We start from the raw sequence: 56,032 nt of genomic DNA, 5'->3' as shown, positions 1-56,032 counted from the left end.
TTCGGAGGCGCTGATGATAAACGCCGCCGCGCGCGCGAGTTCGGCGTCCGGAAACTGCAGCTCGTCCTGCACGTCGAGCGCCTTCGCCACCCGCGCCACGGCGTCTCGGGCGTCCGCGTCGCACCAGGTGGTGAAGTAGCCGCCGAGCACCGCGCAGCGCAGGCCGTCAAGCCCGCGGTCAAGCAGAGGTCGCGTCTGCTCGCGCGCGCTCTCGGCCTGAAAAGCGTCGCTGCTGTCCCGCCCCTGCAGCGCGTCATACACCGACGCCAGATCGCACACGCGGCGGGCGAAGGGGCCGATATGATCCAGGCTCGGCACAAACGGATGGCTGCCGGAACGCGACAGGCGGCCAAAGGTGGGCTTCAGGCCATAGATGCCGCACAGGGAGGCCGGAACGCGAATCGAGCCGTTGGTGTCGGTGCCGAGCGAAAAGTGCACCAGCCCGGCGGCCACCGCGGCGGCTGAACCGCCGGACGACCCGCCCGCGATGCGCGCCAGATCGTGCGGGTTGCGCGTCGTGCCGTAGTGGCTGTTCTCGGTGGTAAAGCCGTAGGCGTAGGCGTCCATATTCACCATCCCGGTCAGCAGCCCGCCCGCGCTGCGCAGCTGGCGCACCGCGAAGCCGTCAGCGGCGGCGGCAGGGCGCTGGCTGAACAGCTCGGCCCCGGCGAGGGTGGTGTGGCCCGCAACGTCGAACAGGTTTTTTACCGCGTAGGGCACGCCCGCCAGCGGCGGCAGGGGACGCTTCTCGCGGCGCAGGGTGTCGATGCTCTCGGCCTCGGCGAGCATGCGCGCTTCCGTCACGGCGGTCCATGCGCCGATTTGCGGGTTAACGCGCGCAATCGCCTCCAGCGTCTGGCGGGCGATCTCATGCGCGCTCAGCTCGCCCGCGCTCAGCGCCTGCTGAATGTCGCTGATACTCATCTCGTGTAGCGTCATGCTTTATATACTCCTGCGATCTCCAGGCGGTCGTCGAGCGGCAGCGCCATCAGCGGGGCGGCCATGCTGGCAATGCGGCTGAACTGCACCAGCAGCTCGGCGCGGCGGGCGTCGTCCAGCGTCACGCCGAGCACGGACTCCATTTGCGCAAGATACGCCTGCCAGTCGGGTTGGTGTGTGGTCATTGTTGTCTCCTCAAAATCCGGCGGCCGCGCCGTTGCTGCGCGGGTCAAATGCGCCTTCCAGCAGCCCGTTGGGGTGACGGACAATCGCGCCCGCGTGGCCCATCGCTTCACTAAAGTCAGGGAACATTTCCACCTCGTGACCGAGGGCCTGCAGGCGCGCGACGGTCCCGGATGAAAAACGCCCTTCAAGCTTTAAGGTGTCCGAGGTTTGTCCCCAGGTGCGCCCCAGGAGCCAGCGCGGGCGGGAAATGCTCTCCTGCAGGGGCACGCCCTGGACCACGTAGCGGGTAAAGAGCGCGGCCTGGGTTTGCGGCTGCCCGTCGCCGCCCATCGAGCCGTAGACCATCACGCGCCCGTCCTTAAGGCGCGCCGCCGCCGGGTTCAGGGTGTGGAAGGGCTGTTTGCCCGGCGCGAGGGCCAGAAGATGATCGGGATCGAGGCTGAACGAGGCCCCCCGGTTCTGCCAGACGATGCCGGTGTCGGGCAGCACCACGCCGCTGCCGAACTCGTGATAAATGCTCTGGATAAACGACACGGCAAGCCCGCTGCTGTCCACTACCCCCATCCACACCGTGTCGCCGGGGCCTTTACCGGTTCCCCAAGGCGCGGCGCGACCGTCGTCAACCCTGTCGGCAAGCGCCTGCAGGGCGGCGGGATCCAGCAGGCTTTGAATATCGGTTTTCAGCGCGCGCGGGTCGGTGATGTGGGCATCGCGCAGGCCAAAGGCCAGCTTGGTGGCTTCCACGATGCGGTGAAGGGTGTCGGCGTCGTCGGCCTCCGCCATGTTCAGGCGATCGGTAATGCCGAGTATCGCCAGCGAAACCAGCCCCTGCGTCGGCGGGGCGTGGTTATAAATTTCTCCCTGCTGATGCTGCAGTTTCAGCGGCGCGGTGCGCCGGGCGGCGTGGGCGCGTAAATCGGCCAGCGTGACCGGCAGGCCCAGCGCCTCCATCCCCTGCGCCAGCACCTCCGCCAGCGGGCCGCGATAAAAGCTGTCCAGGCCGTCTTCCGCCAGGCGCTTAAGCGTGGACGCCATGGCCGGTTGATAAAAACGGCTGCCGGCCTCTGGCGGCCTGCCGTCCACCAGCCAGGTTTCCGCGAAGCCGGGAACGTCCTTCAGCTCGTCAAATTTACTGGCCGTGGCGTTGGCCTGAGAGGCCGTGACCGGCGTGCCGTTCTGCGCGTAATCGATGGCGTCGGCCAGCAGGCGGGGGAGCGGCAGCGCCTTGCCGGTCATCTCGCGGGAGACCTTCAGCGCCTCGTCCCAGCCGCTCACGGTACCGGCGACGGTCAGGGCCGCCTGCGGGCCGCGATGGGGAATATGCGCCAGCCCGTCGTAGGCGGCGAGCGTCGCGCGCGATCCCGACGCGCCGCTGGCGTCAATGGCGATCGGTTCGCCCTGCGGGGGGACGATGAGCCAGAAGCCATCGCCGCCCAGCCCGTTCATGTGCGGGTAAACCACGGCGATAGTGGCCGCCGCGGCGACCATCGCCTCTATCGCGCTGCCGCCTTCTCGCAGCACCGCCAGCGCGCTCTGGCTGGCAAGATGGTGGGGCGCAACGGCCATGCCGTGCGTGGAGACATTACTTTGCATGAAGCGTCCTCGTAATCCTGAAAGGCACAAGGTGCTGCAAAAGCTGTTCCAGATCTGAAAAAAAAGTTTCAGTAAACTGGCACGTATAATGAAAGGTAGAATGAAAAGCAAAATGTGATGAAACAAACGTTACAGAGGCGCTATGGAACAACTGGATGAACGTCTTAAAGCACAGTACCCGTCACTGTCGCCGCAGGAGCAGCGGGTCGCGGATTTTATTTTCGACCACTTTGACGATCTGATTAGCTACAACAGCGCCGAGCTGGCGCAGCTGAGCGGGGTGTCGAAAGCCACGGTCAGCCGCCTGTTTAAGCGTCTGGGCTATGAGAAATATAAGGACATGCGCGACGAGCTGCGCACCCTGCGCCAGAGCGGGATGCCGCTCACCGATAATCGCGACGCGGTGCAGGGCAATACGCTGCTGGCGCGCCATTACAAGCAGGAGATGGCGAACCTGACCCAGTGGGTGAATGCCCTCGACGCGCAGCAGTTTGCCGACGCCATGGCCTGCATGGTGAAGGCGCGGCGCATCGTCATTATCGGCATGCGTAACGCCTATCCGGCGGCGCTGCACCTGCGCCAGCAGCTGCTGCAGGCGCGCGGTCAGGTGCTGGTCCTGCCGCAGCCGGGGCAGAGCCTGAGCGAGGAGCTGGTGGATTTAACGCCGGACGATATGGTGGTCATGATGGCGTTTCGCCGCCGTCCGCGCATCATTCGCCCGCTGATGCAGCAGCTTCAGCGTTGCGGCATTCCGGTACTGCTGATGTGTGAGCCGCAGGCCCATAGCCTGTTTCCGCTGTCCAGCTGGCAGCTCTGCGCCCCGCTGGACAGCGTCTCCGCCTATGACAGCTATTCCTCGGTCAACAGTCTGATTAACCTGCTGGCGAACGCCTTCCTGCATGAGATCCTCGATAAGGGCCGTCCGCGCATTCACGACATTGCCTCCCTCTACCAGCAGCTGGACGAGCTCGAACAGCGATAATGGGGCATCAGTCTGGTGCTTTGCATTGAAATGGTGCAGAAGGTCGGGGCGAAAATGGAGAATATTTTCGCCCCGACCGCCTTATTTAAGGCTTTATAAGAAATTTCCCCGCGTCGCCTCACCTGGCACATTAGTTGCAAAATTACATTCAAAGAATCTTTTGTTTCATGTTAACGTTACGGGGAAGCACCATGAAAAAACTGTTGATTGCACTGGTCGGGGCCGCAGGCCTCTTCACACAGCTGCCGGCAAAGGCTGACCAGCTTCAGGATATCGAGAAGCGCGGCACCATTCGCATTGCCGTTCCGCAGGACTTCCCGCCGTTTGGCTCGGTGGGGACCAACCTGCAGCCGCAGGGCTATGACATCGACATGGCGCGCTATCTGGCTAAGCAGATGAAGCTCAGGCTGCAGCTGGTGCCGGTGACCAGCGCCAACCGCGTGCCGTACCTGCAAACCGATAAGGTGGATCTGGTCATCTCCAGCCTCGGGAAAAACCCGGAGCGCGAGAAGGTAATCGACTTCAGCCGCGCCTACGCGCCGTTCTTCCTCGGCGTGTTTGGTCCCAAAGGGGCCGAGCTGAAGGATGCCGCCGCGCTGAGCGGCAAAACCATCGGCGTGACGCGCGGGGCGGTAGAGGACATGGTACTCACCGGCCTGGCGCCAAAAGACGCGAACGTGAAGCGCTACGAAGACAACAACACCACGCTCTCTGCATACCTCTCCGGGCAGGTGCAGTACGTGGCAACCGGCAACCTGGTGGTGGCGGCTATTTCGCGGCAGAACGCGGATAAAGCCCCGGTGCCGAGCTTTATGCTGAAAGATTCGCCGTGCTTTATCGGCCTGAAGAAAAACGAACCGGCCCTGAAGGCAAAAGTGGACGCGCTGATTGAGCAGGGCATTAAGGACGGCACGCTGAACGGCCTGTCCGAGCAATGGCTGAAGGCCCCGCTGCCGGCAAACCTTGGCGCCTGAGCCGATGACGGAGCAACTTGATTTTTCAGCCCTCTGGCCGCACTGGCCGGAGCTGCTGGCGGGGCTGTGGGTCACCGTTCAGCTGACGGTGATGGCGACCGTCGGCGGGCTGGCGACAGGGATTTTCGGGGCGGCGATCCGCAGCGGACGCACCACCTGGTTCAGCCGGATCTGGGGCGCGTATGTGGAAATCATCCGCAACACGCCGTTTGTCGTGCAGCTGTTTTTCATCGTCTTCGGCCTGCCGAATCTGGGCCTGAAGATGACGGCGGGGGAAGCGGCGCTGCTGGCGATGGTGGTGAACCTGGGCGCCTACAGCACCGAGATTATCCGCGCGGGCATTCAGGTGACGCCGAAAGGGCAGTGGGAAGCCGGGCGCGTGCTGGGGCTGACCCGCCTGCAGACCTTTATCCGCGTGGTGCTGCCGCCCGCGCTGCAGCGCATTTACCCGGCGCTGGTGAGCCAGTGCATCATCGTGATGCTCGGCTCGTCGGTGGTGTCGCAGGTCTCGTATGAAGAGCTGACCTTCGCCGCCAACCTGATCCAGTCCAGAACGTTTTTGAGCTTTGAGGTCTATCTGGTGACAACCGGCATTTACTTAGCGCTGTCGATTACCCTGCGCCAGCTGATGATGGCGGCAGGACGGAAATGGCTGGGGGTGCAGGCATGATGACCACCTTTACCGACTGGGACATTATTCGTAACCTGCTGCTGGCCGGACGCTGGACGGTGCTGCTGTCGCTGGTGGCGTTTGTCGGCGGGGCGGCGGTGACGCTGCCGCTCCTGCTGCTGCGCCTGACCGGCGGGCGCACGGTGAAGCGCATCATCCGCGGCTATATCGAGCTGTTTCAGGGCACGCCGCTGCTGATGCAGCTGTTCCTGGCCTTCTTCGGCGTGGCGCTGTTCGGCATCGACGTTTCGCCGTGGACCGCCGCCTCGCTGGCGCTGACGTTTTACACCAGCGCGTTTCTGCTCGATATCTGGAACGGCAGCATTCGCGCCCTGCCGAAGGGGCAGTGGGAGGCCTCGCGCTGTCTGGGGCTGACCTTCGGCCAGACCCTGTTTCGCGTGGTCGCCCCGCAGGCGCTGCGCATCGGTATCGCCCCGACGGTCGGCTTTGCCGTGCAGGTGATTAAAGGCACCGCGCTGGCGTCCATTATCGGCTTTATCGAGCTGACCAAGGCCGGGACCATGCTGACCAACGTGACGTATCAGCCGTTTAAGGTCTTTGCGCTGGTGGCGCTGGGCTACTTTATTCTGTGTTATCCGCTGTCGCGCTACAGCCGCTATCTGGAGACGAAATTCAATGCCTCTCATCACCATTAATCAGGTGCAGAAGTACTACGGCGATAACCACGTGCTCAAGGGTGTCGATCTGGATATCGACATGGGCCAGGTGATCTCCATCATCGGGCGCAGCGGATCGGGCAAAAGCACGCTGCTGCGCTGCATTAACGGCCTGGAAGGCTACCAGGACGGCAGCATCAAGCTTGGCGGCATGACCATTACCGACCGGGACTCCCAGGCGCGCGAAATCAGCCGCTCGGTCGGGATGGTGTTCCAGAGTTTTAATCTGTTCCCGCACATGACGGCGCTGGAAAACGTGATGCTTGCCCCGCGTCGGGTGCTGAAGAAAAGCGCCGCCGAATGCCGGGCGCTGGCGCAGCAGATGCTGGAGAAGGTTGGCCTGGGCGATCGTCTGGATTACTACCCCTCGAGCCTCTCGGGCGGCCAGCAGCAGCGCGTGGCGATTGCCCGCGCGCTGGCGATGTCGCCGAAAGTGTTGCTCTGCGACGAGATCACCTCCGCGCTCGATCCGGAGCTGGTGGGCGAAGTGCTCAAGGTGCTGGAGCAGCTGGCGGCAGAGGGGATGACGCTGATACTTGTTACCCATGAAATGAATTTTGCCCGCGAAGTGGGCGACCGCGTGGTGTTTATGCACCAGGGGAAAGTCTGGGAGCAGGGCGACAGCAAAACGCTGTTCGCCAACCCGCAGACCACGGAACTGAAGCAGTTCATCTCCTCCGTGCGCGGCCTTAACTGATAAGGACTTAACGATGGATATCGCACGCTTTCCGCAAATCAACCCGCCCCAGCGCCTGCTTATGGGCCCGGGGCCAATCAACGCCGACCCGCGCGTGCTGCGCGCCATGTCGAGCCAGCTGATCGGCCAGTACGATCCGGCCATGACCCACTACATGAACGAGGTGATGGCGCTCTATCGCGGCGTGTTCCGCACCGAAAACCGCTGGACGATGCTGGTGGACGGCACCTCCCGCGCAGGGATTGAGGCCATTCTGGTCTCCGCCATTCGCCCGGGCGATAAGGTGCTGGTGCCGGTCTTTGGCCGCTTCGGCCACCTGCTGTGCGAGATTGCCCGCCGCTGCCGGGCGGAGGTCCATACCATCGAGGTGCCGTGGGGGGAGGTGTTTACCCCGGACCAGGTCGAGGATGCGATCAAACGTATCCGTCCGCGCCTGCTGCTGACCGTGCAGGGCGATACCTCCACCACCATGCTGCAGCCGCTTGCGGAGCTCGGTGAGATCTGCCGCCGCTACGACGTGCTGTTTTACACCGACGCCACCGCGTCGCTCGGCGGTAACGCGCTGGAGACCGACGCCTGGGGGCTGGACGCCGTCTCGGCCGGGATGCAGAAGTGCCTCGGCGGCCCGTCGGGCACGTCGCCGATCACCCTGAGCGCGCGCATGGAGGAGGCGATCCGCCGCCGCAGGTGCGTTGAGGAAGGCATACGCACCGACGCCCACCGCGACGGCGACGAGGAGATGATCTACTCCAACTATTTCGATCTCGGCATGGTGATGGACTACTGGGGACCGGAGCGGCTAAACCACCACACCGAAGCCACCACCGCGCTGTTTGGCGCTCGGGAATGCGCGCGGCTGATCCTGCAGGAAGGGCTGGATAACGGCATTGCCCGCCACAGGCTGCACGGCGACGCGCTGCTGAAGGGCATTCAGGCGATGGGGCTGGAGACCTTCGGCGATCTGAAGCACAAGATGAACAACGTGCTGGGCGTGGTTATTCCTCAGGGCGTCAACGGCGACGAGGTGCGCAAGCTGATGCTGGAGGATTTCGGGATTGAAATCGGCACCTCGTTTGGCCCGCTGCACGGCAAAGTGTGGCGCATCGGCACCATGGGCTATAACGCGCGCAAGGACTGCGTGATGACCACCCTGAGCGCGCTGGAGTCGGTGCTGAACTACCTGAAATTCACCACCACGCAGGGGGCCGCCATGCAGGCCGCGTGGGACCACTATCGCCGCGAGACGCCGCAATGAGCCCGGCGGCAGAGCGGGTGATGGCGCGCGCCGACGCGCTGGCCGCCATTAGCGAAACCCCGGATGCGCTGACGCGGGTCTATCTTTCCACGCAGCATCTGCAGGCCAACCAGCTGGTCGGGGAGTGGATGCGCCAGGCGGGCATGACCGTCTGGCAGGACAGCGTGGGCAATATCTGTGGACGCTACGAAGGCGCGCGGGAAGGGGCGCAGGCGGTGCTGCTCGGCTCGCATCTGGATACCGTGCGCAACGCCGGGCGCTATGACGGCATGCTCGGGGTGCTCACCGCCATCGAAGTGGTAGACGGCCTGCACCAGCAGGGTCTCCATCTGGCGCAGGCCATCGAGATTGTCGGCTTTGGTGACGAAGAGGGCACCCGCTTCGGCATTACGCTGTTGGGCAGCCGGGGGCTGACGGGCACCTGGCCGCAGGGCTGGCTGGAGACGCGCGATGCCAGTGGCATCAGCGTGGCGCAGGCGATGGTGCAGGCGGGGCTCGATCCCGCCCGCGTGGCGCTCGCGGCACGTCGTCAGGACGATTTCAGCGCCTGTCTGGAACTGCATATCGAACAGGGGCCGTGCCTGGAGCAGGAAGGGCTGGCGCTGGGCGTGGTGGAAGCCATTAACGGTGCGCGTCGTCTGAACTGCCGCTTCACCGGCGAGGCCGGGCACGCGGGCACCGTGCCGATGAACCATCGCAAGGACGCGCTGGCCGCCGCCGCCGAGTGGATGGTGCTGATCGAAAACACTACCCGACAGCGGGGCGGCAACCGGGTGGCGACGGTCGGCGAGCTGCGCTGCCTGCCCGGCGCGGTCAACGTGATCCCCGGTGAGGTTACGCTCACGCTGGATATTCGCGGTCCGCAGGAGGCACCGCTTGACGCGCTGCTCGATGAACTGCTGGCGCAGGCGCAGGCGATTGCCGCGCGTCGCGGGCTAAGCTTCAGCGCGGAGGCGTTTTACCGGATCGCCGCCACGCCGTGCGATGCGCGTTTGCAGCATCTGCTGGGGAACGCCGTGGAATCGGTGCAGGGGCGCTCAGTATCTCTGCCGAGCGGCGCCGGGCATGACACCATCGCCCTGGCGGAACGCTGGCCGGTGGGCATGCTGTTTGTGCGCTGCAGGGGGGGCGTCAGCCACCATCCGGCGGAATCGGTGATGGCTGAGGATGTTGCCCTGGCGATTGAGGCATTCGGGCAGGCGGTGAGAAGGCTGGCTAACGGTGGCGCGCGTTAAGCCACCGAGCGTACTGCATCTTCGATATCCGCGCTCACCCGCACGTCCTGTTCGTCAAAAATCATGCAGTGACGGTCGTCAAACGCCACGTCTATCTTCTGCCAGGGCGCGAACATCACGTCGCCCGGCAGTAAGATCTTCACGTTGTCATGGCCGTAGCATTGTCCAAACAGGTACGTATTGTTCCCCAGACGCTCCACGACTTCACAGTTGAACTCCAGCGGCGTGCCGCGCCTGATGTCGGTGGACAAATGTTCCGGACGAATGCCCAGCGTCACCTGGCTTCCCGGCTGCAGCGGCGTGGTGGTTATAGCGAGCGTGAGCGACTTCTGCTGCGACAACCTGACGGTGAGCTTGCCCGGTTGCCAGGCTTCGACGGTCGCCGGCAGGAAGTTCATTTTCGGCGAGCCGATAAACCCGGCGACAAACTTATTTGCCGGTTTGTAATAAAGATCCATCGGCGCGCCCATCTGCTCAACCTTGCCATAGTTCATGACCACAATTTTGTCGGCCAGCGTCATCGCTTCGATCTGGTCATGCGTGACATATACCATGGTGGTTTTCAGCTCCTGATGCAGGCGGGCGAGGTGCAGGCGCATCTCGACGCGCAGTTCAGCGTCCAGGTTAGAAAGGGGTTCATCGAACATAAAGACGCGCGGATTGCGCACGATGGCGCGCCCAATGGCCACGCGCTGGCGCTGCCCGCCGGAGAGTTGTTTCGGCTTACGGTCCAGCAGGTGGGAGAGCTGCAGCGTTTTTGCCACCATCTCCACCTGATGGCGGATCTGCTCTTTCGGCACTTTGTTCACCTTCAGGCCGTAGCCCATGTTTTCGGCGACCGTCATGTGTGGATAGAGCGCGTAGGATTGAAAGACCATCGCCACGCCCCGGTGTGAAGGGGCGACGTCATTCATCACCTCATTACCGATTAGGACCTCACCTTCGCTAATCTCCTCCAGCCCCGCAATCATGCGCAGCATGGTCGATTTCCCGCAGCCGGAAGGGCCGACAAAAACGGCAAATTCACCGTCTTCAATTTCCAGATTCACGTTGTGTAAGGTGACGGTGTCGCCAAAGCGCTTGGTGACATTCCTCAATTGTATGTTCGACATCAGTGTTCCCCGAGTAAATCGTCAGTTATGTTTTACGTATAACAATCTGGTTCAACACAGCTGGACGGTGCAATTTGTCTGGATTGACTATAACTTCCAGTATTCACGCGCCCTATACAGATATTCCATTAATGTTATGACGATCACACAACTTACAGTTTTTTGTAGAGTTATCATGATGTGAAGGGTAGCGTATACCCAACCAAAGGTATTTGATGTCATACGTGCAGCATTCGTTTTAATGCTTAACAGGATGCGGCAGGTACGGCGTTAAATGCGATAACAACCATAAAATTGTTATACCTTCACATGAGGTTGAACATGAAAAAGAACATTCTCGCTGCGCTTATCCTCTCTACGCTCGCGGTGCAGGTTCACGCCACCGCGCAGCTTAACGTCTGGGAAGACATCAAGAAGTCGTCCGGCATTAAAGATGCGGTCGCCGATTTTGAAAAACAGTACGACGTGAAGGTTAACGTCCAGGAAACCCCTTACGCTCAGCAGCTGGAAAAGCTGCGTCTGGACGGTCCGGCAGGGATTGGCCCGGATGTGCTGGTTATCCCTAACGATCAGCTAGGCGGCGCCGTTGTGCAAGGGTTATTGACCCCCCTGAATCTGGAGGCCGGGCAGACCGAACAGTACACCCCGGCCTCCATCAATGCCTTCAAAATGGATAACGCCCTCTACGGCGTGCCGAAAGCGGTTGAGACGCTGGTGCTGATCTACAACAAAGACCTCATCGCTAAACCCCTTAACTCGCTGCAGGACTGGTATGACTTTTCTAAACAGCAGCGCGCAAAAAACCAGTACGGCCTGCTCGCCAAGTTCGATCAGATTTACTACAGCTGGGGCGCTATCTCCCCGATGGGCGGCTACATCTTTGGGCAAAACGACAAGGGCGGCTATAACGCCAGCGACGTCGGCCTGAACAAACCGGGCGCAGTAGAGGCCGTGACGTACCTGAAAAAATTCTACGCCGACGGGATCTTCCCGGCCGGGATAGTCGGCGACAACGGCCTGAACGCCATCGACTCTTTATTTACCGAGAAAAAAGCGGCAGCCGTGATCAACGGCCCGTGGGCCTTCCAGCCGTATGAAGCGGCAGGCATCAACTACGGCGTTGCGCCGCTGCCCACGCTGCCGGACGGCAAGCCAATGAGCTCCTTCCTCGGCGTGAAAGGCTACGTGGTCTCCACGTGGAGCAAAGACAAAGCGCTGGCGCAGAAATTCATCGAATTTATTAACCAGCCGCAGTACGTCAAAACCCGCTACGTCGCCACGCGCGAGATCCCGCCGCTGACGGCGATGATCGACGATCCGATTATCAAGAACGATGAAAAAGCGAGCGCCGTTGCGGTACAGGCCGCGCGCGCTTCCGCCATGCCGGGCATTCCGGAGATGGGCGAAGTGTGGGGGCCAGCCAACGCCGCGCTGGAGCTGAGCCTGACCGGCAAACAGGATCCGAAAGCCGCGCTGGACAGCGCAGAGAAGCAGGTCCAGATGCAAATCGAAGCCATGCAGGCCAGCAACCAGTAATTTTCTGACGTCACCGAACGGGAGGCTGTTCTCCCGTTTTTTGAAAGGAGTTGTCTGTGAGTATCATCCCGGAACATATTGCCAAACCGCGCGTGGCCGGGCGTCATGCCTGGACTGGGCTGCTGCTGGCGGTCATCCCTGGCTTCGGTCAGTTCTACCATCGCCAGTGGCTGAAGGGGATCATCTTCCTGGTGCTGCTGGCCAGTTTTATCGGCGTATTCGCTGATTTTTTACGCGAAGGGCTGTGGGGGCTGGTGACGCTTGGCGAGGAGGTGCCGCGTGACAATTCCATCTTCCTGCTGGCTGAGGGGATCATCAGCGTGTTGATTGGCGCGTTTGGCGTGGCGGTGTACGCCCTGTCGATGCGGGATGCGTGGGCAAATGGCCGTCGACGTGACGAAGGCTTACGGCTTAACAGCGTGCGCAAGCAGTACCAGATGCTGCTCAGCGACGGTTTCCCGTATCTGATGATCGCGCCGGGTTTTATCCTGCTGGTGTTTGTCGTGGTATTCCCCATTCTGTTCGGCTTTGCCATCGCCTTTACCAACTACAACCTGTACCACACGCCGCCGGCTAAGCTGGTGGACTGGGTTGGCTTTAAGAACTTTATCAATATTTTCACGCTCTCCATCTGGCGCTCGACCTTCTTCGACGTGCTCCAGTGGACGGTGGTCTGGACCCTGCTCGCCACCACGCTGCAATGCTCGGTAGGCGTGCTGCTGGCCATCCTGGTTAACCAGAAAGATCTGCGCTTTAAGCCGCTGATCCGCACCATCTTTATCCTGCCGTGGGCGGTGCCGGGTTTTGTCACCATTCTGGTATTTGCCGGGATGTTCAACGACTCCTTCGGGGTGATTAACAACGCGATTCTGGCCTTCTTCGGCATTGCGCCAAAAGCCTGGATGACCGATCCGTTCTGGACCAAAACGGCGCTGATTATGATGCAGACCTGGCTCGGCTTCCCGTTTGTGTTCGCCATGACCACCGGCGTGTTGCAGGCGATCCCGGACGATCTGTATGAAGCGGCCACCATGGACGGCGCCAGCAGCGCGACCAAGCTGCGCACCATCACGCTGCCGCTGGTGCTGTACTCGATTGCGCCGATTCTGATCACCCAGTACACCTTCAACTTCAATAACTTCAACATTATCTATCTGTTTAACAACGGCGGTCCGGCGGTGGTCGGGTCAAATGCGGGCGGGACCGACATTCTGGTGTCGTGGATCTACAAGCTGACGATGTCCTCTTCGCAGTACGCGATTGCGGCGACCATCACCATCCTGCTGTCGATTTTCGTCGTCGGCCTGGCGCTGTGGCAGTTCCGCGCCACCAAATCTTTCAAAAATGACGACATGGCGTAAGGGACGTAACAATGGCTCAATCACCAAGTATTAAACGTGAGAAGTGGGTACGCCTCTCGCTCTCCTGGCTGGTTATCGTGCTGGTGTCGACAATCATCATTTACCCGCTGGTGTGGACGGTCGGGGCGTCATTCAACGCCGGTAACAGCCTGCTCAGCTCGTCGATTATTCCGGAGAACTTTTCGGTCCAGCACTATGCCGACCTGTTCAACGGCCAGGTGAACTACATGACCTGGTACTGGAACTCGATGAAAATCAGCTTTCTGACCATGGTGCTGACCCTCATCAGCGTGAGCTTTACGGCCTATGCCTTCTCGCGCTTCCGCTTTAAGGGGCGTCAGAACGGGCTGATGCTGTTCCTGCTGCTGCAGATGATTCCCCAGTTCTCGGCGCTGATTGCCATCTTCGTGCTGTCGCAGCTGCTGGGCCTCATCAATAGCCATCTCGCGCTGGTGCTGATCTACGTGGGCGGCATGATCCCGATGAACACCTATCTGATGAAAGGCTATCTCGATGCCATCCCGAAAGATCTGGACGAGTCCGCGCGCATGGACGGGGCCAGCAATTTCCGGATTTTCATCGAAATCATCATGCCGCTTTCGAAGCCGATTGTGGCGGTGGTGGCGCTCTTTTCCTTCACCGGGCCGCTGGGCGATTTCATTCTCTCCAGCACCATCTTGCGCACCCCGGACAAATTCACGTTACCCATTGGGCTTTATAACCTGGTGGCGCAAAAAATGGGTGCCAGCTACACCACCTACGCGGCAGGCGCGGTGTTGATTGCCGTACCGGTGGCGATCCTCTACCTGGCGTTACAAAAATACTTCGTCTCCGGCCTGACCTCCGGGAGTACCAAAGGATAATCATGAAAAGACTCAAACCCGCTTTGCTCGCCGTTTGCCTCTCATGTGGCCTTGCCGCAGGCGCTTTTGCTGCCGACGCGGTGAAAACGCGTCCTTTTAACGCTATGCCGGCGGATTTCATCAAGGGGGCGGATATTTCGACCCTGCTGGAAGCCGAACAGCACGGTGCGAAATTTTATAATCAGAACGGTCAGCTGCAGGATGCGATAGCGATCCTCAAAGCGAACGGCGTGAACTATGTGCGCCTGCGCCTGTGGGTTGATCCGCAGGATTCGGATGGCAATACCTACGGAGGCGGCAGTAACAGCCTGGAAAACACAATTACGCTGGCGAAGCGCGTGAAAGCGCAGGGCCTGAAGCTGCTGCTCGATTTCCACTACAGCGATTTCTGGACCGATCCGGGCAAACAGTACAAGCCAAAAGCCTGGGAAAAGATGGACTACCCGCAGCTCAAAACGGCGATCCACGACTACACCCGCGACGCGATTGCCCGCTTTAAGAAAGAGGGCGTCCTGCCGGACATGGTGCAGATCGGTAACGAAATCAACGGCGGCATGCTGTGGCCGGAAGGGAAAAGCTGGGGGCAGGGCGGCGGCGAATTTGACCGCCTGGCCGGTTTGCTCACTGCTGCCATTGGCGGGCTAAAAGAGAACCTGACCGACGGTGAACAGGTGAAGATCATGCTGCATCTGGCGGAAGGGACCAAAAATGACACCTTCCGCTGGTGGTTTGATGAAATCACCAGGCGCAACGTGCCGTTCGATATTATCGGCCTGTCGATGTACACCTACTGGAACGGCCCAATCAGCGCGCTGAAGGCCAATATGGACGACATCAGCAAACGCTATAACAAAGACGTCATTGTGGTAGAAGCGGCCTACGGCTATACGCTGGAAAACTGCGATAACGCCGAGAACAGCTTCCAGGCGAAAGAAGAAAAAGACGGCGGCTATCCGGGCACCGTTCAGGGTCAGTACGATTATATTCACGATTTAATGCAGTCCGTTATTGATGTTCCGGACCATCGCGGCAAGGGGATCTTTTACTGGGAGCCTACCTGGATCGCCGTGCCGGGTACCACGTGGGCGACCAAAACCGGCATGAAATATATCCATGACGACTGGAAAGAGGGAAATGCCCGCGAAAACCAGGCGTTATTTGATTGTCAGGGAAAAGTGCTGCCGTCGGTAACGGTATTTAAGTAATTTATTTTCATTCAGGACCTTTTTAATATGAATAAATTTGCGCCTTTAAGCTCGAAGGTCGCGGCGTTATTGCATGGCGCCGACTATAACCCGGAGCAATGGGAGAATTACCCCGGTATTATTGAAAAAGACATCGCCATGATGCAGCAGGCGAAATGCAATGTGATGTCGGTGGGGATATTTAGCTGGGCGAAGCTCGAGCCGCGCGAGGGAGAATATGATTTTGCGTGGCTGGATAATATTATTGAAAAACTCTATGCGGCCGGTATTCATATTTTCCTGGCGACGCCAAGCGGCGCGCGCCCGGCCTGGATGTCGCAAAAATATCCTGAGGTGCTGCGCGTCGGGCGCAACCGCGTGCCCGCGCTGCACGGAGGTCGTCATAACCACTGCATGTCATCCCCGGTGTACCGGGCTAAAACGCTACAAATAAACGCCCTGCTGGCTGAGCGATATTCACACCATCCGGCGGTGCTGGGCTGGCATATCTCCAATGAGTACGGCGGAGAATGCCACTGTGACCTGTGCCAGTCACGCTTTCGCGACTGGCTGAAGGCGCGCTACAACACCCTCGACGCGCTGAACCATGCATGGTGGAGCACCTTCTGGAGCCATACCTACACCGACTGGTCGCAGATTGCGTCTCCCGCGCCGCAGGGTGAAGTGTCGATTCATGGCCTGAACCTCGACTGGCGGCGTTTCAACACCGCGCAGGTGACGGATTTCTGCCGCCATGAGGTGGCCCCGCTGAAAGCCGCGAATGCACAACTGCCGGTGACCACCAACTTTATGGAGTATTTCTACGATTACGACTACTGGCAGCTTGCTGAAGCGATCGACTTCATCTCCTGGGACAGTTACCCGATGTGGCACAAGGAGAAAGACGAAACGGCGCTCGCCTGCTATACCGCCATGTATCACGACATGATGCGCAGCCTTAAGGGCGGCAAACCCTTTGTGCTGATGGAGTCCACGCCGAGCACGACTAACTGGCAGCCGACCAGCAAGCTGAAAAAGCCTGGGATGCACATTCTCTCGTCTATTCAGGCGGTAGCGCACGGGGCGGATTCAGTGCAGTACTTCCAGTGGCGTAAAAGCCGCGGGTCGGTGGAGAAATTCCACGGCGCGGTGATCGATCACGTGGGCCACCTTGATACCCGCGTCGGGCGGGAAGTGACGCGCCTCGGTGAAATGCTTGAACGTTTGCCGGATGTCGCGGGCTGTCGCACAGAAGCCCGGGTGGCGATTATTTTCGACCAGCAAAACCGCTGGGCGCTGGACGATGCCGAAGGGCCGCGCAACAAGGGGATGGAGTACGAGAAAACCGTTAACGAGCACTATCGTCCGTTCTGGGAGCAGGGCATCGCGGTGGATATTATTGACGCCGATTGCGATCTCAGCCCGTACGCGCTGGTCATTGCGCCAATGCTCTACATGGTGCGCGAGGGCTTTGCTGAACGGGCGGAGGCCTTTGTCGCTGCGGGCGGGCATCTGGTGACGACCTACTGGAGCGGGGTGGTGAATGAAACGGATCTTTGCCATCTGGAAGGATTCCCGGGACCGTTGCGCAAGCTGGTGGGGGTCTGGGCTGAGGAGATAGACTGCCTGGATGACGGCGAACGTAACCTGGTTCAGGGGCTGGCGGGTAATGCGTCGGGGCTACAGGGGCCGTATCAGGTCCGTCATCTGTGCGAGCTGATCCACGCTGAGTCCGCGCAGGTGCTGGCGACCTACCGGGATGATTTCTACGCCGGTCGCCCTGCGGTGACGGTCAATCGCTTTGGGAAAGGCAAGGCGTGGCACGTGGCGTCGCGCAACGATCTGCCGTTCCAGCGCGATTTCTTCGCCGCCATTATCAACGAGCTGGCGCTGCCGCGCGCGGTCGAAGGGGATTTTCCACCGGGCGTGGTCGCGACGGCGCGCACGGACGGCGAAACCACCTGGGTGTTTGTGCAGAACTTTACCGCCCAGCAGCAGTACATCACGCTGCCGCAGGGGTATACCGACTGCATGACAGACGCCGCCGCAGCGGGCGATACCGTGCTGCTGGCGTGGGACTGTCGGGTGCTCAGGCGTAAAGCGTAGTGCGGTTTTATTGCCGGGTGGCGCTGCGCTTACCCGGCCTACCTAACCCGTAGGCGCTGCAAGCGAAGCGCCGCCGGGCAACAAGGCACAGAACGCCTGCTCCACGAGCAGGCATTTTTTTATCTGCATATCACGAGGCGTATTATGGACAGTCAAATAACCCAGCGTTTAATTCCCGCGTTTGGCGGTGATGATAATATCGAACACGTCGAAGCCTGTATTACCCGCCTGCGCGTAACGGTTAAAGATTTAAATAAGGTTGATTCACAGGCCTTACAGAATGAAGGGGCGCTGGGCGTAATTATTATCGGTCAGCAGGTGCACGCCATATTTGGCAGGCAGTCTGATACATTACGCCAGTTATTAGATAAACATTTTAATCATTAAATATAAAAAAGGGATAGCCAAAATAATGGCTATCCCCGAGCAGAGAGAGAGGCTGCAAATAGCTGGAGATACAATAACGATTAACGCATTTTAAAAATGAAGACTTACCACCAGGCTTCGACCTGTACGCCAAAGTTCCAGGTATTATTCGCCGTGCCGTCCTCGAACGATTTTCCTTTTTCGGAATCATTCAGGTAGGAGGCAAACACGCGCAGTTCCGGACGTGACATAAAATCAGGACCGTCTGCCAGACCCAGCGCGAGGGTATACTTCTCGCCGCTCTGCTTGTAGTTCGAGCCGTCGGTGTAGGTATCTTTCTGATAGAAACCACCCACTTCGCCAATCAGGCGGACATACTCGGTGAACTGATACTGCGCGCGGCCGACCAGGGAAACCAGGCGCGATTTATCGGTAAATTGCGTGGTGTCGTCCGCCGACCCCCAGGTCAACACGTGGTTGAAGGAGAGCTTGTCGGTAATGGGAATTAGGCCGGTGTTGATCACGCGGTAGCCGCTGGCATCGTTCACATAGTTCCACATGTCGTACCAGCCGCCACCCTGGGACACCATGTTCTGCGCCAGCCCTTTGTTGGCGTACTGCAGCACCAGCTTGTTGTAACCCCCCAGCATGTCCTGGCTGATTTCGCCGGTCACCATCACGCCGTTATCGGCCTCGTAGAGCCCGCCGTACTCTTTCTGCTTGTTGGTTGGGTTGGGCATAGCGTAGTCGATACCGACTTCGGTCCAGGCGCCTGCCCATGGTTTCCAGCCCGCATAGCGCAGATCGATGTAGTTGATGTTCACGTCGTTATCACCGTCAACGCGATAGTCTACGTCGTTGGCATCGCCGCGGATCCACGCCACGGAGACCGCGCCTGGGCCGAGCGTATAGTTCTCAATACCCGCGCCGGAACCCGAGATATTCCAGTATTTGGTATCAATGATGTGCAGGTCATGGCGCTGGTAATAGCGTTTACCGCCCCAAATCACCGCGTTAGGATCGCCCGGGATCAGGCCTTTTATTTGCAGGTTCAGCTGACGAAGACCGAACTGGGCATCATCACCGAAGGTAGTCTCGTTATCGTTAGAGCCGTCAGACACCATGCTCACCATACTGTCGAGGTAGAAGCTGACGTCGTTCTTTTTGTAAACCTCAGAGCCCAGCTCCAGCTCGCCGTAGGTGTCGGCTTCGTTACCCAGACGGCCAATTTTATTTTTTTGCCACTCCTCCATCCCACCATCCCGTGAGACGCCCACGCCGGAGCGAAGATATCCATGAAAATCAATCGGTACTGAAGACGCTGCAAACAGCGAAGGAGACGCTAGCGCCGCGGCCAGCGCAATAGATACAGAGCGGATCGTCGTGTTCATTGTTACCCTCTTATTGTTTTGTAATACGTTCACAAATCCGCTGTCATAAAATGCCTAAACCCTCCAGCTGGCAATTGCGCGATCATAAATGTGTGATTAAGTGCAAATAAAATAGACAATTTTGTATCAATTAATGAGATTTTTCAGGGGGTGCGGTATTGTGAGCGTCATACTTTTTTTGGTGCGTTATGCCAGCAGTGAGAGGGTGATTAGCGTTTTTTTTCAGCGCCCCTGTTACAATCAGCGCATAACAGCATAAGGAACCGGACCATGAAGTCGAAAAGCGCAACGTTAGAGGACGTGGCACGCCATGCGGGCGTCTCCTATCAGACCGTGTCCAGGGTACTGAATAAATCTGCCAACGTATCCGACGCCACGCGTAGCAAGGTGGAGAAATCCATAGAGTTATTACGGTATGTGCCCAACCGCCTGGCTCAGCAGCTGGTCGGCAAACAGACTCAGACCGTCGGGCTGGTGACAATTTCGCTCGCGTTGCATGCCCCTTCTCAGGTGGCGGCGGCGGTAAAACGCTATGCGAACGTGGAGGGTTATCAGGTCCTGATTTCAATGATCGATGAGAACGTCAACCACAGCATTCAGGACTCTATCAACGAACTGAAGTCTCAGCTGGTGAGCAAGGTGATCATCAACGTGCCGCTGGAGGCCGAAGAGGCGCAGAAAATCGCCACAGACAACGACGATATCGTCTGTTTGTTCCTGGATGTGGACCCGTTCAGCTCCGTGTTTAACGTTTCGTTTAACCCGGCTGACGGTACCCGTGCGAGCGTTAAATACCTCTACGAACTGGGCCACCGCGACATCGCCCTGCTGGCGGGGCCAGAGTCCTCTGTCTCGGCGCAGCTGAGGCTCAAAAGCTGGGTCGAAACCCTGAAGGGTTATGGCCTGGAGCCTGCCTCGGTGATCCGCGGCAACTGGGATGCACAGAGCGGGTATGCCGGCGCGCTGCAGATGCTGCGCGAAACGCCGCACTTTTCCGCCGTGCTGGTGGGCAACGACCAGATGGCACTCGGCGTCCTGAGCGCGTTCCATCAGCAGCAAATTTCAATTCCGGGCGAGAAGTCGGTGATTGGCTACGATGACACCTACGAAAGCTCGTTTTTCTACCCGGCGCTAACGACGGTCTCGCTGGATTTAGATCTGCAGGGTAAAGAGGCGGTGCGGCGTATTCTGGACAGTGGCGAAGATAATGCGCTGCGTATGTCCTCGATTTTGCCTGCTCGTCTGGTGGTGCGGCAGTCTACCGGGCCAAAAGGGGAGAAGGGGAAAAATCTCCAGGCGCTGGCCCAGCAGCTGCGCGAGATTGCGCATCAGCTTGGTGACGCGTAGCGGCGTGAGCACCGCAATCACAGAAAGCGGTGCTCGCAAGATTACTCCAGCCCCAGCGTGTACTGGGCGATTTTGAAGTAGATAATCAGCCCGGTGCCGTCGATGAGCGTCGCGATAAACGGCGCGGAGACGACCGCCGGGTCAATGCCGCAGCGCTTGAGCACCATCGGAATCACGGACGACACGATCGCGCTCCAGAGCGTAATGCACACCAGCGTCAGGCTGACGATAAGCGTGATTTCCAGCCCAATCCCCATCATCCAGGCGCGGATACACCCGGCGATACCCAGCGTCACGGCGATCATCAGCGAGGTGGTCATCTCTTTACGCAGCACGCGCCCGACGTCGCGCAGGTGGACTTCCCCCAGCGCCATGGCGCGCACCAGCGTGGAGGTGATCTGCGTCCCGCTGTTGCCGCCCGTGCCGATCAGCAGCGGAATAAAGAACGCCAGCGCAATGGCGGACTCCAGCGCCTCTTCGAAGTGCTGGATCACCGAACTGGTGTAGGCTTCCGCGACAAACAGCAGCAGCAGCCAGACGGAGCGTTTCTTCCACAGGCTAAAGGCGCTGGTTTCCAGATAGGGCTTCTCCAGCGGCAGCGTCGCCCCCTGAAGCTGGGCGTCCTCGGTGACGTCATCCTCCAGCAGATGGGCGATTTCGCGCTCGGTCAGGCAGCCGACGAGCTTCCCATGGGTGACCACCGGCACGACATCCGCGCCGCCGTGCGCCAGCAGACCGGCGACATCGGCACGTTCATCCTCCGGCTTGACCTGCAGGAACTGCGAAATCATCAGCGATTTCACCGGCTGTACCGTATCGGCGGTCTGCAGCAGTTTACGCACCGCAATCATGCCCGCCAGGCGATCATTGTCTTCAATAAAAATATGTGACGGAATATCGTCATCTTTTAATTTTTCGAAGAATTGCTCGCGGGCCAGGGCCACGCATAATGAAATATCGAGAACGATAAAATCGGTATTCATATATTGCGCGATGGCGCTGTCGTTGAATCCCGGGTTTTGATTGTGAATAGCGTAAGACATAGTGAATTCCCTTTGAATAATAACATCTCTCAGGGGCGAGCAAGACAGGGCATGTCGAAGAGGAGATCCCCACGTCCTGGGTTCAGCACTGTACACCGTATCCCGCAAGGGAAGTTATACTGACAAAGCCTTGATTCGACAGTGCCTGTTTTACCCTGTGCCGGTTCTCTCGAACCCACCAGAGCGATAACGTGTATTTGTACAGGAGCCTCGCCATAACGAGATCGTTGTAAAACGTGAGGGATAATACGCATATTTAAATTCACCGCTCGGGAATTTAAATAACGTTTAAGAACGGTTTAAAATAATATTATTAATGCAATGTTGAGGTTTTATTTAATGTTGCTCCTTTTAAATGGAGGATTAAATAATTAACGGAGGAGGGGAAATGGCGTGGTTTGATAATCTGCTGAATCATTTTGCGCTCTATCCGGCACAGCTGTTCGCGCTGTTATTTATGATGGCGCTAAGCAAGTCGACGGTGCTGATCTCCTCCGTGCTGCCGCCCGCGTCGGTGATGCTGCTGGCGGGCATTACCGTCAGCCAGGCGAGCATGCATCCCGGGCTGGCGTGGCTCGCCGTCGTGATGGGGGCAACGGCGGGGTCGGTGCTGAATTACCATATCGGCCAGCTGATGGGGCACACCCGGCTGGTCGCGCGCTTTACGTTGAAGCATGCCGACAGGTTTTTGCAGGTACAGCATCAGCTGCAAAAGAACGGTGCCATCGCACTTTTTACGTCGCGCTTTCTGGCGGTGCTGCGCTACATCGTCCCGCTGGCAGCGGGAATGCTCAGGCTGAACGCCGTCAAGGTCTACGTCGTCAGCCTGCTTTCCGCCTGCGCGTGGGCGGCGCTGTATGTCGGCATCGTCACCGGCATCAGCGCCTTCTGAGTGGCAAACTCTCCATTCCACCGTATGGACGCCAGATAGCGCCAGGCTACTGCTTCGCGTAGCGCGGGGCCGGGATGCCGGTGCGCGCGCTGTTAAACAGCTCAAGGCGCGCCGCTTCGTAACGCTCCCAGAGCCCTTCGTCATGCATCGGGGGGATGGTGATCGGTTCGCCTAGATCCAGACCCGCCAGCGAGGCATCCACCATATCGTCGGTGGTCATCACCGATCCTTCCGGCAGATCGTTCACCGTGACGCCGGAATGGCTCCAGATTTCCGTCGCCGTGGCGGCGGGCAGCACGGCCTGAATGCGCACGCTGCTGTCGGCAAATTCCTCCTGCAGCCCGCGGGTAAAGCTCAGCACCCACGCCTTGGTGGCGCTGTAAAGCGCGCTGCCCGCCCGCACGTGCAGGGCCAGCACGGAGGCGATATTGATTAAGGTACCGCGATTGTTCTGCGCCAGCCGCGGCAGCGCCGCATAGGTCAGCCGCATCAGGGCCGTGGTGTTCAGGGTATTGATGGCCTGATGCTGCGCCACATCGCCCGCGAGGAAGGGCGCCATCTGCGCGGTGCCCGCGTTGTTAATCAGCGTATCAATGGCGGTATTGCTGCGCAGCTCTTCTTCTACGGCGCGGATCCCGGCTTCATCGGTGAGATCGGCCACCAGAATATCGACGGTGACGCCATAGCGCGCGCGCAGGTCGGCGGCGAGGGATTTCAGACGATCCTCACGACGGGCGACCAGCACCAGGTTAGCGCCGCGCGCGGCAAGACGGTCGGCATAAACGGCACCAATCCCGGAAGAGGCGCCAGTAATCAGGGCGGTGGTGATGTGCGTAGTCATCGTGTGTTACCTCAAGCAAAGTGGGTTATTTGGTTTCAATATGAAACTTAATTAACTCTCCATCATTTGGTTTTATAATGCAACCAATTTTGCGATCGTTTTGTGCTTTTACCGTCGGGAAGGTTCAGGAGGGGAGTTTAGCCACGATCTCTTCAGGCGCCAGTTCGCGCCCGTCGTCGGCGATAAGCGCCAGTTTGCGCAGGGGTTTACGCTGTTCGGTATCGACCAGCACGGTGCCGCATTCGTTTTCCGCAAACAAAAATTCATTCCCCCACTGGGAGAGGGCAACCAGCACCGTCTGCAGGGCGCGGCCCTTATCGGTCAGGACATACTCCTGCCAGGCGCTGCCGTCGGACGCGGGCTGAAGCCGGAGGATCCCCTCATCAACCAGCAGCTTGAGCCGCGTGGTCAGCATGTTTTTCGCGATGCCGAGGCTTCTCTGAAACTCGCCGAAGCGCTTAATTCCGCGCAGCGCGTCGCGAACAATCAGCAACGACCACCAGTCGCCGATGATATCCAGCGAACGGGCGACGGGGCAGGGGCTCTCTTCAAGGCGGGTACGTTTCACAAGCAATTCTCCGGTAGGGTATGGTTTTATTATAAAACTAATTGGCACACACCGTAAGCACGTTAATCATCAGTTTGAGAAATGCTTCCCGGAAAATTGTCACCAATCTGTCACACTGAACGCGACATTTAAAACGAGTGAGGAATTAGGGATGAGAAAAGCACTACTCGCGCTGGCAGTCGCCGGTTCCATTTCAGCAACGTTTGGCGTGCAGGCGCAAGAGACGCCGGAAGGATATCAGCTGGAACAAGTTTTAATCATGAGTCGTCATAACCTGCGCGCGCCGCTTGCCAACAACGGCAGCGTGCTGGAGCAGTCCACGCCGAAGCAGTGGCCTGAATGGGAGGTGCCGGGCGGCCAGCTCACCACCAAAGGCGGCGTGCTGGAAGTCTACATGGGCCATTACATGCGCGAGTGGCTGGCGCAGCAGGGGATGGTGACCACCGGCGAATGTCCACCGGCGCAGAGCGTTTATGCTTACGCCAACAGCCTGCAGCGTACCGTTGCGACCGCGCAGTTCTTCATTACCGGGGCGTTCCCGGGCTGCGACATTCCTGTGCACCATCAGGAAAAAATGGGCACCATGGATCCGACCTTTAATCCGGTGATTACCAATAACTCGCCGGAATTCCGTGAAAAAGCGCTGAAGGCGATGGAGGCGGAACGGCAGAAAATGCAGCTTACAGAGAGCTATAAGCTGCTGGAGCAGATGACGAACTACGCCGATTCTCCGTCCTGCAAAGAGAAAAAGGTCTGCTCGCTGGCGGACGCGAAGGATACCTTCAGCGCCGACTATGAAAAAGAGCCTGGCGTATCCGGGCCGCTGAAGGTGGGTAACTCGCTGGTGGATGCGTTCACGCTACAGTACTACGAAGGCTTCCCGGCCGACCAGGTGGCCTGGGGCGAAATCAAGACCGACCAGCAGTGGCGCGTGCTGTCGATGCTGAAAAACGGCTATCAGGACTCGCTGTTTACCTCCACCGAGGTGGCGCAAAACGTGGCGAAGCCGCTGGTGAAGTATATCGATAAAACGCTGGTCACCGACCGGGCGAAAGCGCCGAAAATCACCCTGCTGGTGGGGCATGACTCGAACATCGCGTCGCTGCTCACCGCCCTCGATTTCAAACCGTATCAGCTGCACGATCAGCACGAACGTACCCCGATTGGCGGCAAGATCGTCTTCCAGCGCTGGCATGACAAAAATGCCAATCAGGAGCTGATGAAAATTGAGTATGTCTATCAGAGCGCGGAGCAGCTGCGTAACGCCAGCGTGCTGTCGCTGCAGTCTCCGGCGCAGCGCGTGACGCTGGAGCTGAAGGGCTGTCCGGTGGATGCGAACGGTTTCTGTCCGGTCGATAAATTCAATGCGGTAATGAATAACGCGGCGAAGTAAAAGAGAACCCCCCGCGTGATGGCGGGGGGAAACGCTTAGACGTTTTTACGTTCGATGGTTTGCTCGCCCCAGAAGAGCGAGTCTTTATCCGTTTTTTCGAAGGCGCGCACCAGCACCTCATCGTTACCTTCCTCCCATATCTGCTCGGCCAGCTTTTCATCGTATTTCGCGACTTCAAAGATAGCTTCGGCGATCTCCGGAGAGGTGTTGCGTAAACTTGCCCATTCGCCCACGTGGTGAGCTTTGGATTCTTGAGTTGGCATGCTTGTCCTCCTGTTGGGTGTTAGCCGTTCAGTTTTTTAGCCAGACCCGCGACGTATTCACCCTGATAGCGGGCAATAGCCAGTTCTTCATTGCTTGGCTGACGCGAGCCATCCCCACCGGCAATGGTGGTGGCACCGTACGGCGTACCGCCGCGGACCTGGGAAACGTCAAACAGCTCCTGCGCGCCGTAGCCAATCGGCACAATCACCATCCCGTGATGGGCAAGGGTCGTCCAGGTTGAGGTAATCGTCTGCTCCTGACCGCCGCCGGTGCCGGTGGAGCTGAAGACGCTGGCGAGTTTGCCGTAAAGCGCCCCAGAGGCCCACAGCCCGCCCGTCTGATCGAGGAAGGTGCGCATCTGGCCTGACATATTGCCGAAGCGGGTCGGGGTGCCGAAAATAATGGCATCGTAGTCTGCCAGCTCCTGCGGGGTGGCCTGCGGCGCGTTTTGCGTTTTACCGCCGGCTTTTAAGAACGCCTCGGCATTCATGGTTTCCGGTACGCGTTTTACCACAACCTCTACGCCGTCTACCTTGTTTGCACCCTCAGCGACCGCGTGAGCCATGGTTTCAATGTGTCCATACATGGAATAATAGAGCACCAGAACTTTTGCCATTTTGCTTCACTCCTCGTTGGTTTTTCTGACAGCGGATCGCTGCGTTCTTTTAAAGATATGCCATCACGGCCAGACTGCAAAAATGAACGGCATTTCTTTGATTTATAACAATATGATTACAAAAAGGCGTTGTAGCAAAATGAAACAAATTTCAGGCGGCGGTTTTTTGAAACGATAAGAAAGGCTTATGAATTACCGCCGCGTCATCTCACCCGAAAGACTGAGATCATGTTGCAGGATATTACCTTCGACTTGCCGGATAACCTCATTCCACTAAGCTTAGTTTCACGCGGCACGGATAAAGGCTCTGTCCTTGTGTTGCGAGGTGAAAGAATCCTCTTTTACTGAATGCAATATGATGTCTAATGTTTCACACTCTGGAGGTTAGAGATGGCAAACCATCGTGGTGGTTCAGGTAATTTCGCTGAAGACCGTGAAAGAGCATCAGAAGCAGGTCGTAAAGGTGGCCAGTCTAGCGGGGGCAACTTTAAAAATGACCCTCAGCGTGCATCAGAGGCTGGTAAAAAAGGGGGCAAAAACAGCCACGGCAGCAGCAACAAGTAGTACGCCGGGTTGACTCCCTGCCGCCGGGTTTCCCGGCGGTTTTTTTATGTCTGCAACATTGAACTGTAACCAAAGGCAACGCACACTAGAGAATTGTTATTATTTGCTGGTGCCGCATGTCCTTTTCACGCTTCAAATTCTCCGTTAAACCGCAGGAAGCTATCCTCATACTCATCACCATGTTCTGGGGCGGGACGTTTCTGGCCGTCCAGTACGCGGTGACCCTCAGCGATCCCTTCTTTTTTGTTGGCCTGCGCTTTGCGACGGCGGCAATAGCCGTGGGGCTGATCTCGCTGAAAACGCTGCGTGGCCTGACGCTAACAGAGCTTAAGGCCGGCGTGGCGATTGGGGTGGCGATAGCGATGGGCTACAGCCTGCAGACGTGGGGGTTACAGACCATCTCCAGCAGTAAATCCGCGTTTATCACCGCCATGTATGTGCCCCTGGTGCCGCTCCTGCAGTGGCTTTGCCTGGGGCGGCTGCCGGGGCTGATGTCCTGCATCGGCATCGTGCTGGCGTTTATCGGCCTGATTTTGCTGGCCGGGCCGGAAAACAACCTCCTGGCGCTGGGGCCGGGCGAGATCATCACCCTCGTCGGGGCGATTGCGATTGCGGCGGAAATTATTCTGATCAGCGCCTGGGCGGGGAAGGTGGACGTCAAGCGGGTCACGGTCGTGCAGCTTGCGACGGCGTCGCTGGTGGCGTTTGCGACAATGGTGCCGACAGGGGAGTCCGTGCCGCCCATGTCCACCGGCCTGATCGTGGTCGCGCTGGGGCTGGGTATCTTCAGCGCCATTATTCAGGTCACCATGAACTGGGCGCAGCGCAGCGTGTCGCCGACGCGAGCGACGGTGATTTATACCGGTGAACCGGTGTGGGCGGGGATTTTCGGCCGTCTTGCCGGCGAGCGTTTGCCGCTGCTGGCGCTGGTGGGCGCGGCGTTTATCGTCGCCGGGGTGCTGGTGAGCGAGTTAAAGCTCAGAAAGCGTCGGAGTCAGGTGAGCGACCTGACCGCTAAAGAAGGTTTAGATTGAAAAAAAGGCCCGGCCTATCTACCATGTGTACGGATAAATACCGTACACAGTGAAGCAAACCATGCCAGCACTTAAAAAACAGCGTATCGATCTTCGCTTAACGGACGAAGACAAAACAATGATTGAAGAAGCGGCGGCGATGACGAACCAGACGATCACCCAGTTTATGTTGAACAGTGCGTCAGCGCGTGCTGCAGAGGTCATTGAACAGCATCGACGTCTCGTATTAAACGAAACATCATGGAATGCGGTGATGGATGCCATCGACAATCCGCCAGAGCCAAATGAACGCCTGAAGCGAGCGGCAAAACGTCTTAAAGACATGGAGTGATGCGTCGTGGAAAATCTCACGATCGAAATGTTTGCAGAGGGAAAAGATTACGATTTCAGGGAGTTCGATTGTGGTGAACCCTCGCTAAATGTTTTCCTCACAGAACATCTGGTGCGTCAGCACAATGGACGTATTTTACGCGGCTACCTGCTTAAAGCGCGCGACCATCCGCGAGTCCTGGGTTATTACACGCTGTCTGGAAGTTGCTTTGAAAGGGAGATGCTTCCCTCTAAGACGCAGCAGCGGCGCATCCCTTATAGCAACGTGCCCAGCGTAACGCTGGGACGTCTGGCTATTGATAAAAACATACAGGGACAGGCGTGGGGAACGACGCTCGTCGCGCATGCCATGCGGGTTGTCTATCTGGCATCGCAGGCGGTGGGGGTACACGGAATATTTGTTGATGCACTTAACGAGCAGGCAAAGCGATTTTATCTTGAGCAGGGTTTTATTCCCCTGACGGGAGAAAACGGCCATTCTCTTTTCTTTCCGACAAAATCTATCGAACGACTGTTTGAGCAAGATTGATCGTTGTACATCTTGTTGATGGTTCTAACGAGATTAGTCGGGTAAGGCCCGGCCGTTACCCGACATGCAGACTTCACGACTCCTGATGCATCACTTCCCCCTGCGGGGCAGCGGCCATCCGGCGGCTCAGCAGGGCGTTAAGCAGGATCGCGCCGAAGGTCGCTGTACCAATCCCGCCAATCGTAAACCCGCCCAGCGTCAGGGCAAAATCGCCCGCGCCCAGCACCAGCGTGACCGCCACCATAATCAGGTTGCTGTTCTGGCTAAGATCGACCCGATGCTGCACCCAGATTCGCGCCCCGGCGACGGCGATCAGCCCAAACACCACGATTGATGCGCCGCCAATGACCGGTGACGGAATGGTGTGGATCAGCGCGCCGAACTTCGGCGAGAAGCCAAGCAGTATTGCCATCACCGCCGCCGCGACGAAGACCAGCGTCGAATAGACTTTGGTCACCGCCATCACGCCGATGTTCTCGGCATAGGTGGTCACGCCGCTGCCGCCGACGGAGCCCGAGAGCAGGGTCGCCAGCCCGTCACCGACAAACGCGCGGCCCATGTACGGATCCATGCTGCGTCCGGTCATCCCCGCGACCGCCTTCAGGTGACCCAGGTTTTCCGCCACCAGGATCACCGCCACCGGTGCGATAAGCATCATCGCCTGGGCGTTAAAGGTGGGCGAGGTCACCTGCGGCAGGCCAAACCAGGCGGCCTGCTGAAGCAGCGTAAAATCAACCGGCTTGCCGAGACCAAAAACGTTGGCCAGCAGGGCATAGACCAGACAGGCGACAATCAGCCCGACCAGGATCAGCAGCCGCTGGATCATGCCCCGCGTAAACACCGCCACCAGGCCGATGCACAGCACCGTAATCACCGCCATCCAGCTTTCAAACGGCGAGCCGGAGACGCTTTTCACCGCAATCGGCGCAAGGTTCAGGCCTATCGCCATCACCACCGCGCCGGTGACGACGGGAGGCATCATGCGCTCGATCCAGCGGGTGCCGATCTTCATCACGACCAGGCCAATCAGGGTGTACACCAGGCCGCAGGCGATGATGCCGCCGAGTGCCACGCTCAGGTTAGGATTGATCCCCTGGCCGTTAAAGCCGGTGGTGGCGATAACCACGCCCACAAAGGCGGCGCTGGATCCGAGATAGCTGGGCACGCGTCCGCCGGTAACAAAAAAGAACAGCAGGGTGCCGATACCCGACATCAAAATCGAGAGGTTGGGATCGAGCCCCATCAGCATCGGCATCAGCACCGTGGCGCCAAACATGGCGACCGCGTGCTGGACGCCCATCACCATCGTTTGCCCGAGCGGGAGGCGTTCATCAGGCGCGACCACGCCTGCGTCTGTGGAGGTCGATTTCAACTGCCAGTGGGGAAATCCGAACATGGTCTGTCTCCTTAGAGCGCCTTAACAGGCGGGTCGCATAAGCGCGTGGTAGCCGCGGTCAAACCACACCAGCCCTTGCGGCGCGGGGTGGCGAATAATCGAAACAATGTCGCAGAACAGAATGTCGTGGGTACCGACGCTCACCACCTGGCCGATGCGGCAGTCAAACGAGGCCAGCGCATCCTCCAGGCGCGGGCAGCCCGTGTCGCCCGTTTGCCAGCGGGCGGCGGCAAAGCGTTCCTCCATCGGCGTTTTGCCGCCAAACAGGTTAGAGAGCGGCTCTTGTCCGGCGCTCAGGGTATTCACGCAAAGGGTGCGGTTTTCGCTGAACGTCTGCCAGACGGACGCGCCGCGATTCAGGCACACCAGCAGGGTGGGCGGTGAGTCCGTCACGCTGCACACCGCGCTGGCGGTGAAGCCTGCCATCCCCGCCGGACCGTCGGTGGTGATGATGTTGACCGCCGCGCCAACGCAGGCCATCGCGTCGCGAAAGGTTTGTTTATCCGGTGTCGTCATAGTCGTTCCTTACGCCAGCCCGCAGGCATCGTCGAAGGTCAGGCGCGGCAGGCGCCCGTACACTTTACGGGTATCGCCGTAGCCGATGTTGATCAGCAGATTGCTCTTAAGCGTGGTGCCGGTGAAAAAGGCCTCGTCGACTTTTTGCCGGTCAAAGCCCGACATCGGGCCGGTGTCGAGCCCCAGGGCGCGGCAGGCGAAAATCAGGTAGGCGGCCTGCATCGAACTGTTGCGAAAGGCCGTCTCTTCCGCCAGCGCGGGGCTGGTGGTAAACCAGATTCTGGCATCACCGTGCGGGAACAGCTCGGGCAGGCGCTCGTAGAATTCACCGTCCCAGGCGACAATCGCCGTGACCGGGGCGGCGAGCGTTTTCTCCAGGTTGCCGCTGGAGAGCGCCGGGCGCAGCTTCGCTTTTCCCTCCGCGCTTCGCACAAAGACAATCCGCGCCGGGGAGCAGTTGGCGGACGTGGGGCCCCATTTCATCAGGTCGTAGATTTCGCGCAGCGTTTCGTCGCTGACGGCAATATCCCGCCAGCCGTTGTGGGTGCGGGCAGCGGTGAACAGCGTTTCCAGCGCGGCGGGCGTAATGGCTTCGCTCATTAAAGCTCCTTACAAAGCGGGTTCGGGGCTGTGCAGCAGGCTGGCGAGCCCGTTCAGCAGCAGGGTGTTAAAAGTGTCCGGCTCGGTGACGTTGCAGGCGTGCCCGCCCTGGCGCATCACCGCGCCGTGGCTGTGCGGGAGAGCCGCCTGCAGCTCGGACGAGCAGACCGCGGGTACCAGCATGTCGTCGGCGGAGCAGATAAGCTGTACCGGGCAGCGAATGCGCGCGGCGTGGCGGCTGAAGTCGGCCTTTTTCAGGGCGCTGAGCCTGTGCAGCAGGTTGGCTTTTCCCTGGAAATGGGCCAGCGCCAGCGCTTCTTCGGCCTCCAGACGGGGCGCGCGGGCGGCCATCCAGTCTGCCGGGTAGAGAAACAGCGGCTGCGCCTCAACCCACGCCTGCGCGCCGCCGTAATGCAGCAGGCGCTCGCGGATCTGAAAGCAGCGTCGGGTGTGGGCGTTGAGGGTTAACCAGCCGTTGACGCACACCAGCGCGGTGAGGGCCTCGGGCCTGTCGAGGGCCAGCTGCAGGCCGACCAGCGCCCCCAGCGCGTGACCGACGACGCTGTAGCGCGCGATCCCGGCTTCAGCCAGCGCCAGGGCCAGTTCGTCCGCCATCTGCGCCAGGCTGTAGCCTTCCGGCAGGGCGTCGGGGTTATTGCCCGTTCCGCGCTGGTCATAGCACACCACCTGATACTCCGGCTCCAGCGCGGCCAGCTGCGGCAGCCAGTAGCTGCCGCTGCCGCCGAGACCGGAAATCAAGACCACCACGGGCGCACCCTCATACGGCGGCGGTGAGACGGAGAGTTTCATGGCCGCCTCACTTCGCGATGTGCGCAACGGTGGCGATTTCCACCAGCGCGTCCGGCTTCACCAGCCCGCACTGAATGCAGAATCGGGCCGGCTTATCGCCGGGAAAGAACTCGGCGTAGATTTCGTTAATCGCGGCGTAGTTTTTCCAGTCGGTGATAAAGATGCTGTTGAAGGTCACATCCTCCATGGTGCCACCCGCCGTTTCGATCACGGTTTTGATCGTCTCCAGCACGTGGCGGGTTTGCGCCTTTGGGTCGTTGATAAACACCACGTTGTTGTCTTTATCGAACGGCAGCGTGCCGGAGACATACACCACCCCGTCGGCGAGCGTGCCGGGGACGAACGGGGCGATGGGCGTGCTGGTGCCCGGCGGAATAATCACGGATTTCGGCATAGCATATCTCCTCAGGCGATGCGGGCGAGCGGGGGATTCAGGGCGTCGCAGAAATCATTGACGTTACTGACCCAGCCAAAAAAGGTTTCGATATTGAACAGGGCCGCCTTCTGGGCGAATTCCGGCCCGGCCTGGTGGGTCGCGTCTTCCAGCACCACGCCAAAATACTCGAGGAAAAAGCCGTCGCGCAGGGTCGACTCCACGCAGACGTTGGTGGCGATCCCGGTGAAGACCAGGTGGCGAATGCCCCGGCTGCGCAGCAGGCTGTCGAGCGGGGTATTGAAAAAGCCGCTGTAGCGCGGTTTCGGCAGGACGATATCGCCCTGCTGCGGCACCAGCTCGTCCACCAGCTGATAGTCCCAGCCGCCTTTCGCCAGCAGCTTGCCCTGCAGTTCTGGGTTTTTGCGCATCGTTTTCAGGGCGTTGGACTTATGGAAGTTGGGCGAGCCGGGCCCGCCGGCCTCCACGTACTGGTCATCCCAGCCGTTCTGGAACCAGACGATGAGCATGCCCGCGGCGCGCGCGGCGGCGACGGCGGTGTTGATGTTCTCAATCACGGGTTTGGTGGCGGAGACGTCGAACCCCGCCAGGTCCAGATAGCCACCCTGGCTGGCGTAGGCGTTTTGCATGTCCACCACGATCAGCGCGCTCTGCTGCGGCGAGAAGGTGATGGCTTCCGGGCGTGCGTTGAGGGTCGTCATTACGCCACCTCCTTCGTCACGGCAGGAATGTGGGCGCGGCACTGCATCAGCGGCTGGATGCGCTCGCCGAAGGTTTCCACGCCGGTGAGGAAATCATCGAAGGTCAGCAGAACGCCCTCCGCCCCGGGCACGGCCGCCACTTCGTCAAGCATTCTGGCGACGCTGGCGTACGAGCCGACCAGCGTGCCCATGTTGATATTGACGGCAGAGGTCGGGTCAGCCATCTGGCGCACGTTGGTGTCCGCGCCGGAGCGGGTGTCCTTCTGGCTCTGCTCGGTTAGCCAGCTCAGGGCCTCCTCGTCGGCGCCGTCCTTATAGCGCTCCCATTTGGCGCGCGCGGCGTCGTCGGTTTCGTCGGCAATGACCATAAACAGCACGTAGGAGCCCACGTCGCGTCCGGTTTTGTCGGCGGCCTCTTTCATGCGCGCCGCGGTGGGGGCGAAGGCGGCAGGGGTGTTGACGCCTTTGCCGAAGCAGAAGTTAAAGTCGGCGTATTTGGCGGAGAATTCCATTCCCGCGTCGCTCTGCCCGGCGCAGATCACCTTCATCGGCACCGACGGCTGCGGGCTGACGCGGCAGTCGTTCATGGTAAAGAAGTCGCCTTTGAAATCGCTTTTGCCGGTCCCCCACAGGTCGCGCAGGACCTGCACGTACTCGGTCAGGTAGTCGTAGCGACGGGAGAAGTAGTCGTCACCCGGCCAGAGCCCCATCTGCTCGTATTCGGGCTTTTGCCAGCCGGTCACCAGGTTGACGCCAAAGCGCCCGCCGGAGATGGAGTCGATGGTCGAGGCCATGCGCGCGACGATCGCCGGGGGCAGGGTGAGGGTGGCGGCGGTGGCGTAGATCTGAATCCGCGAGGTGACCGCGGCCAGCCCGGCCATCAGGGTGAAGGACTCCAGGTTGTGATCCCAGAATTCGGTTTTGCCGCCAAAGCCGCGCAGCTTGATCATCGAAAGCGCAAAGTCGAAATGGTAGTGCTCCGCTTTCTGCACGATGGCTTTATTCAGCTCAAAGGTCGGCATGTATTGCGGGGCAGCGGTCGAGATAAGCCAGCCGTTGTTGCCGATGGGTACAAATACGCCAATTTTCATCACGAACCTCTCTTCACTACGTTGCAGGTACTGGCGTTTTTGCAAAGGGAGTGCCAGTTTTGAAAATGACTTTGTTATTAATGTGTTAATCGAAGGTTGGCGTATTGATGCGGTTAAAAGTGGACTAACTGGTCAAAAACATTGCACAGAAAACAGGCATTCATGCGCGATGGGAGTGCAGAATGTCGTGGCGAGACGGGGGTTTTGCTATGCTGAGGGCAACGCAGAATAAGGAGAGCGGGAATGACGCAAGGCGCAGTGAAAACACCAGGTAAACGTTCGCAGGCGGTGAGCGCCAAGAAGCAGGCGATCCTCAGCGCGGCGCTGGAGACGTTTTCACAGTTTGGCATTCACGGCACGCGGCTGGAGCAGGTAGCGGAGCAGTCCGGGGTCTCCAAAACCAATCTGCTCTACTACTACCCGTCGAAAGAGGCGCTGTATGTCGCGGTGATGCAGCAGATCCTCGATATCTGGCTGGCGCCGCTGAAGGCGTTCCGCGAAGAGCTGGCCCCGCTGGTGGCGATAAAAGAGTACATCCGCCTGAAGCTGGAGGTGTCGCGCGATTACCCGCAGGCGTCGCGCCTGTTTTGTCTTGAGATGCTGCAGGGCGCGCCGCTGCTGCAGGCTGAACTGACGGGGGATTTAAAGCAGCTGGTGGACGATAAGTCGGCGATTATTGCCGGATGGGTCGCCAGCGGAAAGCTGGCACCGGTCGACCCGCAGCATCTGATCTTTATGATTTGGGCCGCCACCCAGCATTACGCTGACTTTGCGGCCCAGGTTGAGGCGGTCACCGGGAAAACGCTGCAGGACGAAGCGTTTTTCCACAGCACCCTGGAAAACGTGCAGCGGATGATTATTGAAGGGATCCGCGTGCGCTAGTTCCCCTCACCCTGGCCCCTCTCCCCAAAGGGGAGAGGGAAGAGTTCCCTGCCTCATCAGCCCGGCGGGAGAGGGCAGCTTAAGTCGCCCTCTTCACACTGCATCAGCGAGGCCAGAAACGCTTCGCGCTCCACGGTTTTTTCCGCCAGGCACTGGTTCACAATCATCGGCTGTACGCTCCCGCCTTCCGTCCCCGAACCGATAAACGCGCAGTCCGCGTCGCGCAGGGTAATCCAAGCCTGCTGCGCTTTTTTCAGCAGATCGCGCTGGGGGGCTGCCGCGCGTTTGATGGCGGCCTGATAGGTCTGGTTGAGCTTTTTATCGGCAGCCTGGTACTGCTGCGCGCTGCAGGTATTCAGCTCAAGCTGGGTGGTCGCTTTGTCGCACTCGTCGGCCAGCGCGCTGGCGCTCAGCAGCAGTGCGACACCTGCGAGAAATACTCTTTTCATCATCCCCTCCATGTAAAAAAGCCGGATGCGCTGCGCTTATCCGGCCTACGGTGATTTTGTAGCCCCGGTTAGCGTAGCGCCACCGGGGAAAGTTTACACGATTAACCGATGGTCATCAGGCTGGCGTTACCGCCTGCCGCCGCGGTGTTGACGCTGAGCGAGCGCTCCACGTACAGACGCTCCAGCAGCAGGTTGGTTTCCCCGCGCGCAAAGCCCTGCACCGATACAATCGCCCCGCTGCGGGCCGCGACCTGCTCGCACAGTTCGCGCAGCTGGTCGGAATCACCGTGATAAATGACGGCATCAAACGGCTGGGTCAGCAGCGCATCGGCCTTCGCGAAGCGAATGCGGGCCGAGACCGCTTTCGGCAGCTGTTTGGCGAGATCGCGATGCAGCGCGTCTTCCGGCCACAGTACCTCACACCCGGTTGCCATCGCGGCCGCCAGCTGCACCAGCGCGTCCTGCTCGTTATCCGCCACGCAGAGTACGCGCTCGCGCGGCATCAGCGTCCAGGTGTTGCGCTCGCCGGTTGGCCCCGGCAGCAGACGCTGCGTGCCCGCCTGCGCCAGCTCGCCATACTGCTGGGCAACGGCCCGCAGCTCAGGACGTTTTTCCGCCCAGGCGATCAGCGCCTCCAGCGGCTGGGTGAGCACGGTTTTCAGCTGCGCATCGACCGGATAGTCTGCGTCCTGACGCGCCAGCGTCACGCCCAGGGCGTTCTCCGGACGGTTCGCCAGCAGACGGTACAGGTAGAGCGGACCGCCCGCTTTCGGACCGGTGCCGGAAAGGCCTTCACCGCCGAACGGCTGCACGCCCACGACCGCGCCAACCATGTTGCGGTTGACGTACAGGTTGCCCACTTTCGCGCTGCCGGTCACCTGGGCGATAGTCTCGTCGATACGGGTATGCACGCCGAGCGTCAGGCCATAGCCGGAGGCGTTGATCTGCTCAACCAGCTCGTTCAGGTTGTTACGGTTGTAGCGCACCACGTGCAGCACCGGGCCGAAGACCTCTTTTTTCAGCTCGTCGAAGCTTGCCAGCTCGATAAGCGTAGGCGGCACAAAGGTGCCACTCCGCCATTCGCGGGCATCTTCGCTGCTCTCACGCACCGCCTGGAACACCGGACGCCCTTTCGCGCGCATGGCCTGAATGTGGTTTTCGATATTCGCTTTGGCTTCCGCGTCGATAACCGGCCCGATGTCGGTGGTGAGACGGCCCGGGTTACCCATGCGGCATTCGGCCATCGCGCCGCGCAGCATCTTCAGCGTGTGGTCCGCCACGTCGTCCTGCAGGCAGAGCACGCGCAGGGCGGAGCAGCGCTGACCGGCGCTGTCGAAGGCGGAGGCCAGCACGTCGACCACCACCTGTTCCGTCAGGGCAGAGGAGTCCACGATCATGGCGTTCATGCCGCCGGTTTCCGCGATGAGCGGCGTAGGACGGCCCTGAGCATCCAGGCGGGTGGCAATGTTGCGCTGCAGCAGAGTGGCCACTTCGGTCGAGCCGGTAAACATCACGCCGCGCACGCGGTTATCGGAGGTCAGTCTGGCACCCACGGTTTCACCGCGGCCCGGCAGCAGATGAACCACGCCCGCCGGTACGCCCGCTTCCAGAAGAATGTTGATGCCCTGCGCGGCAATCAGCGGGGTCTGCTCTGCCGGTTTCGCCAGCACGCTGTTGCCTGCGGCCAGGGCGGCGGCAATCTGGCCGGTGAAAATCGCCAGCGGGAAGTTCCACGGGCTGATACAGACGACCGGTCCCAGCGGACGGTGGGTTTCGTTATCGAAGTCGTCGCGAACCTGGCCCGCGTAATAATGCAGGAAGTCCACGGCCTCGCGCACTTCGGCGATGGCGTTGCTGAAGGTTTTACCCGCCTCGCGCACCAGAATGCCGATAAGCTGTTGCATCTGGTCTTCCATCAGCACCGCGGCGCGTTCCAGAATGGCGGCGCGCTCCTGCGGCGGGGTGGCGAACCAGATTGGGGCGTTATTCACCGCGCTGTCCAGGGCCTGTTCCACTTCCGCGTCGGTGGCTTCCCGCACGTAGCCGACGATGTCTTTTGGCTCTGCCGGGTTAAAGACCGGCTGCATGTCGCCGTCCTCAACGGACTGCTCGAGGATCGGCTTCGCCTGCCATTTCTGCAAGGCGCTGTTGAGCAGGGCAGAGGAGAGGGACGCCAGACGGTGTTCGTTGGCGAGGTCCAGACCCGCCGAGTTGACGCGGCCTGCGCCATACAGCTCGCGCGGCAGGGCAATCTTCGGATGCGGCAGGCCAATCTGGCCTTCCTGCGCCGCCATCTTCTCAACGGCCTGCACCGGGTCGGCCACCAGCTCGTCGAGCGGCAGGGTGGTGTCGGCGATGCGGTTCACGAAGGAGGTGTTCGCGCCGTTTTCCAGCAGGCGACGCACCAGGTACGCCAGCAGGGTTTCGTGGGTGCCTACCGGGGCATAGATACGGCACGGGCGGTTCAGCTTGCCGTCCGCCACCTTACCGGTCACCTGCTCGTACAGCGGTTCGCCCATGCCGTGCAGGCACTGGAACTCGTACTGGCCCGGATAGTAGTTCTGCCCGGCCAGGCTGTAGATCGCCGCCAGGGTGTGGGCGTTGTGGGTAGCGAACTGCGGGTAGATCAGGTTCGGCACGCCGAGCAGCTTTTTCGCGCAGGCGAGGTAAGAGACGTCGGTGTAAACCTTGCGGGTATAGACCGGATAGCCTTCCAGCCCTTCCATCTGGGCGCGCTTGATTTCGCTGTCCCAGTAAGCGCCCTTGACCAGACGGATCATCAGGCGACGGCGGCTGCGGCTGGCCAGGTCGATCAGATAGTCAATAACGAACGGGCAGCGCTTCTGGTAGGCCTGGATAACGAAGCCAATGCCGTTCCAGCCCGCCAGCTCTGGCTCGAAGCACAGCTTTTCCAGCAGATCGAGGGAGATCTCCAGACGGTCGGCCTCTTCGGCGTCGATGTTAATGCCGATATCATACTGGCGCGCCAGCAGGGTCAGGGACTTCAGGCGCGGGTAAAGCTCCTCCATTACCCGATCGTACTGCGCGCGGCTGTAGCGCGGGTGCAGGGCGGAGAGCTTAATGGAGATGCCCGGGCCTTCATAAATGCCGCGGCCGTTGGAGGCTTTACCGATGGCGTGGATCGCCTGCTGGTAAGAGACCATGTAGGCCTGCGCGTCGGCGGCGGTCAGGGCTGCTTCACCGAGCATGTCGTACGAGTAGCGGAAGCCTTTGTCTTCCAGCTTGCGGGCGTTCGCCAGCGCTTCGGCAATGGTTTCTCCGGTGACGAACTGCTCGCCCATCAGGCGCATCGCCATGTCCACGCCTTTGCGGATCAGCGGTTCGCCGCTCTTGCCGATGATGCGGTTCAGGGAGCGGGAGAGGTTAGCTTCGTTATGGGTCGACACCAGCTTGCCGGTAAACAGCAGGCCCCAGGTCGCCGCGTTGACGAACAGCGACGGGCTGCGGCCAATGTGCGAATGCCAGTTGCCGTTGCTGATCTTGTCGCGGATCAGCGCGTCGCGGGTGGCTTTATCCGGAATACGCAGCAGCGCTTCCGCCAGGCACATCAGCGCCACGCCTTCCTGTGAGGAGAGGGAAAATTCCTGCAGCAGCCCCTGAACCATCCCGGCGCGGCCGGTGGCGGTTTTCTGGTTGCGCAGCTTGTCGGCTAACTGATAGGCCAGGCCGTGGGCCCGGGCCGCAATGGCTTCCGGCAGGCGGGCCTGCTCCAGCAGCATCGGCACGGCGTCGGTTTCGGCACGGCGGTAGGCGCCGGTAATGGCGGCGCGGCTGACGGACTGCGGCAGGATCTGCTCGGCAAACTCGAGGAACGGCTGATGGCTCTCGTCGCCAGCGGCGGGCGCTTCCTCGCTTTCATTGGCCGCACCGGCCAGCAGGGCAGGCAGCTCCGGCAGGCCCTCGTCGCTCTCGAGCCTTTCGAGATAGTTAAAAATCGCCTGCTTAATTAACCAGTGCGGCGTGCGGTCAATGCGGGTTGCTGCGGTCTTAATCCGTTCGCGGGTGGCGTCATCCAGCTTCACCCCCATGGTGGTCATACCCATGCCAAAGCTCCTGTTGTGCTTTTATCGTATTTGGTCGTTAGCGTGAAATATCCACCATGTTGCAACTTTGTGCAACCGTGTTAAATGTGACCTGGTTTGCAACCCAGAAAATGAATGGATTGTTAACGAATGGTTAGCTGGAAAAACGCGCTGACGGTTTTGCCGGAAGTCAGTTTTTATGCGGGAGTTAACAGTTTTAAAAGGTGCAACCCGTAAAAGCGTGAGCAAGTGCAACCTATAGGAAACTCGTATCAAACCGGGGATGAATTTGATGTAAATGCAGTGTTAAATCGTTTGTCAGCGGGAGGCGCATACGGCAGGATAGCGCGCCTCATCGAAACACAAGATACCGTCACCACGTTCCGGTGATCATATAACAAGGCAGCCCGGACGGCTGTCGCTCGACACTTTTGGAGAATTTGCATGGCTATTAGCACACCGATGCTGGTGACATTTCTCGTTTATATTTTTGGCATGATCCTGATAGGGTTTTTGGCGTGGCGTTCAACGAAAAACTTTGACGACTACATTCTGGGCGGACGCAGCTTAGGCCCGATGGTGACCGCGCTGTCTGCGGGCGCATCGGACATGAGCGGCTGGCTGCTGATGGGCCTGCCGGGCGCGATTTTCATCTCCGGTATCTCGGAAAGCTGGATCGCCATCGGTCTGACCGTGGGCGCGTGGATCAACTGGAAGCTGGTGGCAGGCCGCCTGCGCGTGCACACCGAGGCCAATAATAACGCCCTGACGCTGCCGGACTACTTCACCGGACGCTTTGAAGATAACAGCCGCATCCTGCGCATCATCTCGGCGGTGGTTATCCTGCTGTTCTTCACCATCTACTGCGCCTCCGGCATCGTGGCGGGCGCGCGTCTGTTCGAAAGCACCTTCGGCATGAGCTATGAAACCGCCCTGTGGGCCGGTGCGGCGGCGACTATCCTGTATACCTTCGTGGGCGGATTCCTGGCGGTAAGCTGGACCGACACCGTGCAGGCGAGCCTGATGATCTTTGCCCTGATCCTGACCCCGGTGATTGTGATTTTCACCGTTGGCGGCTTTGGCGAATCGCTGGAAGTGATCAAGCAGAAGAGCATCGAAAACGTCGACATGCTGAAAGGCCTCAACTTCGTGGCCATCGTGTCGCTGATGGGCTGGGGTCTGGGCTACTTCGGCCAGCCGCACATTCTGGCGCGCTTTATGGCGGCGGATTCTCACCACACTATCGTTCACGCGCGCCGCATCAGCATGACGTGGATGATCCTGTGTCTGGCGGGGGCGTGTGCGGTCGGCTTCTTCGGTATTGCCTACTTCAACAACAACCCGGCCCAGGCGGGCGCGGTGAACCAGAACGCGGAGCGCGTGTTCATCGAGCTGGCGCAGATTCTGTTTAACCCGTGGATTGCCGGCATCCTGCTCTCCGCGATCCTGGCGGCGGTGATGTCTACCCTGAGCTGCCAGCTGCTGGTTTGCTCCAGCGCGATTACCGAAGACCTCTACAAAGCCTTTCTGCGCAAGAACGCGAGCCAGAAAGAGCTGGTGTGGGTCGGGCGCTTTATGGTGCTGGTGGTGGCGCTGGTGGCGATTGCCCTGGCGGCCAACCCGGAAAACCGCGTGCTGGGCCTCGTGAGCTACGCGTGGGCGGGCTTTGGTGCGGCGTTTGGTCCGGTGGTGCTGTTCTCCGTCATGTGGTCACGCATGACCCGCAACGGCGCGCTGGCGGGGATGATCATCGGCGCGGTGACCGTCATCGTCTGGAAGCAGTTCGCGTGGCTGGGCCTGTACGAAATCATTCCGGGCTTCATCTTCGGTAGCATCGGCATCGTGGTCTTCAGCCTGCTGGGTAAAGCCCCGTCTGCCTCCATGCAGAAGCGCTTTGCTGAAGCAGACGCGCACTACCACTCCGCGCCGCCGTCTAAGCTGCAGCCTGAATAATCCACCCCCTCACCCTAACCCTCTCTCCAAAGGAGAGAGGGGATAAACCTCTCTTGCTAAATTCTGCAATTTACGTTGATATCGCTGTGCTTATAACAATGAGGATAGCGAAGCATGACAATCAAAACAGGGTTAATGGCAGGGGCATTATTGCTGCTGGCAGGATGCACCGTACCGTCGCAGCACGCTACGGTTGAAACCTGCAAAGCGGATAACCAGATGCAGCAAACCACGCTCTATTTCGGCTTAAACCGTCCTGCCGGGGCGCAGATTACCCCCAACGAGTGGCAGCAGTTTGTTGACCTGGACGTGACGCCGCGCTTTCGCGATGGCTTAACGGTATTTGATGCCCGGGGGCAGTGGCTGGGGAACGACGGAAAAGTGGCGCGCGAGCCGAGCAAAGCGCTGATGCTGATCCACGGAAAAGATGCGCAGAGCGAGAAGAACATCGAGGCGTTACGCGGGATTTATAAGTCACGCTTCGCGCAGGAGTCGGTGATGCGGGTCGATCAGCCGGTGTGCGTGCAGTTTTAATAAAAACGGCGGGATAACCCGCCGTTGTTGTTTTGTAGGCCGGGTAAACGCAGCGCCACCCGGCAATACATCAGAGCACCAGCCCCGCAAAGCTCGCCGACAGCAGGCTCACCAGCGTCGCGCCGTAGACCAGACGCAGGCCAAAGCGCGATACCACGTTACCCTGCTGCTCGTTCAGGCCCTTAATCGCCCCGGCCACGATGCCGATGGACGCGAAGTTCGCGAACGACACCAGGAAGACGGACAAAATGCCCAGCCCGCGCGGGGACATCTGGTGCGCGATTTTTTGCAGCTCGATCATCGCCACAAACTCATTCGCCACCAGCTTGGTCGCCATAATACTGCCCGCGTTTAGGGCATCGCTCAGCGGAATACCCACCAGCCACGCCAGGGGATAAAATACATAGCCCAGGATCTGCTGGAAGCTCATGCCAAATACGCTGGAGAAGAGGGCGTTGACGGCGCTAATAAGCGCGATAAAGCCGATCAGCATCGCCAGAATAATCATCGCCACCTTAAAACCGGCCAGAATATACTCGCCGAGCATTTCGAAGAAGCTCTGGGATTCGTGCAGTTTTTCCAGCTTAACCTCCGGCTCCGCTTCCGGGCGCGCCGGGTTGATGACGGAGAGAATAATAAAGGTGCTGAACATGTTTAAAATCAGCGCCGCGACGACGAATTTGGCGTCGAGCATGGTCATATACGCCCCGACAATCGACAGGGAAACCGTCGACATGGCCGTGGCCGCCATGGTGAACAGGCGACGCGAGGAGAGATCGCCCATCACGCCCTTGTAGGCAATGAAGTTTTCCGACTGGCCGAGGATCAGCGAGCTCATCGCGTTAAACGATTCCAGCTTGCCCATACCGTTCACTTTCGACAGCAGCGTACCGATGGCCCGAATAAAAATCGGCAGGATCCGCCAGTGCTGAAGAATACCGATCAGCGCGGAAATAAAAATAATCGGGCAAAGTACGCCGAGGAAAATGAACGCCAGCCCTTTTTCTCCCATACCGCCAAAGACGAAATTAGTCCCTTCGCCAGCAAATTTGAGCAGTGACTCAAAAAATCCCGAGACGTATTTAATCAGGAATAAGCCGCTTTCGGCGTGCAGGAAAAAGAACGCCAGGGCAATTTCAATGACAATCAGCTGTAAAACATAACGAATGCGAATTTTTCGGCGGTCGAAACTCACCAGCCAGGCCAGCGCAAGAATAATGACCAGCGCCAGCAGGAAATGGACAATCTTAAACATGGTTTATTTTCACTTGGTTTTCGAGGCGGATATTTAGCCACAGCGCTGATTAACCGTAAATGGGCATTTTCGCTATAACTTATAAACCTGAACGTTACGCAGGTAACTATTATCACGCTTGGCGTTTACAACTCGTCATCAAAACACCACACATTTCGCTTGTGTTTCTTTCTGGCGTAATGATAATCACTATCACAAGAATTTACCTTTCTTTGCATCAGTTGACCGCGATAAACATTTAAGGTGTCGGCATGTTTGTTCCATTTCTCATTATGTTACGTGAAGGGCTTGAAGCTGCCCTCATCGTGAGCCTCATCGCCAGTTATCTGAAGCGAACCCAGCGCGGACGCTGGATTGGCGTCATGTGGATTGGCGTATTCCTTGCCGCGGCGCTCTGCCTGGGCTTAGGTGTCCTCATCAACGAAACCACCGGCGAGTTCCCGCAGAAGGAGCAGGAGCTGTTTGAGGGGATTGTCGCCGTGATTGCGGTCGTCATCCTCACCTGGATGGTGTTCTGGATGCGTAAGGTCTCGCGTAACGTGAAGGTGCAGCTGGAGCAGGCGGTGGATAACGCGCTGCAGAAGGGCAATAACCACGGCTGGGCGCTCATTATGATGGTCTTTTTCGCCGTGGCGCGCGAAGGGCTGGAGTCCGTTTTCTTCCTGCTGGCGGCGTTTCAGCAGGATGTGGGGATCTGGCCCCCGCTGGGCGCCGTGCTGGGTCTTGCCACGGCGGTGGTGCTCGGTTTCCTGCTGTACTGGGGCGGTATTCGCCTGAACCTGGGCGCGTTCTTCAAGTGGACCAGCCTGTTTATTCTGCTGGTGGCGGCCGGGCTGGCGGCAGGGGCGATCCGCGCCTTCCACGAAGCGGGCCTGTGGAATCATTTCCAGGACGTGGCGTTCGACCTCAGCAACGTGCTCTCCACGCACTCCCTGACCGGCACCCTGCTCGAAGGCATCTTCGGCTATCAGGAAACGCCGAGCGTCAGCGAAGTGGCGATGTACTTTATTTATCTGGTTCCGGCGCTGGTGCTGTTCGCAATGCCGCCGCGTACCGGCACGCAGGCGTCGCGCGTTGCGCCGTAATCTTTGATTGAGTAACAACATACTTTTAAAGGGAAGAGTCATGGCAATTCAGTTCCGTCGTAGTGCGTTATGCGCAGGCATTGCCGCGCTGTTCGCTTCTGCATTCTCCGCCTGGGGCGCGGATGTTCCACAGGTTAAGGTCACCGTCAACGACAAGCAGTGTGAGCCGATGACCCTCACGGTGAACAGCGGAAAAACCCAGTTTATTATTCAGAACCACAGCCAGAAGGCGCTGGAGTGGGAGATCCTGAAAGGCGTTCTGGTGGTGGAAGAGCGTGAAAATATCGCCCCTGGCTTCAGCCAGAAGATGACCGCCAACCTGCAGCCGGGCGAGTACGAGATGACCTGCGGCCTGCTGACTAACCCTAAGGGTAAGCTGATCGTCAAAGGTGAAGCGACGGCCGATGCGGCGAAAGGCGCTGCGGTGCTCAGCCTGGGCGACGCGATTACCGCTTATAAGGCATACGTTACCCAAGAGACGGCGGATCTGGTGGCGGGCACCAAAGCCTTTACCGATGCGGTGAAGGCCGGGGATATCGAAAAGGCGAAATCCCTCTACGCGCCAACCCGTCAGCACTACGAGCGCATCGAGCCGATTGCCGAGCTGTTCTCTGACCTTGACGGCAGCATTGACGCCCGCGAAGACGACTACGAGCAGAAGGCCGCCGATCCGAAATTCACCGGCTTCCACCGTCTGGAAAAAGCCCTGTTTGGCGACGGCTCCACCAAAGGGATGGAGAAATACGCCGAGCAGCTGAACGGCGACGTGCTGGAGCTGCAAAAGCGCATCAGCGAGCTGGCCTTCCCGCCGTCAAAAGTGGTGGGCGGCGCGGCCGGTCTGATTGAAGAAGTGGCCGCGAGCAAAATCAGCGGTGAAGAGGATCGCTACAGCCACACCGATCTGTGGGACTTCCAGGCCAACGTCGACGGCGCGCAGAAAATTGTCGAACTGCTGCGCCCTCAGCTGCAGAAAGAGAACGGCGAACTGCTGGCCAAGGTGGACGCTAACTTCAAAAAAGTCGATACCATTCTGGCGAAGTACCGTACCAAAGACGGGTTTGAAACTTACGATAAGCTGACCGACGCGGACCGTAACGCGCTGAAAGGCCCGATTACCGCCCTGGCGGAAGATCTCTCCCTGCTGCGCGGCGTACTGGGTCTGGACTAAGCACGATGAACAAGAATGGCAAGTTCGACGAGGTAGAACCTTCTCGTCGTCGGTTGTTAAAAGGGGTAGGGGCGCTGGGCGGCGCGCTTGCTCTGGCCGGTGGCTGTCCGGTGGCGCACGCGGCGAAACCGCAAAGCGCGCCCGGCACGCTGTCACCCAATGCCCGCATGGAGACGCAGCCGTTTTACGGCGAGCACCAGGCGGGTATTCTGACGCCGCAGCAGGCGTCGATGATGCTGGTGGCCTTTGATTCGCTGGCCAGCGATAAGGCCGATCTGGAACGCCTGTTCCGCCTGCTGACGACGCGCATCGCGTTTCTTACCGCCGGGGGACCGGCACCGGATACGCCGAACCCGCGCCTGCCGCCGATGGACTCCGGCATTCTGGGGCCATTTATCGCCCCGGATAACCTGACCATTACCGTTTCGCTGGGTGAATCGCTGTTTGATGCGCGCTACGGGCTGGCTAAGCAGAAGCCGGAAGCGCTGCAAAAAATGACGCGCTTCCCGAATGATTCCCTCGACGCGGCGCTGTGCCACGGCGACCTGCTCCTGCAGATTTGCGCCAATACCCAGGACACGGTGATCCACGCCCTGCGCGACATCATCAAGCACACGCCGGATTTGCTCAGCGTGCGCTGGAAGCGGGAAGGGTTTATCTCGGACCACGCCGCCCGCAGCAAAGGGAAAGAGACCCCGGTGAACCTGTTGGGCTTTAAGGACGGTACGGCCAACCCGGACAGCCACGATGGCGCGCTCATGAAGGAGGTGGTGTGGGTCACGGCCGACCAGGGCGAACCGGCATGGGCGGTCGGTGGAAGCTATCAGGCGGTGCGGATTATTCAGTTCCACGTGGAGTTCTGGGACCGCACGCCGCTCAAGGAGCAGCAGACAATCTTTGGTCGGGATAAGCAAAGCGGGGCTCCGCTCGGCATGAAGAACGAGCATGATGTGCCTGACTACGCCCGCGATCCCAATGGCGATGTAATTGCGCTGGACAGCCATATTCGTCTGGCCAATCCGCGCACCAAAGAGACGCAGTCGAGCCTGATGATGCGTCGGGGATACAGCTACTCGCTCGGCGTGACCAACTCCGGCCAGCTCGATATGGGGCTGCTGTTCGTCTGCTATCAGCACGATCTGGAAAAAGGCTTCCTGACCGTGCAGAAGCGGCTCAACGGCGAAACGCTGGAAGAGTACATTAAGCCTATCGGCGGCGGCTATTTCTTTGCCCTGCCGGGCGTGCGCGACAGCAACGCGTATCTGGCTCAGGGTCTTATTGAAGCCTGATAATCGTCCCCGCAATCGTTCGCGGGGACATTATTTTTTCCTATGACTATCTTGTTGTTATATTTCTGTAATATTCCTATATGAGACTGAATTCGCTGCAGGAGTAGTCTTAAAAGTTGCATCAAGGTAAAATAAATGTTGCATTTATGATAACTCCTGATGTACTTAAGATAAGACAGCGGTAGTTCCCGGCAGTGATGCTGAATCACTATGGAGATCGCGTATGGTTGCGTCCTGTACTGGACAAGGTAAACATAACAACCGCAGCACCCGGCGCGGAGGCTCAGACTCCGGCAGCGATTTCCTCACCACTCAATTTTCCCCCCTCCCTCAAGAATCTGATTCGACCGACGTGCTGAACGGTGCGCGTAGCTGTTCCGTATCGTCATCCGATAGTGCAAGCAATGGCTTACAAGGAAGCCAACCCTCTGATGTTCGTGCGCATAATCGCGCCAACGCTGGCGCGTGTGATGAATACCAACAACTCAAGGTGCTATCCATGGGAAGACAAAAAGCAGTGATCAAAGCTCGTCGCGAAGCAAAACGTGTGCTGAGACGGGATTCACGTAGCCATAAACAGCGTGAAGAAGAATCGGTCACCTCGCTTGTGCAGATGAGTGGCGTAGAAGCAATTGGCATGGCCCGAGACAGCCGTGATAATTCTCCAATTGTGGCGCGCAATGAGGCTCAGGCGCACTACCTGAATGCTATCGAGAGTAAACAGCTCATCTTTGCAACCGGTGAAGCCGGATGCGGGAAAACCTGGATCAGTGCGGCCAAAGCGGCGGAAGCGCTGATTCATAAGGACGTGGAGCGCATTATTGTTACCCGTCCGGTACTGCAGGCGGATGAAGATCTCGGCTTCCTGCCCGGCGATATTTCGGAGAAGTTTGCCCCGTACTTCAGGCCCGTCTATGACGTGCTGGTGAAGCGGCTGGGCGCATCCTTCATGCAGTACTGCCTGCGACCAGAGATTGGCAAGGTGGAAATCGCGCCGTTCGCCTACATGCGCGGACGTACATTTGAAAATGCGGTCGTCATTCTTGACGAGGCTCAGAACGTGACCGCTGCGCAAATGAAGATGTTTTTAACGCGCCTCGGGGAAAACGTGACGGTTATCGTTAACGGCGACATCACCCAGTGCGACCTGCCGTCCGGCGTGAAGTCCGGGCTGAGCGACGCCATGTCACGTTTTGAGGAAGATGAGATGATTGGGGTGGTACGCTTCACGAAAGAGGACTGCGTGCGCTCGGCGCTGTGTCAGCGGACGCTGCAAGCCTATTATTAAGTGTGCAGACGTGCGTAAGGCCCGGGAGACCGGGCCTTACGCTTTTCAGGCAGTTACGCTGGAAGATAATCGCCTTCAAGCACCATGAACATGCCTGTTTCTTCCATCCCCGTGATTGCCTTAGCATCACGTTCCAGCTGAGCCAGATCGGAATGAAACAAGACAACCCTACCGTAGGAGGTGACTAAGTCGACCGTCTTTTCCAGATAATCGCCCGCGTTGTATTTGCATACCGTAAAGCCATAACTTTCTAGCGAATTACAACGAGATTCGATCTCCACTGACTTAACGGTCCCGGCATGCTTAGAGGTAAGAAAATACTCTGCAGCGTACTGCTTTAGCACCGGTTGAAGCGCTGTTTTATCGGCGAATTCGCGCGGCGAGATCCGCACGAGCAGACTTAAATCGATCAGAGAGTGAGAATTACAGGCTTCAACGAGACGTGGACCCAGCCCGCCATGCATTCGTGCTCCTGACTCAACCAAAACCGGCCCCTCGTCAGAGAGGATTACCTCGTTGTGGGACGTACCATGACGAATGCCGAGTGAAGTCAATACCGTTTTGACATAGCTAACAAGCTCTGGGTGAGCATCAACCGGTTCAGCGATCATTTGTTGATAGATAGGAACCCCGTTGATTTCGTGTTTAATATATTTAAACAGGTTAACAATAAAATGTTCGCCCTGGCTGCTCACCGCATCCACAACATATTCAGTACCGTCAATTCTCTGCTCGATCAGCAGTTCCGCATTTTTATTTCCTGAATAATCGCGCGTATCGATCAGCGCATGGAATGCTTTTTTAACGTCTGAGATAGTTTTGCAGAAGAAAACGCCTTCCGTACCAAAAGAACAGACGGGTTTAACCACATATTCATCAAATGGGTGAGTTGCACACCATTGCAGGATCTCATCGAGGCTACCGGATTTATGGTGCGGAATATAGCGGATGCCGTCCTGCATGAGTTGTCGCTGCATCAGATATTTATCGCGTCGTGCAAGACTCTTTTCCGGTACGTTAGGTAAAAGATTCCAGTGGCTGCACAGTTTGTCGAAAACCGCGACACCCGGCTCTGAGCCACAGACGATAAAGTCTGGCGCATGACCGAGAGCCCGCTCAATGAGCTGAACGGTTTCATCGAAATCACGACTGTAAAAGACCTTGCTATAATCTTCCTGACGAAATGTTGCCATCACCGCAGAGGGAAGTTGATTATTGGTAATCAGCGCAATGACATTGTATCCGTAGAGTGTTTTTATGCGGTTGGCATAGGCTGCGCCACTGGAAAAAGGGTCAACAACCAGAACTGTTTTATTCTGCATTTTATATCCTTGGCTTAATGAATTCAGAGAGTCTCAATAACAATATCTTTCTCGGAGTAAGAGCAGCAGGCGAGATGAATATTTTCCTGGTGGTCTTTTGTCGACAAACAGAAATCGGGAACAGTTTGTACTTCGCCGCCGATCAGACGGAATTTACAGCTGCCGCATATTCCTGAACGACACATATTCCTGATGGGAATGCCGTGCTGCATAAGGTTCTCAAGAACCGTTGCGCCCGCCGTTACGTTGATTTCCCGGTCCATGTTTTGCACAGTGAGGCGAGCGGGGGAAATCACCGGTTCGCTGTCACTTAGCTTCAACGCTGGTGCGCTGCTAAATGCTTCAACGGCGATGGTTGTCTTCGGAAAGTGTTGCTGGAGCGCGGTCATCATCGTTTGTGCAAAACCGACGCTACCACAGATTATGGCGATATCAGGAATAACGCCTTTCACGTCCCGACCCACCTCAATGCGGCCTGAATTAACAAATTCGCTGTGCCTGATCGGCGAGGCGCGGGTGACGTTTATCCGTAGCGTGAACCAGTTGCTGCGCAGATGAAGATCAAGCAACTCATTAAGGCAGGGCATGGACTTCAGATCTGTACAGCTTAATTGTAATACAACATTTTTTTGGGCTACGGTGTATCCATAATGTCTGAAGCTTTCACGTAGTAATGCGAGAGGAAGCGTGATGCCTATACCATTTGCCATCAGTAACACGTTTGTTTTATCACGTAGGGTATTAAACGTTATCTCCCCGCCATGTTCTGTAACCTCTACTTCTTTTTTATTCAGCAACAGTCGGGAAAGCGTTGCAGATGCATGACCCTCACCTTTATCTTCAATAATAACGTCATAGTATTCTCCTTTTTCGCTGTTCACTACCGTATAACAGCGATGCAAAGAAGCACCAGATGTATCCCTGAAAAGGAAGTTTAAGTATTGTCCGGGATAAATATCTTTTTCCCGGGACACGTCTTTATCAACGGGGATCAGCCTGAACATTCTGATACGTTGCGTTAAAAATGTTGATTCAGCACAAATCAGTTTCATTTTTTCTCACCGTGTCATTACAGACCGATTCGTGAAATGACGGTTTCCGCTGAGTCGAGATAGATATTTATCTCATTACAGCTTTCTGTATCCGCAATAATGTCTCGGGCGTGAGGCATCCCTGCAAGACGGAATGCCGTCTCCCACGCGCCGAGTTCATTATTCGCAAAGAGTTCGGCAGTGCTGAGCATGGTATCTCTGAGATATTTCCGTTCGCTCTGGCCGAGCTCTCTGACAATATCATAGGCAACATAGCTAAAGACGCTTGAGTGGCTCCATTCGTCTTCAGCGTGAATCCGGGTAACCTCATGGCAGATTTTTTGGATACTGTTATCGGTGGCCATCACTTTAAGATAATCGGTTATCAGCGTCTCACTGGCGCAGGCGATAGCGAAGCGGGTAAGGCGTCTTTGCCAGTCTGCATTGCACGCGGCCAGCGTTTTTTGCCGCCAGTCAATGAGGTTAAAATCTCTGTAATTCAGCGGTTCAATCTTGCGCCGATCGTAGATGTAGTTACTCGCCAGCAATGACATTCGCGTGTGCAGAGCTTCGTCCAACAGCGCTTCAGACATAACGTCCTGCAATAATGCCCGATTCGGAGAATTAACCGGCGGGCACTTAATAATGTCTTCACAGGCGGGAGTGACAATATCGCATTCGATATAGATCGTTTTGAGATTATAAATCCCCCATGCGTAGGACAGACAACGATCCTTGATATCGTCAGGTGCTTCTCGCCAGGCATCATGCTCTTTGAAGGGCAGCAAAGACATGCTGAAATCTTTTTTATCTGGATCAAATTCGAGTTCAGTATATTCGTAAGGGCCTTTATTAACTGCTGCCCGGTTTTTCCAGAGAGCCGACAGTTTATTGAGCATTAGCGCAACATTCTGACTATCGGGCACGGCAAAATCAGCGGTCATAAAATACTCCGATTAATGACAAGTGATAATATTAGCTTTCGTGTTTTACACGTATCAGGCTCATGAAGAGGGCGCCGGTGAGGGCCAGCATCGCTGAAATCATCAGCGTCTGCTCCCAGTGACCTTTATCCAGCAGATCGCCGTATAGAATGGCTGACAACGCACTGCCTAAATAAAAAGAGAGCTGACGAATACTTGTTGATAACAGCGTTCTTTCTTTCGCGAAGCCGGTTATCGCAAGCGTATCCAGGAGGGGCATCAGACAGTAATTAAGAAGAAGTCGCAGGAAATAGAGTACAATAAAAATTAAAACGGGAACATGCAAAGACTGAGAGTACAGACAGCCAGCCGTTAATATTCCTGCAATAATAATAGTGGGCTTTAGTGAAAATCGCTTGACCAGTAAAGGGGCAAACAGAGCACCGATGATACTGACAATTTTGTCTCCACCCATTATTAATGAAATTTCGCTGATATTCATGCTGTACGCAAGATTAAATACGATATTCACGAACCGAAAGATGAGCGTAATGGATGCGCCAAGCAGTGCTGCAGCGATAAAGAGCACGGCAAAGTTATACCACTCCAGCTCCTTTTTTTCCACCATACGTCGGGTGTCACTTTCAGGTTCAGAGATACCCTGAATCGATTTGATGCGAAAATAGATCATTAGTAAGGAAGCCACAAATGATGCAACAAGAATTCCCTGATAGTGACCTAATGCTTCGCCATTCAAATAGTGAGTAACCGCGCTGACTATAACTGAACCTGTCATCGCCGCACCCAGATAGGCAACAAAAAAGCAGCTGAAAAGCGTAGTTCTGCTTTCAGGGTTAATATTCGACCCCATCAGAGAATTCCCGAGTGACAGAAGGGCAATCATTCCGGAAAGAATAAGCCCTAACGTAATGGCACTTCCCCATACCGAGGTGAGAACGGGTAGCAGAATAAAAGGTAGGCTGTAAATAAAAGCGGAAATCAGCAGTAAACGCTTTTGAGAAACACGCCTGCTGATGTAAATCAGCGGAATCACCGCGGCGGCCATCATTGCCATGGCGATGGCATAGATATGACCTGTCGCCGCTTTATCTACGCCTCGCGCTTCGAGATAAAAGTTATAAACGGCGTCGAACATACCATTACTGAGTCCCATCAGAAAGGTAGCAATCAAAAAATTGCGCGCCGCGGAACTGAATTTTTTTATATCAGCGAACATCATACTTCCCTTTTTGCAACGTCAATGAATAAAGCGCCGGTGAATGTCTCAAATAAACGTTCCCCCTCTGACCATTGCCCGTATCCCGCGGCGGTATGCAGATGACCTGCTCCCGGAATCATGCGGGTTTCGCATCCCCACTGCCGTGCGAGAACGCGCGCGCGATCTTCACTGAGGTGTTCATCGTTATCGCTGTGTATTAGCAGGGAGCGAATTCCCAGCGATGTTGAAGGCAGAGGACGCTGCTGTTTTAAAGGTTCTAACGCGGTTTCTGCGTCTACGTCTGCCGGTGCCACGAGGATTAGCGCCCGTACTTTATTACTGGCACAAGAGGTAGCCCACTGGGCAACGGTAACCGCACCGCAGCTATGTCCGAGCAATACGATATCGCCTTCGGTTTCGGCGATGGTGCGGTCAAGCCTGGCAATCCATTCGGATCGTGAAGGATTATTCCAGTCGTCCTGCTGGACGCGAACAGCGTTGCTGTATTTACGCTCTATCCAGCTCTGCCAGTGCTCGGGCCCTGAGTTTGTGTAGCCCGGAACGAAGAGGTAGGTGGTTTTCATGGGTGTTTCGCCTTAAGAGAGTTGTTCTGATGGAATACTGAGTCCGAATCGTGAGAAGAGAAGCTCCGCCAGTTTTTCTTTATTTGTTATCTCCTCAGAGATGGACGTCACCCCCTTTACTTCGGTGAACACATTATTGCGCAGGCTTATTCTGCCCTGCGGTGTAGGCAAGCTTGCCACCTTATTTGTGTTAAGAAGGCTTTCGGGATGATTTAGGGTATAAAAGTGGGCCATTTGGATATCAGGTTCCAGCGCGTCCGTATCGTGGAAAGCGTAGATTGCCTCCCAGACGGCATCGGGTTTACTCATCTCTTTTACTGAAACCACCCAGCCAAAGACCGGATGGCGGTTTACTCTGGTTGAGAGGAAGGCGTGGTGATGGGTGTAATCTTCAGAAAGCAAAATCGGTGCCCGTGGCCCTTTAGCGCCAAAACCGATATCGAAAATCCACTGTTGGTTATTAAGGGTTACAATAAAAAACTGGTGTGTGGCAGGCGTGGTATGGGGGATGAGTACTCTGGCTAAACGTTTACGAAAAACAATACCCGCATGTTTAAACAGCGCTTCCAGCAATAATGCAAATTCAAAACAGATTCCACCCCTGTGATTGACCATTATGTTGCTGGCAATCTCATCATAAGAGAGTTTTTTCACAGCATTTTCTTTCATTCCAAAATTTTCAAAGGGAATAGAATAAAAATGCGCATTATGCAGTTGGGTGAGAAAATCAATATCTGCGGTCGGCGCTATAGTGAGTTTTAGTTTCTTAAGATAAACATCAAGATACTTCATAAATCCACCATCAAATAATCAATAGCACAATTTTATTTATGACAAGGAGAGATAGTTCCCACGAGAGGAACTATCTTCGGTATTAATTGTAAATAAGGTAATTCTGTGTTGCGGTTACTGAGTTATTGTATCCAGCAGCCCATCGTAATAATCTGCGCAAGACTGCAGGCGAAGTATCGCGCCAAGCATAATATCATTCGCCGCTTCAGGTTTTTTCATTAACAATGGCTTAATAACGTTGTTTAGCCACCCGTCGGCATGGTCAACGTCAATTTCAATATGTTCAGTATAGTAGAGTGCATGTTTTTCATTGATACCCAGACGCTTAATACCTCTGACAAGCTTTGTATATTGTGGAGGATCGAGTAGCTCTGTTACGGCCATCGCGCCGATTGATTTATAATAATGCTGACGATTGGTCGCTCCCAACATAAACACATTATAACCTGTATATCCTTGCCAGGTATAAAGATTGGTAAATCGATCGTCTGGAAGAGATATATTACGTTGTGTTAACAGATGTTCATATAAACCGACATGTGTCCGATTTGGATCGCCATTGCCAGACTCATCCCAGAGGTTTTTACAAATTTCTGCTCTTGTTTGCGGTAAAGAACCCGGGAGCATTAGCGCAACAAGATCAAAAAACAGAATATTTAACGCACTGTCACTTTTGAAAAAATAATCCATCTGTTCTACGGAAGCCGTAGATTCAAGAAAATCAAAAATCGGATGGCAGGAAGCGCGATGAGACTGGCAGAGTTCAATAAGCTGGTGTGAGAGGTTTTCACCTTTGCCGATCGTTATTTTGGGCACCCGGCTCATTTCATAAGACAGCCAGTGCGTTTGAATTTCTTGTTTTAATGCCAGCAGCAGTGGATGATATTGGTTTCCAGCCGCAGCGGACTGCGGTTCTGCAAGAGAGAGATTATTAAGTATAAAAAGCGCATGTTGAAGTTCTTTGCGCGCGAGCAGATTACCTTCGGAATATGCCTGGCCTGAGAGCGCACGGCAGGTATCCAGGGTTTGCTCTTCTGTAATGCCTTGCTGCTGTAAAAGATCGGCGGGATTAGGGGTATTCGCCAACTGAAGAACGACTTCGTTTAAGGGCGCGTCGAAACGCCTGCTATTGCTCATGGTGTGTTTAAACCTGCTATGTGAGATACAGGCAAAAGCTATCACATCTAAAACTATACGCAACAGTAAAGTTGTTATAATGTTAAAAAATTAAAGAATATAGTTATATGCTATTGATTTTGTTGAATTTTTATATGGTGTGGTGTGTTGTTATTTTTTAACATTAATAAAGTGACGCAATAACTATACTCATCGGTCTACTTGCGGGAAGTCTCTTAAAAGACCTTGTTCTCTGCAAGGATTAGCGATTTTGCAGCAATCCATGCCAGATCGATAGCCTGATACTCGCGGGTCATTGAGGGGCTGAGGGAGGCAATAATTGCGCCATCAATCAGAATCATGATCGTTAGCGCGAGACGCTCCGCTGGCTCTGGCTCTATCGCTTCTTTAAGCACATCCGTTATGGTTTGGACCAAATCGGTTTTCAGTTCATCGTTAATCTGCAAAATAAGCGGGGAGGTGGCCCCCAGTTCTGTTACAGCACGTGAAAACATACATCCGTTAAAATCGGGACCGGCTATCCAGGAGGCATAATAATCAAAGATGCCTTTCAGCTTCAGGCGAGGTGTGGCGGCAGTAGAGATTATCTGCGCAATTTCGCTTAAGAAAACCGTTTTTCGAATGCTGAGAACTTCCGTTATTAATGATTCTTTGTCCGGGAAGTATTTATAAAAAGTCATTTTTGAAACATCGCCCGCCTGAGCAATTTTTTCTATGCTCGGGCTGACATAACCGGATTCGTTGAAAATGTTATTCGCTGCACTGATTATTTTCATTTTTGTATTACGCATAAATTTTTCTCTGAATCCAGTAAAAATCCGACTTATTATAGGGTTATTTAAGGTGAATTATACACGCTATATCAAATGTCGAACAATTTCTTTACATTTTATGCCTCTAACCGTTAACGCTGGGTTCCCCTTCGTGGTTATAAGAATATAAAAGAAAAAAGCCCGCATTTTCATGCGAGCTCTTCTTCAAATATGGCGGTGAGGGGGGGATTGACTCGCTTCGCTCGCCCT

At 57.3% G+C, this 56,032-nt stretch carries 55 protein-coding genes and 1 riboswitch (1 of these 56 cut by a window edge); of the genes, 27 read left to right on the top strand and 28 right to left on the bottom strand.

The genetic code is table 11. The features are described 5' to 3' along the window. The 3 genes in view from L6R44_RS08285 to hpxW are tightly spaced (at most 10 nt apart) and all read right to left on the bottom strand, a layout consistent with a single transcriptional unit that may run on beyond the window. A protein-coding gene (locus L6R44_RS08285; RefSeq protein ID WP_237423843.1) for an AtzE family amidohydrolase crosses the window boundary here: on the bottom strand, positions 1–939 show its 5' portion. 459 nt of this gene lie to the left of the window's left edge; the window shows 939 of its 1,398 coding nt (coding positions 1–939); it begins with the start codon at positions 937–939; its stop codon lies off the left edge, out of view. Continuing rightward, a complete protein-coding gene (hpxX, locus tag L6R44_RS08280; RefSeq protein WP_237423842.1) occupies positions 936–1,124 on the bottom strand; it encodes an oxalurate catabolism protein HpxX in 189 nt (62 codons plus the stop codon). Before hpxX ends, L6R44_RS08285 begins: the two co-directional genes overlap by 4 nt. Before the next feature lie 10 nt (positions 1,125–1,134). Beyond that, complete coding sequence (gene hpxW / locus L6R44_RS08275) at positions 1,135–2,718, bottom strand: oxamate amidohydrolase (RefSeq protein ID WP_237423841.1); 1,584 nt, start codon at positions 2,716–2,718, stop codon at positions 1,135–1,137. 142 nt (positions 2,719–2,860) lie between these two features. On the opposite strand from hpxW, the gene hpxU reads away from it, so the two are divergent. From hpxU to hpxK, 7 genes are all read left to right on the top strand, one after another. Beyond that, positions 2,861–3,700 carry a MurR/RpiR family transcriptional regulator HpxU gene (hpxU, locus tag L6R44_RS08270; RefSeq protein WP_237423840.1) on the top strand — a complete coding sequence of 280 codons (840 nt, stop codon included), beginning with the start codon at positions 2,861–2,863 and terminating at the stop codon, positions 3,698–3,700. A gap of 191 nt (positions 3,701–3,891) precedes the next feature. Beyond that, the gene (locus L6R44_RS08265) at positions 3,892–4,674 is read left to right on the top strand and encodes a transporter substrate-binding domain-containing protein (protein WP_237423839.1); all 783 of its coding nucleotides are present in this window, start codon (positions 3,892–3,894) and stop codon (positions 4,672–4,674) included. Between the two features lie 4 nt (positions 4,675–4,678). Beyond that, entirely contained in the window at positions 4,679–5,344 is a 666-nt protein-coding gene (locus tag L6R44_RS08260) for an amino acid ABC transporter permease (protein ID WP_032648997.1), read from the top strand. After that, a complete protein-coding gene (locus L6R44_RS08255) occupies positions 5,344–6,000 on the top strand; it encodes an amino acid ABC transporter permease (protein ID WP_072034229.1) in 657 nt (218 codons plus the stop codon). Before L6R44_RS08260 ends, L6R44_RS08255 begins: the two co-directional genes overlap by 1 nt. Continuing rightward, positions 5,981–6,718, top strand: coding sequence for an amino acid ABC transporter ATP-binding protein (locus tag L6R44_RS08250; protein ID WP_023327069.1), 738 nt, complete (start codon positions 5,981–5,983; stop codon positions 6,716–6,718). Before L6R44_RS08255 ends, L6R44_RS08250 begins: the two co-directional genes overlap by 20 nt. A 13-nt stretch (positions 6,719–6,731) precedes the next feature. After that, the gene (locus L6R44_RS08245; RefSeq protein WP_237423838.1) at positions 6,732–7,973 is read left to right on the top strand and encodes a pyridoxal-phosphate-dependent aminotransferase family protein; all 1,242 of its coding nucleotides are present in this window, start codon (positions 6,732–6,734) and stop codon (positions 7,971–7,973) included. Continuing rightward, positions 7,970–9,208, top strand: coding sequence for an allantoate amidohydrolase (gene hpxK, locus L6R44_RS08240; RefSeq protein WP_032639418.1), 1,239 nt, complete (start codon positions 7,970–7,972; stop codon positions 9,206–9,208). The genes L6R44_RS08245 and hpxK overlap by 4 nt, the downstream gene beginning before the upstream one ends. Here the strand turns inward: hpxK and L6R44_RS08235 are convergent. Then, positions 9,205–10,320 (bottom strand): ABC transporter ATP-binding protein, encoded by a 1,116-nt coding sequence (locus tag L6R44_RS08235; protein ID WP_237423837.1) that lies wholly within the window; start codon positions 10,318–10,320, stop codon positions 9,205–9,207. The genes hpxK and L6R44_RS08235 overlap by 4 nt on opposite strands. A gap of 321 nt (positions 10,321–10,641) precedes the next feature. Here L6R44_RS08235 and L6R44_RS08230 point away from each other — a divergent pair, with 321 nt between their 5' ends. The 6 genes from L6R44_RS08230 (at position 10,642) to L6R44_RS08205 (ending at position 17,757) form a co-directional block, all read left to right on the top strand. After that, positions 10,642–11,856 (top strand): extracellular solute-binding protein, encoded by a 1,215-nt coding sequence (locus L6R44_RS08230; RefSeq protein ID WP_237423836.1) that lies wholly within the window; start codon positions 10,642–10,644, stop codon positions 11,854–11,856. A 56-nt stretch (positions 11,857–11,912) separates the two neighbouring features. Beyond that, on the top strand, positions 11,913–13,217 hold the full coding sequence (locus tag L6R44_RS08225) for a carbohydrate ABC transporter permease (RefSeq protein ID WP_032639496.1): 1,305 nt from the start codon (positions 11,913–11,915) through the stop codon (positions 13,215–13,217). Positions 13,218–13,228: 11 nt separating this feature from the next. Beyond that, on the top strand, positions 13,229–14,080 hold the full coding sequence (locus L6R44_RS08220) for a sugar ABC transporter permease (RefSeq protein ID WP_032639498.1): 852 nt from the start codon (positions 13,229–13,231) through the stop codon (positions 14,078–14,080). Positions 14,081–14,082: 2 nt separating this feature from the next. Next, positions 14,083–15,285 carry a glycoside hydrolase family 53 protein gene (locus L6R44_RS08215; RefSeq protein ID WP_237423835.1) on the top strand — a complete coding sequence of 401 codons (1,203 nt, stop codon included), beginning with the start codon at positions 14,083–14,085 and terminating at the stop codon, positions 15,283–15,285. 27 nt (positions 15,286–15,312) lie between these two features. Then, positions 15,313–17,370, top strand: a complete 2,058-nt coding sequence (locus L6R44_RS08210) for a beta-galactosidase (RefSeq protein ID WP_237423834.1) — start codon at positions 15,313–15,315, stop codon at positions 17,368–17,370. 144 nt (positions 17,371–17,514) lie between these two features. Next, positions 17,515–17,757, top strand: a complete 243-nt coding sequence (locus L6R44_RS08205; RefSeq protein WP_077064051.1) for a glucose PTS transporter subunit EIIB — start codon at positions 17,515–17,517, stop codon at positions 17,755–17,757. Between the two features lie 104 nt (positions 17,758–17,861). On the opposite strand, the gene L6R44_RS08200 is transcribed toward L6R44_RS08205, so the two are convergent. Next, positions 17,862–19,127 (bottom strand): maltoporin, encoded by a 1,266-nt coding sequence (locus L6R44_RS08200; RefSeq protein WP_237423833.1) that lies wholly within the window; start codon positions 19,125–19,127, stop codon positions 17,862–17,864. Between the two features lie 270 nt (positions 19,128–19,397). Here L6R44_RS08200 and L6R44_RS08195 point away from each other — a divergent pair, with 270 nt between their 5' ends. Next, positions 19,398–20,474, top strand: a complete 1,077-nt coding sequence (locus tag L6R44_RS08195; RefSeq protein WP_237423832.1) for a LacI family DNA-binding transcriptional regulator — start codon at positions 19,398–19,400, stop codon at positions 20,472–20,474. A gap of 41 nt (positions 20,475–20,515) precedes the next feature. On the opposite strand, the gene L6R44_RS08190 is transcribed toward L6R44_RS08195, so the two are convergent. Continuing rightward, positions 20,516–21,517 carry a magnesium transporter gene (locus tag L6R44_RS08190; RefSeq protein WP_237423831.1) on the bottom strand — a complete coding sequence of 334 codons (1,002 nt, stop codon included), beginning with the start codon at positions 21,515–21,517 and terminating at the stop codon, positions 20,516–20,518. A 60-nt stretch (positions 21,518–21,577) separates the two neighbouring features. Further along, a riboswitch (M-box (ykoK) riboswitch) is annotated at positions 21,578–21,747 on the bottom strand. A 158-nt stretch (positions 21,748–21,905) separates the two neighbouring features. On the opposite strand from L6R44_RS08190, the gene L6R44_RS08185 reads away from it, so the two are divergent. Further along, positions 21,906–22,409 carry a DedA family protein gene (locus L6R44_RS08185; protein WP_237423830.1) on the top strand — a complete coding sequence of 168 codons (504 nt, stop codon included), beginning with the start codon at positions 21,906–21,908 and terminating at the stop codon, positions 22,407–22,409. Between the two features lie 46 nt (positions 22,410–22,455). On the opposite strand, the gene L6R44_RS08180 is transcribed toward L6R44_RS08185, so the two are convergent. Both L6R44_RS08180 and L6R44_RS08175 read right to left on the bottom strand, forming a co-directional pair. Continuing rightward, complete coding sequence (locus L6R44_RS08180) at positions 22,456–23,250, bottom strand: SDR family NAD(P)-dependent oxidoreductase (protein ID WP_237423829.1); 795 nt, start codon at positions 23,248–23,250, stop codon at positions 22,456–22,458. A gap of 124 nt (positions 23,251–23,374) precedes the next feature. Then, positions 23,375–23,818 carry a winged helix-turn-helix transcriptional regulator gene (locus L6R44_RS08175; protein WP_237423828.1) on the bottom strand — a complete coding sequence of 148 codons (444 nt, stop codon included), beginning with the start codon at positions 23,816–23,818 and terminating at the stop codon, positions 23,375–23,377. A gap of 151 nt (positions 23,819–23,969) precedes the next feature. On the opposite strand from L6R44_RS08175, the gene agp reads away from it, so the two are divergent. Further along, positions 23,970–25,211 carry a bifunctional glucose-1-phosphatase/inositol phosphatase gene (gene agp / locus L6R44_RS08170; RefSeq protein WP_032639517.1) on the top strand — a complete coding sequence of 414 codons (1,242 nt, stop codon included), beginning with the start codon at positions 23,970–23,972 and terminating at the stop codon, positions 25,209–25,211. 35 nt (positions 25,212–25,246) lie between these two features. Here the strand turns inward: agp and L6R44_RS08165 are convergent, their stop codons facing one another. Beyond that, entirely contained in the window at positions 25,247–25,474 is a 228-nt protein-coding gene (locus tag L6R44_RS08165; RefSeq protein ID WP_008499832.1) for a YccJ family protein, read from the bottom strand. A gap of 20 nt (positions 25,475–25,494) precedes the next feature. Then, positions 25,495–26,091, bottom strand: a complete 597-nt coding sequence (gene wrbA, locus L6R44_RS08160; protein WP_032639519.1) for an NAD(P)H:quinone oxidoreductase — start codon at positions 26,089–26,091, stop codon at positions 25,495–25,497. Positions 26,092–26,481: 390 nt separating this feature from the next. Between wrbA and L6R44_RS08155 the strand changes: the two genes are divergently transcribed. From L6R44_RS08155 to L6R44_RS08140, 4 genes are all read left to right on the top strand, one after another. Next, positions 26,482–26,655: a general stress protein gene (locus L6R44_RS08155; protein ID WP_032639520.1), complete on the top strand. Its 174-nt coding sequence runs from the start codon at positions 26,482–26,484 to the stop codon at positions 26,653–26,655. A gap of 116 nt (positions 26,656–26,771) precedes the next feature. Continuing rightward, positions 26,772–27,689: a DMT family transporter gene (locus L6R44_RS08150; protein WP_237423827.1), complete on the top strand. Its 918-nt coding sequence runs from the start codon at positions 26,772–26,774 to the stop codon at positions 27,687–27,689. Between the two features lie 61 nt (positions 27,690–27,750). Beyond that, on the top strand, positions 27,751–28,020 hold the full coding sequence (locus L6R44_RS08145; RefSeq protein ID WP_237423826.1) for a type II toxin-antitoxin system TacA family antitoxin: 270 nt from the start codon (positions 27,751–27,753) through the stop codon (positions 28,018–28,020). A 27-nt stretch (positions 28,021–28,047) separates the two neighbouring features. Further along, positions 28,048–28,548 (top strand): GNAT family N-acetyltransferase, encoded by a 501-nt coding sequence (locus L6R44_RS08140; protein WP_272930055.1) that lies wholly within the window; start codon positions 28,048–28,050, stop codon positions 28,546–28,548. A gap of 73 nt (positions 28,549–28,621) precedes the next feature. Here the strand turns inward: L6R44_RS08140 and rutG are convergent, their stop codons facing one another. From rutG to rutA, 7 genes are read right to left on the bottom strand one after another with little or no spacing between them, the layout of a single operon-like run. Further along, the gene (rutG, locus tag L6R44_RS08135; protein ID WP_237423824.1) at positions 28,622–29,944 is read right to left on the bottom strand and encodes a pyrimidine utilization transport protein G; all 1,323 of its coding nucleotides are present in this window, start codon (positions 29,942–29,944) and stop codon (positions 28,622–28,624) included. Positions 29,945–29,965: 21 nt separating this feature from the next. Then, positions 29,966–30,460: an NADH-dependent FMN reductase RutF gene (gene rutF / locus L6R44_RS08130; protein WP_237423823.1), complete on the bottom strand. Its 495-nt coding sequence runs from the start codon at positions 30,458–30,460 to the stop codon at positions 29,966–29,968. Between the two features lie 9 nt (positions 30,461–30,469). Continuing rightward, entirely contained in the window at positions 30,470–31,060 is a 591-nt protein-coding gene (locus L6R44_RS08125) for a malonic semialdehyde reductase (RefSeq protein ID WP_237423822.1), read from the bottom strand. 9 nt (positions 31,061–31,069) lie between these two features. Beyond that, on the bottom strand, positions 31,070–31,870 hold the full coding sequence (rutD, locus tag L6R44_RS08120; RefSeq protein ID WP_237423821.1) for a pyrimidine utilization protein D: 801 nt from the start codon (positions 31,868–31,870) through the stop codon (positions 31,070–31,072). A gap of 7 nt (positions 31,871–31,877) precedes the next feature. Beyond that, positions 31,878–32,264, bottom strand: coding sequence for a pyrimidine utilization protein C (gene rutC / locus L6R44_RS08115; RefSeq protein ID WP_008499822.1), 387 nt, complete (start codon positions 32,262–32,264; stop codon positions 31,878–31,880). A gap of 11 nt (positions 32,265–32,275) precedes the next feature. After that, the gene (gene rutB / locus L6R44_RS08110) at positions 32,276–32,965 is read right to left on the bottom strand and encodes a pyrimidine utilization protein B (protein ID WP_237423820.1); all 690 of its coding nucleotides are present in this window, start codon (positions 32,963–32,965) and stop codon (positions 32,276–32,278) included. Next, positions 32,965–34,056, bottom strand: coding sequence for a pyrimidine utilization protein A (rutA, locus tag L6R44_RS08105; protein WP_032638703.1), 1,092 nt, complete (start codon positions 34,054–34,056; stop codon positions 32,965–32,967). Before rutA ends, rutB begins: the two co-directional genes overlap by 1 nt. Positions 34,057–34,299: 243 nt before the next feature. On the opposite strand from rutA, the gene rutR reads away from it, so the two are divergent. Beyond that, entirely contained in the window at positions 34,300–34,938 is a 639-nt protein-coding gene (rutR, locus tag L6R44_RS08100) for an HTH-type transcriptional regulator RutR (RefSeq protein ID WP_237423819.1), read from the top strand. A 56-nt stretch (positions 34,939–34,994) separates the two neighbouring features. Here the strand turns inward: rutR and L6R44_RS08095 are convergent, their stop codons facing one another. Next, on the bottom strand, positions 34,995–35,387 hold the full coding sequence (locus L6R44_RS08095) for a lysozyme inhibitor LprI family protein (protein WP_237423818.1): 393 nt from the start codon (positions 35,385–35,387) through the stop codon (positions 34,995–34,997). Between the two features lie 101 nt (positions 35,388–35,488). Next, positions 35,489–39,451: a trifunctional transcriptional regulator/proline dehydrogenase/L-glutamate gamma-semialdehyde dehydrogenase gene (gene putA, locus L6R44_RS08090; protein ID WP_237423817.1), complete on the bottom strand. Its 3,963-nt coding sequence runs from the start codon at positions 39,449–39,451 to the stop codon at positions 35,489–35,491. Between the two features lie 423 nt (positions 39,452–39,874). Between putA and putP the strand changes: the two genes are divergently transcribed. Both putP and L6R44_RS08080 read left to right on the top strand, forming a co-directional pair. After that, entirely contained in the window at positions 39,875–41,383 is a 1,509-nt protein-coding gene (gene putP, locus L6R44_RS08085; protein WP_032639538.1) for a sodium/proline symporter PutP, read from the top strand. A 114-nt stretch (positions 41,384–41,497) separates the two neighbouring features. After that, the gene (locus tag L6R44_RS08080) at positions 41,498–41,917 is read left to right on the top strand and encodes a DUF3574 domain-containing protein (protein WP_237423816.1); all 420 of its coding nucleotides are present in this window, start codon (positions 41,498–41,500) and stop codon (positions 41,915–41,917) included. Positions 41,918–41,987: 70 nt separating this feature from the next. On the opposite strand, the gene L6R44_RS08075 is transcribed toward L6R44_RS08080, so the two are convergent. Beyond that, positions 41,988–43,172, bottom strand: coding sequence for a NupC/NupG family nucleoside CNT transporter (locus L6R44_RS08075; protein WP_237423815.1), 1,185 nt, complete (start codon positions 43,170–43,172; stop codon positions 41,988–41,990). Between the two features lie 251 nt (positions 43,173–43,423). On the opposite strand from L6R44_RS08075, the gene efeU reads away from it, so the two are divergent. From efeU to phoH, 4 genes are all read left to right on the top strand, one after another. Then, a complete protein-coding gene (efeU, locus tag L6R44_RS08070; protein WP_237423814.1) occupies positions 43,424–44,257 on the top strand; it encodes an iron uptake transporter permease EfeU in 834 nt (277 codons plus the stop codon). Between the two features lie 40 nt (positions 44,258–44,297). Next, positions 44,298–45,425 carry an iron uptake system protein EfeO gene (gene efeO / locus L6R44_RS08065; RefSeq protein WP_032639546.1) on the top strand — a complete coding sequence of 376 codons (1,128 nt, stop codon included), beginning with the start codon at positions 44,298–44,300 and terminating at the stop codon, positions 45,423–45,425. A gap of 5 nt (positions 45,426–45,430) precedes the next feature. Further along, positions 45,431–46,714, top strand: a complete 1,284-nt coding sequence (gene efeB, locus L6R44_RS08060; protein WP_237423813.1) for an iron uptake transporter deferrochelatase/peroxidase subunit — start codon at positions 45,431–45,433, stop codon at positions 46,712–46,714. A gap of 499 nt (positions 46,715–47,213) precedes the next feature. Then, the gene (gene phoH, locus L6R44_RS08055; RefSeq protein ID WP_024908976.1) at positions 47,214–48,002 is read left to right on the top strand and encodes a phosphate starvation-inducible protein PhoH; all 789 of its coding nucleotides are present in this window, start codon (positions 47,214–47,216) and stop codon (positions 48,000–48,002) included. A 53-nt stretch (positions 48,003–48,055) separates the two neighbouring features. On the opposite strand, the gene L6R44_RS08050 is transcribed toward phoH, so the two are convergent. The 8 genes from L6R44_RS08050 to L6R44_RS08015 form a co-directional block, all read right to left on the bottom strand. Further along, complete coding sequence (locus L6R44_RS08050; protein ID WP_237423812.1) at positions 48,056–49,324, bottom strand: ATP-grasp domain-containing protein; 1,269 nt, start codon at positions 49,322–49,324, stop codon at positions 48,056–48,058. A 23-nt stretch (positions 49,325–49,347) separates the two neighbouring features. Beyond that, positions 49,348–50,376, bottom strand: a complete 1,029-nt coding sequence (locus L6R44_RS08045; RefSeq protein ID WP_237423811.1) for an iron-sulfur cluster-binding domain-containing protein — start codon at positions 50,374–50,376, stop codon at positions 49,348–49,350. Positions 50,377–50,393: 17 nt separating this feature from the next. After that, positions 50,394–51,299 carry a diiron oxygenase gene (locus L6R44_RS08040; protein ID WP_032639554.1) on the bottom strand — a complete coding sequence of 302 codons (906 nt, stop codon included), beginning with the start codon at positions 51,297–51,299 and terminating at the stop codon, positions 50,394–50,396. Between the two features lie 31 nt (positions 51,300–51,330). Continuing rightward, positions 51,331–52,518, bottom strand: coding sequence for an MFS transporter (locus L6R44_RS08035; protein WP_237423810.1), 1,188 nt, complete (start codon positions 52,516–52,518; stop codon positions 51,331–51,333). Further along, positions 52,515–53,081, bottom strand: coding sequence for an RBBP9/YdeN family alpha/beta hydrolase (locus L6R44_RS08030; RefSeq protein ID WP_237423809.1), 567 nt, complete (start codon positions 53,079–53,081; stop codon positions 52,515–52,517). Before L6R44_RS08030 ends, L6R44_RS08035 begins: the two co-directional genes overlap by 4 nt. 12 nt (positions 53,082–53,093) lie before the next feature. After that, positions 53,094–53,873, bottom strand: coding sequence for an arylamine N-acetyltransferase family protein (locus L6R44_RS08025; protein ID WP_237423808.1), 780 nt, complete (start codon positions 53,871–53,873; stop codon positions 53,094–53,096). Positions 53,874–53,987: 114 nt separating this feature from the next. Continuing rightward, positions 53,988–55,010, bottom strand: a complete 1,023-nt coding sequence (locus L6R44_RS08020; protein ID WP_237423807.1) for an iron-containing redox enzyme family protein — start codon at positions 55,008–55,010, stop codon at positions 53,988–53,990. 215 nt (positions 55,011–55,225) lie between these two features. Further along, on the bottom strand, positions 55,226–55,801 hold the full coding sequence (locus L6R44_RS08015; protein ID WP_237423806.1) for a TetR/AcrR family transcriptional regulator: 576 nt from the start codon (positions 55,799–55,801) through the stop codon (positions 55,226–55,228). Positions 55,802–56,032: the final 231 nt, after the last annotated feature.

This window comes from Enterobacter cloacae complex sp. ECC445, assembly GCF_021892025.1.
In the GTDB taxonomy this organism is placed as follows: domain Bacteria; phylum Pseudomonadota; class Gammaproteobacteria; order Enterobacterales; family Enterobacteriaceae; genus Enterobacter; species Enterobacter chengduensis.
The sequence above is the reverse complement of the archived record's forward strand: the minus strand, read 5'-3'. Positions and strand labels throughout refer to the sequence as shown.

Coding starts and splice junctions, on each gene's coding strand:
- efeB (WP_237423813.1), top strand. CDS start 45,431: ATGAACAAGAATGGCAAGTTCGACGAGGTAGAACCTTCTCGTCGTCGG.
- rutF (WP_237423823.1), bottom strand. CDS start 30,460: ATGACGACACCGGATAAACAAACCTTTCGCGACGCGATGGCCTGCGTT.
- hpxK (WP_032639418.1), top strand. CDS start 7,970: ATGAGCCCGGCGGCAGAGCGGGTGATGGCGCGCGCCGACGCGCTGGCC.
- phoH (WP_024908976.1), top strand. CDS start 47,214: ATGGGAAGACAAAAAGCAGTGATCAAAGCTCGTCGCGAAGCAAAACGT.
- L6R44_RS08195 (WP_237423832.1), top strand. CDS start 19,398: ATGAAGTCGAAAAGCGCAACGTTAGAGGACGTGGCACGCCATGCGGGC.
- L6R44_RS08190 (WP_237423831.1), bottom strand. CDS start 21,517: ATGTCTTACGCTATTCACAATCAAAACCCGGGATTCAACGACAGCGCC.
- L6R44_RS08025 (WP_237423808.1), bottom strand. CDS start 53,873: ATGAAGTATCTTGATGTTTATCTTAAGAAACTAAAACTCACTATAGCG.
- rutB (WP_237423820.1), bottom strand. CDS start 32,965: ATGACGACCCTCAACGCACGCCCGGAAGCCATCACCTTCTCGCCGCAG.
- L6R44_RS08050 (WP_237423812.1), bottom strand. CDS start 49,324: ATGCAGAATAAAACAGTTCTGGTTGTTGACCCTTTTTCCAGTGGCGCA.
- L6R44_RS08185 (WP_237423830.1), top strand. CDS start 21,906: ATGGCGTGGTTTGATAATCTGCTGAATCATTTTGCGCTCTATCCGGCA.
- L6R44_RS08215 (WP_237423835.1), top strand. CDS start 14,083: ATGAAAAGACTCAAACCCGCTTTGCTCGCCGTTTGCCTCTCATGTGGC.
- rutG (WP_237423824.1), bottom strand. CDS start 29,944: ATGTTCGGATTTCCCCACTGGCAGTTGAAATCGACCTCCACAGACGCA.
- hpxU (WP_237423840.1), top strand. CDS start 2,861: ATGGAACAACTGGATGAACGTCTTAAAGCACAGTACCCGTCACTGTCG.
- L6R44_RS08165 (WP_008499832.1), bottom strand. CDS start 25,474: ATGCCAACTCAAGAATCCAAAGCTCACCACGTGGGCGAATGGGCAAGT.
- L6R44_RS08230 (WP_237423836.1), top strand. CDS start 10,642: ATGAAAAAGAACATTCTCGCTGCGCTTATCCTCTCTACGCTCGCGGTG.
- L6R44_RS08260 (WP_032648997.1), top strand. CDS start 4,679: ATGACGGAGCAACTTGATTTTTCAGCCCTCTGGCCGCACTGGCCGGAG.
- L6R44_RS08255 (WP_072034229.1), top strand. CDS start 5,344: ATGACCACCTTTACCGACTGGGACATTATTCGTAACCTGCTGCTGGCC.
- wrbA (WP_032639519.1), bottom strand. CDS start 26,091: ATGGCAAAAGTTCTGGTGCTCTATTATTCCATGTATGGACACATTGAA.
- L6R44_RS08150 (WP_237423827.1), top strand. CDS start 26,772: ATGTCCTTTTCACGCTTCAAATTCTCCGTTAAACCGCAGGAAGCTATC.
- efeO (WP_032639546.1), top strand. CDS start 44,298: ATGGCAATTCAGTTCCGTCGTAGTGCGTTATGCGCAGGCATTGCCGCG.
- L6R44_RS08180 (WP_237423829.1), bottom strand. CDS start 23,250: ATGACTACGCACATCACCACCGCCCTGATTACTGGCGCCTCTTCCGGG.
- agp (WP_032639517.1), top strand. CDS start 23,970: ATGAGAAAAGCACTACTCGCGCTGGCAGTCGCCGGTTCCATTTCAGCA.
- rutC (WP_008499822.1), bottom strand. CDS start 32,264: ATGCCGAAATCCGTGATTATTCCGCCGGGCACCAGCACGCCCATCGCC.
- putP (WP_032639538.1), top strand. CDS start 39,875: ATGGCTATTAGCACACCGATGCTGGTGACATTTCTCGTTTATATTTTT.
- L6R44_RS08125 (WP_237423822.1), bottom strand. CDS start 31,060: ATGAGCGAAGCCATTACGCCCGCCGCGCTGGAAACGCTGTTCACCGCT.
- L6R44_RS08265 (WP_237423839.1), top strand. CDS start 3,892: ATGAAAAAACTGTTGATTGCACTGGTCGGGGCCGCAGGCCTCTTCACA.
- rutD (WP_237423821.1), bottom strand. CDS start 31,870: ATGAAACTCTCCGTCTCACCGCCGCCGTATGAGGGTGCGCCCGTGGTG.
- L6R44_RS08140 (WP_272930055.1), top strand. CDS start 28,048: ATGTTTGCAGAGGGAAAAGATTACGATTTCAGGGAGTTCGATTGTGGT.
- L6R44_RS08035 (WP_237423810.1), bottom strand. CDS start 52,518: ATGATGTTCGCTGATATAAAAAAATTCAGTTCCGCGGCGCGCAATTTT.
- efeU (WP_237423814.1), top strand. CDS start 43,424: ATGTTTGTTCCATTTCTCATTATGTTACGTGAAGGGCTTGAAGCTGCC.
- rutA (WP_032638703.1), bottom strand. CDS start 34,056: ATGAAAATTGGCGTATTTGTACCCATCGGCAACAACGGCTGGCTTATC.
- L6R44_RS08095 (WP_237423818.1), bottom strand. CDS start 35,387: ATGAAAAGAGTATTTCTCGCAGGTGTCGCACTGCTGCTGAGCGCCAGC.
- L6R44_RS08030 (WP_237423809.1), bottom strand. CDS start 53,081: ATGAAAACCACCTACCTCTTCGTTCCGGGCTACACAAACTCAGGGCCC.
- L6R44_RS08080 (WP_237423816.1), top strand. CDS start 41,498: ATGACAATCAAAACAGGGTTAATGGCAGGGGCATTATTGCTGCTGGCA.
- L6R44_RS08040 (WP_032639554.1), bottom strand. CDS start 51,299: ATGACCGCTGATTTTGCCGTGCCCGATAGTCAGAATGTTGCGCTAATG.
- L6R44_RS08155 (WP_032639520.1), top strand. CDS start 26,482: ATGGCAAACCATCGTGGTGGTTCAGGTAATTTCGCTGAAGACCGTGAA.
- L6R44_RS08235 (WP_237423837.1), bottom strand. CDS start 10,320: ATGTCGAACATACAATTGAGGAATGTCACCAAGCGCTTTGGCGACACC.
- hpxX (WP_237423842.1), bottom strand. CDS start 1,124: ATGACCACACACCAACCCGACTGGCAGGCGTATCTTGCGCAAATGGAG.
- L6R44_RS08245 (WP_237423838.1), top strand. CDS start 6,732: ATGGATATCGCACGCTTTCCGCAAATCAACCCGCCCCAGCGCCTGCTT.
- putA (WP_237423817.1), bottom strand. CDS start 39,451: ATGGGTATGACCACCATGGGGGTGAAGCTGGATGACGCCACCCGCGAA.
- L6R44_RS08015 (WP_237423806.1), bottom strand. CDS start 55,801: ATGCGTAATACAAAAATGAAAATAATCAGTGCAGCGAATAACATTTTC.
- L6R44_RS08250 (WP_023327069.1), top strand. CDS start 5,981: ATGCCTCTCATCACCATTAATCAGGTGCAGAAGTACTACGGCGATAAC.
- L6R44_RS08045 (WP_237423811.1), bottom strand. CDS start 50,376: ATGAAACTGATTTGTGCTGAATCAACATTTTTAACGCAACGTATCAGA.
- L6R44_RS08200 (WP_237423833.1), bottom strand. CDS start 19,127: ATGAACACGACGATCCGCTCTGTATCTATTGCGCTGGCCGCGGCGCTA.
- rutR (WP_237423819.1), top strand. CDS start 34,300: ATGACGCAAGGCGCAGTGAAAACACCAGGTAAACGTTCGCAGGCGGTG.
- L6R44_RS08020 (WP_237423807.1), bottom strand. CDS start 55,010: ATGAGCAATAGCAGGCGTTTCGACGCGCCCTTAAACGAAGTCGTTCTT.
- L6R44_RS08220 (WP_032639498.1), top strand. CDS start 13,229: ATGGCTCAATCACCAAGTATTAAACGTGAGAAGTGGGTACGCCTCTCG.
- L6R44_RS08205 (WP_077064051.1), top strand. CDS start 17,515: ATGGACAGTCAAATAACCCAGCGTTTAATTCCCGCGTTTGGCGGTGAT.
- L6R44_RS08075 (WP_237423815.1), bottom strand. CDS start 43,172: ATGTTTAAGATTGTCCATTTCCTGCTGGCGCTGGTCATTATTCTTGCG.
- L6R44_RS08210 (WP_237423834.1), top strand. CDS start 15,313: ATGAATAAATTTGCGCCTTTAAGCTCGAAGGTCGCGGCGTTATTGCAT.
- L6R44_RS08145 (WP_237423826.1), top strand. CDS start 27,751: ATGCCAGCACTTAAAAAACAGCGTATCGATCTTCGCTTAACGGACGAA.
- hpxW (WP_237423841.1), bottom strand. CDS start 2,718: ATGCAAAGTAATGTCTCCACGCACGGCATGGCCGTTGCGCCCCACCAT.